We start from the raw sequence: 56,719 nt of genomic DNA on the forward strand, positions 1-56,719 counted from the left end.
CGTTTGCTCACGTCGTTTCAGCGTGGGGATTTCAGAAATGCCGATGCCTTCATCGCTTTTCTGGGCCTAGACCTGCGTATATCGGACTCAGGGAAAAAGAAGGGACGCCGCTGCCTGTCTAAGCGAGGTGACCCAGAGGCCCGTCGATTGATGCATAACGCCGCGATGTCGGCGAGGCGCACAGCGGCATGGAAGGGTTTTTATGAGGCACTAAGGGCCCGGGGACTCAGCACAACCGAAGCATTAGTGGCACTGGCCCGCAAGCTTGCCCGAGTGGTATTCGCCCTGCTGAAGAACCAGAGCGAATATTTACCGAAAGGCATTTAGGGGGTAGCCCTGCACCATAGAATCTCCCACAAGGGATCCTCTGTGATCGCACAAATGAATATTTATTCCAACATTTGCAATTTGAGAATATTTATTCCATAAAGAGCCTTCTGAAAATAACAATTCAAAGGGCTCTTTCTCATGCGTGAACTCGGCATCGGTCTGATTGGCACCGGCTTCATGGGCCGTGCCCATGCCTTGGCGTTCCACAATGCCAAGGCAGTGTTCGACCTCCCCCTGAACCTGACACTCGCGGCCCTGGCCGACGCCGATCCACAGCGTGCCCGGCAGTGCGCCCAGAGCTGGGGGGTCGAGACGGCCCACAGTGACTGGCAACGGCTGATCGACGACCCGAAGGTTCACCTGATCGCTATCACCACCCCCAACCACCTGCACTTCCCGATGGCCATGGCGGCATTGGCGGCGGGCAAGCCGGTCTATTGTGAAAAGCCCCTGGCGGTGTCCCTGGAGCAGGCCGAGCAGATGCGCCAGGCGGCCAAGGCCGCGGGGGTGGTGACGCGGGTCGGCTACAACTACCAGCACAACCCGATCATCCAACTGGCGCGGGACATGATCCAGCGCGGCGAACTGGGACAGATCATCAGCTTCCAGGGTGAGTTCAGCGAAGACTTCATGGCCGATCCCGCTTCGCCGTGGTCATGGCGTTGCGAAGCGACCCACGCCGGTGGCGCACTGGCCGACCTGGGTAGCCACTTGCTGGCCATGGCTCGGCACTTGTTGGGCGATGTCGAGGCCGTGTGCGCCGACAGCCAGACCGTACACAGCCAGCGCCCTGCCAGCGCCGGCAATGCCGAACAACGGGCCATCGCGGTGGACGACCACGTCCACGGGCTGCTGCGTTTCGCCAATGGCGCCCGAGGCACGGTGAGCAGCAGTTGGCTCAAGCATGGCTACAAGAACCACCTGAGTTTCGAGATCAGCGGCACCCTGGGCACATTGGCCTTCGATCAGGAACGGCTCAATGAACTGCGCCTGTGTCGCGCCGGCCAGCCGGGTTTCCAACGCCTGCTGGCCGGTCCGGACCTGCCCGGCTATGCAGCATTCAGCCCCGCCGCCGGGCACCAGTTGGGCTACAACGAATTGAAGACGCTGGAGGTGCAGGAACTGATCATGGCCCTCGCTGGCGAAGGCGGCAGCGGCACGGACTTCGACGAGGCCTGGGAAGTGGAGCGGCTGGCGGCAGCGATACGCATCGCGGCGCGGGAGGAGCGTTGGATCAAGGTCAGCGAGCTATAGCCGCTCACTTTAGAACTCCCCCTGTGGCGAGGGGATTTATCCCCGTTGGGGTGCAAAGCGCCCCTAAAACTGCCTCCTCGGTATGTCAGGCTAAATTTGGGGGCCGCTACGCGGCCCAGCGGGGATAAATCCCCTCACCACAAGGGACCGCGTTTAGCCTGAAGCCTGGGTATCCAGCTCAACCAACCGCCCCGCCAACGCCTTGGCCTGACTCGCCACATCAGTCACGGCAGTACTTTCCCACCACATCCCCCGCAGCGGCGGGCCCATGGCGAACAGGCGCTCGGCGGGTTTGCCTTCGGCATTCAGCACCGCACCATCGGCACGGGCGGCGATGCCCAGGGCCAGCGGCCCCGGCTGGACCAGCCCCCGGGCCAGCAGCTGTTGCGGCAACGGCCGCGCAACGCGGCGCCAGTCGTACTCGATACCACTGGAGTTGATCAACGCTGCGCCCTCCACCACCGTCAGCCCGGCCTCGCCCCGTCGGCGGATACGAATACCCACTGTCCCCTCGGGAGCCGACGCCAGCCCCTTGAACGACGCCGCCTGGATCCGCAACCGCCCTTCCCCGTGCAGACGCGCCACCAGCTCCGCACTCAACGGCGGCGAACGATGGTGATGACTCTCCCACCATGGCCGCACATGCCGCACGAACTGCCGGCGCTGCACATCGCTGGCCTGGTTCCACAAGCGCCCGATATGCGCACGCACGGTGTCCAGCGGCGCTTGCCAATCGATGCCCTGGGCCATGGCCTGGCGGCATTGCTCACGCAGGGCGCGCATCAACTGGCGTGGCGAACGCAGGCTGTGATCTTCGGCGAGGAAATCCACCCAGGCCGGCGGCTGGCGGCGCACGTGTGGCAACAGCCCATGGCGGGAAAACACTTCGATGGGGCCACGGTGCCCGGCCTGCTCCAGGGACACCACGGCGTCGACCATGGTCAGTCCCGAGCCGATGATCAGCACCGTGGCCTGGGGATCGAGCTGGCGCATCGCGGCCACATCCCAGGGATCCAGGGCCGCGGCATTCAAGCCGCTGGATTCGGTTTGCGGGGTGCGCGCCGCCGGGAACATGCCGGTGGCCAGCACCGCGAAACCGCCTCGCAAGACTTGGCCGTCGGCAAGCGTAACCATCACGGCATCGTCGGCAAGCCGCAGATCCACAGCCTCCCCGCGCACATGCTCGGCGGTCGAACCGCTTCGTGCACCCAGCTCGCGGGCCTCGGCCAGGCGTTGCTGCACATACAAACCAAAGATTCCCCGGGGTGGGAACAACTCGCTGATCGGCACGTACTGCTGATCCGACTCGGGCCAGCCGCCGGCTTCGATGAATGCGGTAAGCCATTGGGTCAGGTCGTCGGCGTTGTCCGGATCGACGCTCATGCGCGCCGCATTGCCGTTCAAGGTGTGCCCCAGTTCCACGGCACTGTAGGCCTCGCCCCGGCCCAGTTCGCTGCGCGGTTCGACGATCAGCACCTTGCGCCGGCCCGGCAGGCGCAGTAATTGCGCCGCCAGCATGGTGCCGCTCAGGCCGCCGCCGATGATCAGGATATCGGCTTGGCGAGTGAAGTCGCTCACCGGTCGATCCAACGCTGTGTCCATACCGCTCTCCCCAGGAATCAAATCACCACGTTGCGTACGAATCTTGCCGCCACCAGGCCATCGTTGCGATAGGCATGGGGCTGGTTGCTGGCGAACATGAAAAACTCACCGGCGCCAATGCGGCGCTCCTCGCTGCCCAACAGCAGGGTCAGGCAACCCTCGAAGACATAGAGCTGCTCGCTCCAACCGTCGGCGTCAGGCTCTGAAGGGTAATGCTCGCCGGGCTCCAGGCGCCATTCCCAAAGCTCGACTTCACGGCTGGCGGTGGCCTTGGCCAGCAATACGGCCTTGCTGCCGGGGATGGTGCCGGCCCAGGCCAGTTCATTGATGCGGCTCGGATCTCGCGCCTCGGGGGCCTGGATCAAGTCGCTGAAGGCCACGTCCAGGGCTTCGGCGACCCGATCAAGCGTCGTCAGGCTGACGTTCTTTTCGCCAGCCTCGATGGCCACCAGCATGCGCCGGCTGACCCCGGACAATTCCGCCAGCGCCGTCTGGCTGAGCTCGGCGGCATGGCGCAGACGACGGACGTTCTGGCTGACGTGTTGCAGGACGGAGGCCCGCTGGCCGGATGCTTTGTGCACTATATTGCTCACATGACTGGGTTGCGCATTATACTGCCCACCTTCGGGCGCATTGTGCGTCCCCCTCAAGTGGCGCGCAAGGTCATGGCATCGGTGAACTCTCCTCAAGCTTCCCCCCGTTTCTCCCGGTTCAGCAAGGCCGAATGCGTGCTGGTGCTGATCACCATGATCTGGGGTGGAACGTTCTTGCTGGTACAGCACGCCATGACGGTCAGCGGGCCGATGTTTTTCGTCGGCCTGCGCTTCGCGGCCGCCGCCGCGTTCGTCGCACTGTTTTCCTGGCGGCACCTGCGCGACCTGACGCTGTTCGAACTCAAGGCCGGGTGCTTCATCGGCGTGGCGATCATGCTCGGCTACGGTTTGCAGACCGTCGGCCTGCAAACCATTCTCAGCAGCCAGTCGGCGTTCATCACTGCGCTTTACGTGCCCTTCGTGCCCTTGCTGCAATGGCTGGTGCTGGGCCGTCGCCCAGGGCTGATGCCCAGCATCGGGATCATGCTGGCGTTCACCGGCTTGATGCTGGTGTCGGGGCCAGCGGGCGCTTCATTGAATTTCAGCCCCGGTGAAATCGCCACGTTGATCAGCGCCATCGCGATTGCCGCCGAGATCATCCTGATCAGCGCCTATGCCGGCCAGGTCGACGTGCGCCGGGTGACCGTGGTGCAACTGGCGAGCACGGCGGTGCTGGCGTTCCTGATGGTGGTGCCGACCCAGGAAGCGATCCCGGATTTTTCCATGTTGCTGCTGGTCAGTGCCGTGGGCCTGGGCGCCGCCAGCGCCGCGATCCAGGTGGCGATGAACTGGGCGCAGAAAAGCGTCTCGCCGACCCGCGCCACGCTGATCTATGCCGGCGAACCGGTGTGGGCCGGCATCGCCGGGCGCCTGGCCGGTGAGCGGTTGCCGGCGATTGCCTTGTTCGGCGCGGCGCTGATCGTGGCGGCGGTGATTGTCAGTGAGCTGAAGACCCGCAACAAAGATGTCGTCGAGGTGGATGAGGTGCTTGAGCACGAACAGTGAGGCCGGGGCGTTTGAACCTGTGTAGGAGCTGACGAGTGCAACGAGGCTGCGATCTTTCCCCAGACACTTGAATCCCAAGCGAAAGATCAAAAGATCGCAGCCTTCGGCAGCTCCTACACAAGCCCGGCGGGAGCAAGCGCCCTCGCCGCGGATGATATTTAGAGCGCAAAGTCAGAAAACTCAATCTACCTTGTAGGATTCTGCGACACCCTCACGGTTGGTGATCGGGAATACGCCACGTATGATCCCTCACAACCTCCCGCCGAATAGAAGCCTATGTCACTGATAGTTCTATTGCTTTTGCCCTTCATCGGCAGCTGTGTCGCGGCGCTGCTGCCGCATAACGCCCGTAACGCCGAATCACTGCTGGCCGGCCTCGTCGCCCTGTCCGGCACCGTTCAGGTGGCCTTGCTGTACCCGCAGATCGCCGACGGCGGCGTGATCCGCGAGCACTATGCCTGGTTGCCCAGCCTGGGCCTGGATTTCGTGCTGCGCCTGGACGGTTTCGCCTGGCTGTTTTCTTTGCTGGTGCTAGGCATCGGTACGCTGGTGTCGCTGTACGCCCGCTACTACATGTCGCCGGACGATCCGGTGCCGCGCTTCTTCGCCTTCTTCCTGGCGTTCATGGGCGCCATGCTCGGGCTGGTGATCTCCGGCAACTTGATCCAGATGGTGTTTTTCTGGGAGCTGACCAGCCTGTTCTCGTTCCTGCTGATCGGTTACTGGCACCACCGCTCCGACGCGCGGCGCGGTGCCTATATGGCGTTGATGGTGACCGGTGCCGGCGGGCTTTGCCTGTTGGCGGGGGTGATGCTGCTCGGCCATGTGGTGGGCAGCTATGAGCTGGACAAGGTCCTGGCCGCCGGCGACCTGATCCGTGCCCATGCCCTCTACCCCATCCTGCTGCCGTTGATCCTGATCGGTGCCCTGAGCAAAAGCGCGCAATTCCCTTTCCACTTCTGGCTCCCCCACGCCATGGCCGCCCCGACGCCGGTGTCGGCGTACCTGCACTCGGCGACCATGGTCAAGGCCGGGGTGTTCCTGCTGGCGCGGTTATGGCCGTCGCTGTCGGGCAGCGAAGAATGGTTCTACATCGTCAGCGGCGCGGGGGCCTGTACCTTGCTGCTGGGCGCCTACTGCGCCATGTTCCAGAACGACCTCAAGGGTTTGCTGGCCTACTCCACCATCAGCCACCTCGGGTTGATCACCCTGCTGCTGGGCCTGAACAGTCCGCTGGCGGCCGTGGCGGCGGTGTTCCATATCCTCAACCATGCCACCTTCAAGGCGTCGCTGTTCATGGCCGCCGGGATCATCGACCACGAAAGCGGCACCCGGGACATTCGCAAGCTCAGCGGCCTGGTGCGGCTGATTCCGTTCACCGCCACCCTGGCCATGGTCGCCAGCGCGGCCATGGCCGGGGTGCCGCTGCTCAATGGTTTCCTGTCCAAGGAAATGTTCTTCGCCGAGACGGTGTTCATTTCCGCCACGGCCTGGGTCGAGCTGGCGTTGCCGATCATCGCCACCATCGCCGGGACGTTCAGCGTCGCCTACTCCCTGCGCTTCACCGTGGATGTGTTCTTCGGCCCCACCGCCACCGACCTGCCCCATACCCCCCACGAACCACCGCGCTGGATGCGCGCGCCGGTGGAGTTGCTGGTGTTCACCTGCCTGTTGGTGGGGATTTTTCCGGCCCAGGTGGTCGGCTCGTTGCTCGCGGCCGCCGCGTTGCCGGTGGTGGGCGGCACGCTGCCCGAGTACAGCCTGGCGATCTGGCACGGCCTGAACGCGCCGATGATCATGAGCCTGGTGGCGATGTCCGGCGGCATCATCCTGTACCTGTTGCTGCGCAATCAGTTCCGGCAAGGCCACATCAAGCACCCGCCGTTCATTGGCCGACTCAGCGGCAAGCGCCTGTTCGAGCGGTGCCTGGTGCTGATGATGCGCCAGGGCCGGCGCCTGGAACGGCGGATCAGCACCCGCCGCCTGCAGGCCCAGTTGTTCTGGCTGGTCCTGGCCGCTGTGCTCGCCGGGTTGATCCCGATGCTGCACAGCACGCTGGTCTGGGGGGACCGGCCGAAGATCCCCGGGTCCATCGTTTTCGTCACCCTGTGGCTGCTGGCAATCATCTGTGCCCTGGGAGCGGCCTGGCAGGCCAAGTATCACCGCCTCGCGGCCCTGACCATGGTCAGCGTTTGCGGCTTGATGACCTGCGTGACCTTCGTCTGGTTCTCCGCCCCCGACCTGGCCTTGACACAACTGGTGGTGGAAGTGGTGACCACGGTGCTGATCCTGCTGGGCCTGCGCTGGCTGCCACGGCGGATCGAGGACGTCTCGCCACTGCCCAACAGTGAGCGGCGCGCGCGCATCCGGCGCCTGCGGGACTTGCTGCTGTCCATCGCGGTGGGCGGCGGCATGGCGTTGCTGTCCTACGCCATGCTGACGCGGCAGACGCCCAACGACATTTCTTCGTTCTACTTGAGCCGTGCCCTGCCCGAAGGCGGCGGCAGCAACGTGGTGAACGTGATGCTGGTGGATTTCCGTGGCTTCGACACCCTGGGGGAAATCACCGTGCTGGTGGCGGTGGCCCTGACGGTGTTCGCCCTGTTGCGGCGTTTCCGCCCGCCGAAGGAAAGCATGCAACTGCCGGCGCAGCAGCGCCTGCTGGCACCGGACGTGGTCACCGACCTGGTCAACCCGCGCCATGCCAGCGACACCGCCTTGGGTTTCATGATGGTGCCATCGGTGCTGGTGCGCCTGCTGCTGCCAATCGCCCTGGTGGTGTCGTTCTACCTGTTCATGCGCGGCCACAACCAACCCGGTGGCGGCTTCGTGGCCGGGCTGGTGATGTCGGTGGCGTTCATCCTGCAATACATGGTCGCCGGCACCCAGTGGGTCGAGGCGCAAATGAGCCTGCGCCCGCTGCGCTGGATGGGCACCGGGCTGTTGTTCGCCACCGCCACCGGCCTGGGGGCGATGGCCGTGGGTTATCCGTTCCTGACCACCCACACCTGGCATTTCGAATTGCCGTTGCTGGGTGACATTCACCTGGCCAGCGCGCTGTTCTTCGACATTGGCGTGTACGCCGTGGTGGTCGGTTCCACCCTGTTGATCCTCACCGCCCTGGCTCACCAGTCGGTGCGGGCCCATAAGCCGGGCCTGCAAGCCAAACCCATCGCCCCCGTCACAGGAGCCACCGTCTGATGGAAGAAGTCATCGCAATCGCAATCGGCGTACTGGCCGCCTCCGGCGTCTGGCTGGTGCTGCGGCCACGGACCTTCCAGGTGGTCATGGGCCTGTGCCTGCTGTCCTATGGCGTCAACCTGTTCATCTTCAGCATGGGCAGCCTGTTCATCGGCAAGGAACCGATCATCAAGGACGGCGTGCCCCAGGACTTGCTGCACTACACCGACCCATTGCCCCAGGCCCTGGTGCTGACCGCCATCGTGATCAGCTTCGCCATGACCGCCCTGTTCCTGGTGGTACTGCTGGCGTCCCGGGGCCTGACCGGTACCGACCATGTGGACGGCCGGGAGCCCAAGGAATGATCGTGACGCCCCATCTGATCGCCGCCCCCATCCTGCTGCCGCTGCTGACCGCCGCGGTGATGCTGATGCTGGGCGAGAAGCACCGCCCGCTCAAGGCCCGGATCAACCTGTTTTCCAGCCTGCTGGGCCTGGGCATCGCCGTGCTGTTGCTCTACTGGACCCAGGACCAGGCCTTGCCCGCCTCCATTGGCGTGTACCTGCCCGGCAATTGGCAGGCGCCGTTCGGCATCGTCCTGGTGGTCGATCGCCTGTCGGCGCTGATGCTGGTACTGACCGGCATCATCGGCGTCAGCGCCCTGCTCTTCGCCACGGCCCGCTGGGACCGTGCCGGTGCCAGTTTCCATGCGCTGTTCCAGATCCAGTTGATGGGCCTCTACGGCGCCTTCCTGACGGCGGACCTGTTCAACCTGTTCGTGTTCTTCGAAGTGCTGCTGGCGGCTTCCTACGGCCTGATGCTGCACGGCTCGGGCCGGGCGCGAGTGTCGGCGGGCCTGCATTACATCTCCATCAATCTGCTGGCCTCATCGTTGTTCCTGATCGGCGCGGCGCTGATCTATGGCGTCACCGGCACGTTGAACATGGCCGACCTGGCCCTGAAAATCCCGCTGGTGCCGGAGGCCGACCGCGGCCTGCTGCACGCCGGGGCAGGCATTCTCGCGGTGGCGTTCCTGGCCAAGGCCGGAATGTGGCCGCTGAACTTCTGGCTGGTGCCGGCCTACAGCGCCGCCAGCGCACCGGTGGCGGCGCTGTTTGCGATCATGACCAAGGTGGGCGTCTATACCATCCTGCGCCTGTGGACGCTGCTGTTCTCCGGCCAGGCCGGCGCCTCGGCGTATTTCGGCGCCGACTGGCTGGTCTACGGCGGCATGGCAACCATCGTCTGCGCCGCCATTGCCATTCTCGCCGCCCAACGCCTGGAGCGCATGGCGAGCCTGAGCATCCTGGTCTCGGCCGGGATCCTGTTGTCGGCCATCGGCTTCGCCCAACCGAACCTGGTGGGTGCGGCGCTGTTCTATCTGGTGAGTTCGACCCTGGCGCTCTGTGCGCTGTTCTTGCTGGCCGAACTGATCGAACGTTCGCGCTCGGCCAATGAACTGTCCCTGGACGACGACTTCGACACCTTGCCGCGACCGCTGGAATCCTTGCAGCCGCCCAAGGGCATCAACCTCGATGACGAGCAAAAAGCGGTGGTCGGGCAGGTGATTCCCTGGACCATGGCCTTCCTTGGCTTGAGCTTTATCTTCTGTGCGCTGTTGATCATCGGCATGCCGCCGCTCTCGGGCTTCATCGGCAAGTTGAGCTTGCTCAGTGCCCTGCTCAATCCCCAGGGGCTCGTGGCCAGTGCCGGGACGCCGGTGTCGAACCAGGCGTGGGGCTTGTTGGCATTGTTGATCCTGTCGGGGCTGGCCTCGTTGATCGCCTTCTCGCGTCTGGGCATCCAGCGCTTCTGGACGCCGCAAGAGCGACCCTCGCCGTTGCTGCGGCCGTTCGAATGCCTGCCGATCGTCGTGCTGCTGGGCCTGGGCATCGCCCTGACCTTCAAGGCCGAGCCGTTGCTGCGCTATACCCAATCCGCTGCCGATGCGCTGAACAACCCGGAACATTACGTGATGTCGGTACTTGCCACCCGCGCCGTGCCCAACCCCGAAACCCGTGCCGCGTTGCGGGAGGTGCAGCCATGAAGCGCCTGTTTCCCGCCCCGTGGTTGTCCCTGGCGCTGTGCTTGTTGTGGCTGGTGTTGAACGTGTCCCTCAGCGCCGGCCATCTGCTGCTGGGCGCTGCACTGGGGTTCCTCGCCCCGTTGATGATGCGTCCGCTGCGACCGCGGCCCATCCGTATCCGCCGGCCGTGGGTGGTGTTGCGTTTGTTCCTGCTGGTGGGCCGCGACGTGCTGGTGTCCAACCTGGCGGTGGCCTGGGGTGTGCTGAACGCCGGGCGCCGGCCACCTCGCTCGCGGTTCATCAAGGTGCCGCTGGACCTGCGCGATGCCAACGGCCTGGCCGCACTGTCGATGATCACCACGGTGATTCCCGGAACCGTCTGGTCGGAACTGGCCCTGGATCGCAGCATCCTGTTGATGCACGTGTTCGACCTGGCCGACGAAGCGTCATTCGTCGCACATTTCAAGGCCACCTACGAGCGCCCGTTGATGGAGATTTTCGAATGAGCCCGTTGCTGTCCAATGCGATCCTGTTGAGCCTGTTCCTGTTCTCCCTGGCGATGGTGTCGACCCTGTGGCGGCTGTTCAAGGGCCCTTCGGCACAGGATCGGGTACTGGCCCTGGACTACCTGTACATCGTGGCGATGCTGATGATGCTGGTGCTGGGCATCCGCTATGCCAGTGACACCTATTTCGAGGCGGCGCTGCTGATCGCCCTGTTCGGCTTTGTCGGCTCGTTCGCCCTGGCCAAGTTCCTGCTGCGTGGCGAGGTGATCGAATGACCGGCGAACTGTCGATGTGGGTCGAAATCCCGGTGGCGATCCTGCTGGTCCTCAGCAGCCTCTTCGCCCTGGGCGGGGCGATCGGCCTGGTGCGTTTGAAGGATTTTTTCCAGCGCATGCACCCACCGGCCCTGGCCTCCACGCTGGGCGCCTGGTGCGTGGCGCTGGCCTCGATCGTGTATTTTTCGGCGCTCAAGTCCGGGCCGGTGTTGCACGCCTGGCTGATCCCGATCCTGCTGTCGATCACCGTACCGGTGACCACCCTGCTCTTGGCTCGGGCGGCGTTGTTTCGCAAACGCATGGCCGGGGATGATGTGCCGGCGGAAGTGAGCAGTCGCAGGACAGAGGACGGTCGCTAATCAGTGAGGTAAACCGAGCCCCTGAGCCGGACATAGTTGTGGCGAGGGGATTTAGCCCCGCTCGAGTGCGCAGCGCTCGCCAGACTCTCGATTCGAAGACAAAAATTTGGGGCCGCTTCGCAGCCCAGCGGGGATAAATCCCCTCGCCACAAACCACCGCATCACTCAAACCCATTTGCACCGCACTGCCGTTCAGGCCCACGCCACCGTCAACAACCCGGCCCCAAGCACCACGCACAACGGCGAATAGACCCAGGTGTCGAGCCTGGCGAACGTCGAGCCCTTGACCTCCTTGAAGAAGCCCACCAGGTTCGACTCGCCAATGGCCCGGGCGAACATCAGCAAGGCGATCGCGCTGATCAGCCACTGCAACGCCCGATGAGTGACCGGCTGGGCCAGCAGGCCGACCCGCAGGCACACCAGCAGCGCAATCATCAGCAGTGCCAGGGCGACCAGCAACGTCAGCCAGCCCGAGGGATCGAACGCCGGTCGCAGCGCCTCCCCCTGCCTTACCGGCACCTGGGGCACCACCGCCAGGGCCGCCCATCGCCCACCCAGGGCCCAATACAAATGAATCAAGCTGATGGTCGCAAACACTGCGACCAGCGACCGAGCCAATAAAAGCGTCATTCGCCAGCCTCCTGAAAAAGGTTGAACAATCATCCTAGCTCGAATTTGGCATTTCGCTGGACGGGCGCAGGTTGCCAGTTTCCAGTGAATGATTCATTGCCCAGGATCAAGCGTTCAACCCGCTGGTGCGTCCCCCTACAGGCCGGCGGACACCTTGTCGGCGACCTCCTTGGGCAACCAGGCTTGCCAGACCTCAGGATGGGCCTTGAGGAACGCCTCGGCGGCTTCACGGGGTGGCGTGCGTTTCTCGCTCATGTCGGCCAGGGCCTTGTTCAACGGCTCGATGGGCAAGTCGACCTTGCTGAAGAACACGGCAATCTCCGGATACTGCTTCTGGAATGGCACCGAGACACCGATCGACAGTTTCGAGGCCAGGGAGCGGGTCGGTTTCGGGTTGGGGTTATCGGCGTCGGTCAGGGTCTTCCAGGCCTCGGCATCGAACGGCGGTTCTTGCAGTTGCACCAGCTTGAAGCGCCCGAGCAGCGGCGTGGGCGACCAGTAGTAAAACAGGATCGGCTTGCCCCGACGGATCGTCGAGCTGATTTCCGCATCCAGCGCCGCCCCCGAGCCACTGCGAAAATTCACGTAGCTGTCAGACAAGCCATACGCCTTGAGCTTCTGTTTGTTGACCACCTCGGAGGTCCAGCCGATGGGGCTGTTGAGGAAGCGGCCCTTGTCGGGGCTCTCCGGGTCCTTGAACACGTGCTTGTAGCGCGCCAGGTCTTCGACGCTGCGCAGGTCCGGCGCCAGGGGCTTGATGCCCTTGGCCGGGTCGCCCTTGATGACGTACTCGGGTACCCACCAACCTTCGGTCGCGCCTTTGACCGTATCGCCCAAGGCGACCACCTTGCCCTCGGCCTCGGCCTTGACCCACACGGGGCTGCGGCCGGCCCATTCTTCGCCGATCACCTGTATGTCGTTGTTGGCCAGGGCGGTTTCCAGGGTAATGGTGGTGCCGGGCAATGTATCGGTCTGCAATCCATAGCCCTTTTCCACGATGACTCGCAGGATATCGGTGATCAGGCTGCCACTTTCCCAATTCAAGTCGGCAAAGTGGATCGGCGCGGTGGCGGCCGACACCGGAAGGGGTGAAACCAACACAGCGAAGGTGGCCCAGGCAGCCAGCCACTGTCGAACTCGTTTCATGCTTTGCACCTCATGCCAGATACCGCAATAGCTGAACGGCCCTGCGTAACCGAACGCAAGCCCCTGAATAGTTCAGTCAATTGACTGTAGCCGAGGTTCCAGCGAGTTCTTGCGAAACTGTCAGTGGTGTGGGCGCACAGGCTGCGAAACGGTCACTCGCTGGCCTTGAAAGTCACCAGCTCGCCCTTGCGCCACTTGGCGGCCTTGGCGGTCACCGCCTTCAAGGTCTTGGTCAAGCCTTCCTGCAACTGTTCGTTGGCCGCAAACACGGTCACCACACTGTGGCCTTCCTTGAACAGGATGGCATGACCACCGGGGGTCGTGACGAAGGCGTAATCGCCCAGGCCATAGACCGTCAGCTTGATTTCGCGAAAGCGGATTTCAAACTTGCCACCTTCGCGACTGGGCAATACCGCCGCACGAAAATGATCCCCCACCTTGAGTTCAAGCCTGGGCTTGTCATCGACCACCAGGGCCGACTCGGTGTCGATTTCGGCGACATAAATACCTTCGGCGGTCTGCTCGGTGATGTAGACGAAACGTGACTGGAATTGTTTGACCAGTTTTGCCCGCAGGTCACCAAGTACAAACAACGCATGCATGTCGAGATTACTTACTGCCAAGGAAACATCCCCATTTTTGAAAAAGACCCGCCCTGCGCAAAGGACGGACCACGAGAACCCGTACCGACTGTAGTGTCGTAATGGACCTGTCACTGAAATTCGAAATGAACGGCGCGCCCCTGTCCCGGGCCGAGAGCAGACTAAAGGTTGCCGCTCTCGCCGTCTTTCCCGGGGGGTCGCCAGAGGCTGAAGGAAAACACCACTCTGAGCATCGGAAAAGATGGGACTACTAACTTTAGGGAAATTTCTCACTTAAAAAAGCATTTTTCTGACATCGAGCCCAAAAAAAATTGCTTTAGATAGGCGCAACCGTCCACACGACGCTGCCGATTCTAGAGTAGCCGAAGGCGTGGAGACTACTCGAAGTACCCGACAATTCGTCGGTAAACCATGAAAAGGAATTCACAATGGCCACTTTCACCACCCACGCCCCATGCATCGTTGAACCAGCCAACAGCCCTGACGGAGCCGATTGCCTGCCAATTTCGTTGATTCAACCGCGTTATCGGGTCGTCTTGGCCGGCAAGTGTTTTTTTCACATTGAAGAAACATCGACTGGACGTGTAAGAGGATTCCGCACCGACCATAACGAGGCTTGCTACCTGGCCAGGCGCCTCGAAAACAGCGCCTGAAACGCATATGTGCCCGTCCATGACTTAACTCAGCCGCCGACAGGCAACTGCTGCCATACTGCCCGCCCAGCGAAGACCGTCGTAAATCGGCGGATCGCGCACCCATAATGGTTTCGAGGAGAAGGCGCGACGTGACGGAATTTGATATTGGCGAGTTTTTTATCCGGGGCGAAGCCAGAGAAGTCGAAGGCGAGTTCCAGGCCGTCATCGTGATGCGTGCCAAGCCACCGTTGACCACCGTCAGTTGCCACCAGGTGGAAAAGGATCGCTGGTTCAAGACTTCGCAGCTCGCGGCCGAGGCGGCCAGGGAAGCAGCCAGGGCGTTGAAGGCCGCCGTGGATGAAGGGGCCTTGAAAGCCTGATTCCAATCGAACTCCTGATGACCGCTTGCCTCAGATAAAGGTAAGCACCGAGGCGCCATGACGGCGTCCCACCCAAAGGAGACCTCCATGGAACAACCTTCCCACGAACTCAGCACCCTGTTCGACCAACTCGGCCTGCCCTCGGACGGCAACGCCATCGACGATTTCATCGTCGCACACCCATTGGCTCCGGAGATCAAGCTGGTGGAGGCCGACTTCTGGTCGGACCAGCAAAAAGACCTGCTGCGCGAATGGCTGCTGGCCGACGGCGAAGAGGCGGTGCTGGTGGATCAACTGAATGTGCGGCTGCACGACGGTAAATAATCAACCAAGCTGCATTGAACCCTGTGGCGAGGGGATTTATCCCCGCTGGGCTGCGCAGCAGCCCTGAAGCCTGAGGGTGCGGGGTGTCAGTATGAATGGAGTTGCAGCTTGGGGTTGCTGCGCAACCCAACGGGGATAAATCCCCTCGCCACAAAGGCGTCCTGCCACATCGATGCCGTTTCGGCCTAACGCGGTTTCTCAGGCTTATAACCCAACCGCAAGCCTCCCCAATGACGCCCCTTGAGCATGATCGGCACGGAGAGATCGTGCATCAGTTCTCCCGTGTCGCGGGTGTAGGTCTGGAGCAATACGGGCTGTTGGTGGCTGCCGCAGCGGATCCCGGTGCGATCGGAGAATTTGCGCTTGGTGCGATTATTCAGCGTGTCCACCTGGGGATCGCCGGTCAGTGGCTGGCTGAACACCTTGTTGTGGGTCGGCACGTAGCCCTGCTGGGTGCAGGCAATCGCAAACACCAGCCCCTCGTGGCGGGCGAGCAAGGGCTCTTGGATCCCCGGCAGGACCTGGTCGGTGTAACGGTCGAAACGGGTCTGGAACTTGGCCGGTTGGGTATTGGGGATCGGCTGGTAATTACGGTCGAAGAGATCCTCCAGGCTGACACGGCCCTCGTCGATGTCCGCCTCGAACTGCGCGGCGATCTGGCTCGCCCCTTCCCGCGCCAGGTCGTATACCCGCTGGTGATAATCGTCGAGCCCCACCTCGGCCAGGCGTTCGCTGATGGTTTCGGCCTGGCCTTCCATCTGCACCGCCGCCTCGGCCAGGCGCTGGGTCTGCTGGTCGCTGATGGACAGGTCGCTGCGCATCTGCTCGATGGCGTGGAACAGGCTGTCGAGCTGTTCGCGGTTGGTGTCGGTGCCCTGGGCGATGGCGCTGACCTGGGTCTCGACCCCTTCTGCAAGCCTGGCAATGTTTTCCAGATGCTGGCCGGTGTGCTCCACCTGCTGCACGCCGCTGTCCAGGTCAGCGGCCAATTGACGGATCTGCTCCACCACCTGGGTCGTGCGCTGCTGGATGTCGGCCACCATCACCCCGACTTCGCCGGTCGCCGCGGCGGTGCGCCCGGCCAGGCCGCGGACCTCATCGGCCACCACCGCGAACCCACGGCCATGCTCACCGGCCCGGGCCGCCTCGATGGCCGCGTTCAGCGCCAGCAGGTTGGTCTGGCTGGCAATCGATTGGATCACCAGGCTGACTCGCTGGATTTCATCGCTGCGTACGCTCAAGGCTTCGATCAACTCACGGCTGTCATTGGCGCGCTGGCTGAGCTGGTGCATGCGGCTGATGGACTCCACCAGTTCGCTGCGCCCGGCCACACTGCTGCGATGGGCCTCGCTGGCAGCGCCCAAGGCCTGCTGGCTGAGTTGCGAAGTGGCCTGTTCGGTGGCGATCATCGATTCGGCATTGCTGACGATCTGCGCCGCCGCATCGAGTTGGGACTGGACCTTGCCGGCCAGTTGCTTGACCGAATAGGCGACGCCGGCCGCCGACAGGGCGTTATGGCTGGTGGTGTAGGACAGGTCGCGGGTCAGCTCGGCCAATGTGTCGGTCGTGGCGACGGGTGCCGCGGCCACGCGCGAACGCAGGCGCGGCAACCAGACGATGAGCATGACCAGCGGCAGGCCCAGGTACAGCGACCAGCCGCCCAGGGCCATGCCGCACAGCAGCAAGGCCAGGGCGAGGCTCTGCAAGGTCGGCGTCAGCCAGCGCGCCGCGCCTTTTGTCACAGGTTCCGAGGCCGGCACCGCACCCGCCAGCGTTCCGTCTGTCGCCATGTTCGTCACCCACACTCTCGTTGTTATGACCGCATTAAACGCCACTACCGAGCCATTATCCATGGTCCATTAGTCGTGTTCTTGCAGCAGGTCAACGGAAGTAGACGAACAGCCACGGGCGAAAGCAAAAGATCGCGGCCTTCGTCAAAAGGTCGCGATCTTTTTTCGGAAAACGCGAATCAGGCCTGACGCTGGTGCTTGTCGATCTGTTCGTGACGTTCCTGGGCTTCGATGCAGTACTTGGTGGTCGGGCTGATCAGCAGGCGCTTGAGGCCGATCGGCTCGCCGCTGTCGTCGCACCAGCCGAAGCTGTCGTCGTTGATACGGTCCAGGGCCTGCTCCAGTTGAGGCAGCATGCGCTGATCGCGATCGATGGCGTTGACCAGCCAGGTACGCTCTTCTTCTACGGAAGCAGCGTCCGCCGGGTCGGCCGGGGTGTCCAGGCTCTCAATGGCGATTCGGTTCTGTTCGATGCGCTCGTGGGTTTCGACCTTCATGTTCTGCAACAGCTTGGTGAAGAAAGCCAGCTGCTCGGCATTCATGTAGTCATCCGCCGGCATGGCCAGCAACTTTTCCTTTGTCATTGATTTCTCTATAAAAAAACGTGCATTAAGGCGAATTATGGAGCGTCCCGCAGCGCAGCTGCCACGCTCATCGGGAAAGGCGCCGTCTATTCCAAGCGCCACCCGGCACTCAATTTACGAGGGGCGGCAGTCTAAGGCCGAGTCGAGGCCTCAGCAACTGAAAACATAGGGAAAATGTCCGACAACCCCCTCAAATGTTCTCTGACAGGCTTTTGGCAGTCATCGGAGTGCGTTTATAACAAGAAATTCGCTGCAATAGCTGTATTAAGAAGACAAATGGCAACGCCACGCGGGTCAGGCGTGGCGCTTTGTCGCAACCTCAGGGGATTCAGCGCTTGAGTTTGCGCTTGTTGCGGTACTGATCGATGACCACCGCCACCACGATGATCAAGCCCTTGATGATGTCCTGGATATAGGCATCGACGCCGACGAAGGTAAAGCCGCTGGCCATCACCCCGAGGATCAGCGCCCCGATCACGGTCCCGGTGATGCGCCCCACCCCGCCCGCCAGGCTGGTGCCGCCGATCACCGCCGCCGCAATCGCGTCCAGCTCATAGGACATGCCCATGCCCGCCTGCCCGGTCGCCGCTCGCGCCGAAGCCACCACACCGGCCAAGCCCGCCAGCAACCCGGCAATGCTGTAGACGATCACCAGGTGGCGCTTGACGTTGATGCCCGAGGTCCGCGCCGCCTGCATGTTGCCGCCAATGGCGTAGGTGTACTTGCCGTACTTGGTGTAGCGCAGGGCGATGTGGAAGATCACCGCCACCACCAGGAAGATGATCACCGGCATGGCGCCATGGCCGATGGCGGTGTACGAATCGGACAACATGCTCACCGGCTGGCCTTCGGTGTAGTAGCGCGCCAGGCCACGGGCCGAGACCATCATGCCGAGGGTGGCAATGAACGGCGGGATGCCGGTAATGGCAATGATGCTACCGTTGATCGCCCCGGCCAGCAGCCCCACCCCGAGCCCCGCCACCACCGGGATCCACACCGGCAAATCCGTCAGCGAGGGAAACACCGCCCGGGCGAAGTCCGAGGTCTGGGCCAGGCTGGCGGCGATCATGGCCGACAGCGCCAGCACCGAGCCGGACGACAAGTCGATACCGGTGGTGATGATCACCTGGGTCACGCCGATGGCCAGCAGGCCGATGATCGACACTTGCAGGATCATCAACACCAGGCGCTGGGAGTTCATCAGGAAACTCTGGTCACGCATGATCCAGCCGAACATTTCGAACACCAGGCCGATGCCGATCAGCACCAGGAAGATGCTCAGTTCCGTCGGCAGGCGCCGCCGGGACCTGGTCGGTGCTGCCGCAGGTTTGTTTTCCAGTATCGCGTTCATAGCCATTCACCTTTTTTATCTGTTCGCTCCCGCCGGGCGTAGGAGCTGGTAGGAGCTGGTAGGAGCTGTCGAGTGCAACGAGGCTGCGATCTTTCCCCAGACACTTGAATCTCAAGCGAAAGATCAAAAGATCAAAAGATCAAAAGATCAAAAGATCAAAAGATCAAAAGATCGCAGCCTTCGGCAGCTCCTACAGCAGCTCTACAGCCGTTCCTACAGTGGCGAGTTCCTATTTATCAGGACAGCCCCGAAGCCAGTTGCATCACTCGTTCCTGGGTCGCTTCGCTGCGGTCGAGGGTGCCCATCAGGTCACCTTCGTGCATCACCATGACCCGGTCGCTCATGCCCAATACTTCCGGCAGTTCCGAGGAAATCATGATCACCGCCATGCCTTCGCTGGCGAGGTAGGAAATCAGCCGATAGATCTCGGCCTTGGCGCCCACATCGATGCCGCGGGTCGGCTCGTCGAGAATCAGGATGCGCGGGTTGGTCATCAGCCAGCGCGCCAGCAGCGCTTTCTGCTGGTTGCCGCCGGACAAGGTGTCGATGCACTGTTCCAGCGACGGGGTCTTGACCCGCAGCTTCTTGCACATGTCCTCACACAAGGCGCGCAGGGCTTTCTGCTGGATGAAACCGTTGCCGACGTAATGGGGCAGCACCGCCATCTCCATGTTCTCCAGCACCGACAGGCACGGGAACAGGCCGCTGAGCTTGCGGTCCTCGGTCAACAGCGCGAAGCCCTTCTCGATGGCCATGTGCGGGTCGCTGATGCGCACGGGTTGGCCGTCCAGCCGGATCTCGCCGCCAGTGCTCGGGGTTACGCCGAAAATCGCCTCGGCCACGTTGGTCCGGCCCGAGCCCATCAACCCGGCGATGCCCAGGATCTCCCCGGCATGCAGGTCGAAGGACACGCCTTTGAAAATGCCGTCCAGGCTCAGGTCGCGCACCGACAGCACCAACTCACCGATGGGTTGCTCCCGCACCGGGAACAACTGGCTCAATTCACGCCCGACCATCATCGAAATCAGGCTATCGCCATCCATGCTGTCGGCCCGTTGCAGGCCGATGTAGGCACCGTCGCGAAACACCGCCACTTCATCGGCGATGGCGAACACTTCGTTCATCTTATGGGTGATGTAGATAATGCCCTTACCCTGGGACTTGAGGTCGGCAATGATCGAGAACAGGTGGGCGACTTCGGTCTCGGTGATGGCCGAGGTCGGCTCGTCCATGATCAGGATGTCGGAGTCATACGAGACGGCCTTGGCAATCTCCACCATCTGCCGCTCGGCGATGCTCAGGTTGCCCACCTGCTCCTCGGGATCGAGCTTGATGCGCAGGCGCTCCAGCAGCCGGGCGGTGCAACGGTGCATCTCGCCATGGTCGACCATGTGCAGGCCGTTGAGCTGCTCGCGGCCGATCCAGATGTTTTCGGCGATGCTCATGTGGGGCATCAGGTTCAGTTCCTGATGGATCATCGCGATGCCGGCCTGCAACGCCGCCAGCGGCGTGTCGAACCTCACAGGCTTGCCGCGCAGGCGCAGCTCACCGGCGTCGGGCTGGTAGATGCCGGCGATGATCTTCATCAAGGTGGATTTGCCCGCACCGTTCTCGCCCATCAGGGCCAGCACGGAACCGGGGCGTACCCGCAATTGAACATCGGACAGGGCCACCACACCGGGAAAGCCCTTGCTGACATTGACGACTTCCAGCAGGTACGGCTCATCAAGTGATACATCCGGCTGGAAAGTCATGGCCGGGGCGCTCGAAGCAGTCGCTGAAGCGAACATGATCAGGTACTCCCTCGGCAAGGTCGGCGTTGCAACCTTGCCTGCTTATTATTGTGGTGGGACCGGGTTGAACGTCACTTGAACTGATCGACGTTTTCCGGCGTGATCAGGCGGTACGGCACCCAGACGGCCTGCTCGACCGGCTGCTTCTTGACCATTTTCACCGCCGTGTCGATCGAGCCATCGGCCTGGCCCTTGGCGTCCTGGAACACCGAGACCGCCATTTCGCCTTTCTTGATCGCGTTCAAACCGTCCGGCGTGCCATCGACCCCGGCAATCAATACCGTGCCCGGCTTAGTGCCCACTTGCTTGAGTGCCATGGCGGCGCCGATGGCCATCTCGTCGTTGTTGGCCACCACCGCCTGGAACTCGCGTCCCTGGGTCAGCCAGTCGTTGACCAGGGTCATGCCCTTGTCGCGCAACCAGGTGCCGGTCTGTTCCTGTTCGATCTTGATGCCCGGGTACTTGGCCAGCACATCCTTGACGCCCTTGGTGCGGTTGGTGGTGGAGTTGTTGGCCAGGTCACCCAGCAGGATCACGATGTTGCCCTTGCCACCCATCTTCTCAGCCAGGTACTGCATCTGCATGCGCCCGGCTTCCAGGTCGTCGGAGGCCACGGTGACCACTCCTTCCGGTAACTTCGGTTCGTCCGGGCGGCGGTTGACGTACACCAGCGGGATGCCGGCCGCCACGGCGGCCTTGGTGATGCGCTGGGTCGCGGCGGTGTCCACCGGGTTGACGATGAGCGCATCGACCTTCTGGCTGATGAAGCTTTCCACCTGGCTCAACTGCTTGACCACATCGCTGCGGGCGTCCTCGAACTGCAGGGTGACGCCGTCCGGCAGGGACTTGGCTTTCTTGTCCATGGATTCGCGCAGGTAGGTCAACCAGGTGTCATCGAACTGGGACATGCTGACGCCGATCTTCAGGTCCGCCAGGGCAGCGCCGCTGGTGAGCATCAACGACAGGGCCAGCGAGGCGATACGGGTCTTGGTCTTCATGAACGGTCTTTCTCCACTTTTTTGTTGGTTTTATGGATAAGGCGTAGCGGATCAGGAACGGGGCAAACGCACGATGGGCGCGCCGGGCATGCAACAGACCACGGCGCCGTTGCGCTGGATACACAGGGATTCGAACAAGGGAAAGACTGCGGACAGACGCAGTAGACGTGGCAGGTGAAACGCAGAGCGGCTGAAGGTTTTCATCGACGGTACCTAGCTGTGTTTCTTGTTTTTGTTTCGTCTGTCGTCCGTTCAAGACTGGCTTGGCGGAAGACAAACAGGATTGTCGGTAACCTGGAATCGACTTTATTGGAAAATATTTTCCATATCAACCTGTTTTAGAATTTTATTCGTTTTTTATTCCATGACCCACCGGCGTGGACAACCGCACCACTTCGCCCTGCCCGGCACTCTGCCTGGCAGCGTCGAGGATGCGGGTGGTCGCCAGCGCATCACGGGCCTCCACGGGCAGCGGGCTAGTGCCCTGGAACGCGGTTTGCAGGTGTTGGTAGAACGCCAGCCAGCAGCCACGTTCCGAGGTCACTCGCTCGCGCTCGGTGCCATGTTCGAACCAGCCCCAGCGCCGATGTTCCTCAGCCCCCCAGCGCTCGCCCTCGGTCGCCGGGCTCAACCCGGCCAATGCCTGGGCCTCCTGCCCGTCCAAGCCGTCGACGGTGTAGCAGCCCTGGGTGCCGTTGACCCGGAAACGTGGGCGCGGAGCGTTTTGCACGCAATTGCCGCTCAGGTGAGAGATCACGCCGCTGGCATGGGTCAAGGACATGAAGAAGCCGTTGTCGAACACCTGGCCTGGCTGACGGTAGTCCAGCTCGGCGTAGACCCTGGTCACTGGCCCGAACAATTGCAGCGCCTGGTCCACCAGATGGCTGCCGAGATCGCGCAGGAATCCGCCACCGCTACCTTTCCCCACCGACGTTGGCGAATAGCGCTCGACACTGGATTCAAAACGAATGACCTGGCCCAAGGCGCCGGATGCCAGCAGCTTGCGCAGGGTCAGGAAATCCGAATCCCAGCGACGGTTCTGGTACACACAGAGCGGCACATTGCACCGCTCGGCCGCCACCACCATCGCTTCAGCCTCGGCGGCATCGCGGGCAAACGGTTTGTCGCTGACCACGGCCACGCCACGTTCAATGGCTTCCATCACCACGGCCGGGCGGCCGTCCAAAGGCGTGGACACCACCACCGCATCGATGCCCGCCGCCACCAGTTCGGCGAGGGTGTCAAAAGCCTGGACGTGTGGGTAATCACTCGCCAACTGCTGGCGTCGCTCGACGGACCGGGTCACCACGCCGACGAACGTAGCCCCCGGCAAGCTGCTGATCAGCGGCGCGTGAAAGAACCGCCCACCCTTGCCGTAGCCGACTAGCCCGATTCGCATGAAAACTCCTTGTTAATCACTGAATGAATGCAATCGCTGTGGGAGCGGGCTTGCTCGCGAAGACGGCGGTACATTCAACATTGATGTCGACTGACACTCTGCCTTCGCGAGCAAGCCCGCTCCCACAAGGGATTGCGGGTTAGCCATAGAAGGGTGGGCGCTCGGGCAGCTCGACCTTGACGATCTGCCCGCTCTGCTGCGCTTCGACACAGGCATCCGCCGCCACCGCCGCGGCAAACCCATCCCAGGCCGAGGGCCCGCCCACTTGCCCGGCGCGCACGCCGTCGATGAAGGCCTGCAACTCGACGTCATAAGCGGCGATGAAGCGGTCTTTCCAATCCATCAGGATCGCATTGGACAGCTTGGCGCCGCTACGCAGTTGCACCTGGGACGGTTCCGGCAGCTTGGCGATGCCGGTCTCTCCCACCACTTCGCACTGGATGTCATAGCCGTACTGGCAATTGACGAACACCTCGACGTCGATGCGCGTGCCCCGGGCGGTTTCCAACAGGACGATCTGCGGGTCCCGCAAGTGAGCCAGGGCCTTGCTGGTCTTGCGTGGGAACACCACCTGCACCGACACGTAGTCATCGGCCAGCAACCAGCGCAACACATCCAGCTCGTGGATCAGGGTGTCGGTGATCGCCATGTCGGTCTTGTAGTTCTCGCCCACGCGCGGGTTACGGTGGGCGCAGTGCAGCATCAGCGGCTCACCGATCTGGCCGCTGTCGATCACCGCCTTGAGCGCGCGATAGCCTTCATCGTAGGGCCGCATGAAACCGACCTGCACCAGGCGCTTGCCATGGGCCACTTCGGCGTCGACGATCTTGCGGCAACCTTCAGCCGTGACCGCCAGGGGCTTTTCGCAGAACACCGGTTTGCCCGCTGCAATCGCCGCCAGCACGAATTCTTCATGGCTCGGGCCCCAGGAGGTGACAAGGATCGCCTCCACGTCCGGCGCCTTGATCAGCGCATGACCGTCGGGGTAGACCTCGGCGGTCAGCTTGAGATCGGCAACGACATTGGCCGCTTGTTGCAGGTTGATGTCAGTCACCGCCACCACCTGGCTGTTGAGCAAGGTCTGGCTGCAACGACGAATATGGTCCTGGCCGATGGCCCCGGTGCCGATGACGCCCAGCTTCAAAGACATGTAGAACTCCTTTCGTAGGGGGGGTTGGGGCAATCAGTATTGACGGGCCTTGGCCAGTCGTTCGTTGAGGGTCTTGGCGACGGCATCGGTGCGGGCGCTGGTGGAGACTTGCGCCACGCCCACACGCCACCACGACAGGTAGCTGTGAATCATGGTCTTGGGCAGGACCTTGATATCGATCAAGGTGGAGACCGTCTGGCGCCGCGCATCCGCCAGGGCCGCGCGCAGCTCCTCCAGGGTCGTCGCCTTGTAGGTCTTGCAGCCGTAGGCCGCAGCGTTCATGGCGAAGTCCACCGGCACGAAGTCACCGTCGAGCTTGCCGGTGTCCGGGTTGCGGAAACGAAATTCGGTGCCGAAGCTGTCCATGCCATTTCCCATCTGCAAATTGTTGATGCAGCCGAAGGCCATGTTGTCCAGCAGCACCACGTTGATCTTGCGGCGCTCCTGGATCGAGGTCGCCAGTTCCGAGTGCAGCATCATGTAGGAGCCATCACCCACCAGGGCGTACACCTCTTTATCGGGCTCGGCGAGCTTCACACCCAAGGCCGCGTTCACCTCATAGCCCATGCACGAATAGCCGTACTCGACGTGATAGGTGTTCACCCCCTTGCTGCGCCAGGCGCGCTGCAAGTCGCCGGGCAAGCTGCCGGCGGCGGCGACGATAATCGCATCGTCGGCCAGGGTTTCGTTGAGGGTGCCCAGCACACGGCTCTGGGTCAGGCAGGAACCGGTGAGTTCGATGAATTCGCGAAACACCGCCGGGTCCATGTGGTCGTCGATTTCCGGGAGGAAATCCTCGGTTTGATAATCGGCCTGGTAGATCCGATCGACCTCGGCATCCAACTGGGCCTTGGCGTCGGCGATCTGCCCGCCCCATTCAGCGCGATAGTCACCCAGCGCGGCGGACAGTGACTCCAGGCCCGAGCGGGCATCGGCCAGCAGTTGCACGCCGTCGAGCTTCAAGGCGTCGCAGGGGCTGATGTTGAGGTTGAGGAACTGCACGTCCGGCTGCTGGAACAACCATTTGGAGCCGGTGGTGAAATCGCTGTAGCGCGTGCCGATGCCGATGATCAGGTCGGCTTTCTTGGCCAGCAGGTTCGCCGCCAGGCAACCGGTTTCACCGACGCCGCCGACGTTCAGCGGGTGGCTGGACACCACGGCGCTCTTGCCGGCCTGTGTCTCGGCGAAGGGAATGTCGAAACGCTCGGCGAAGGCCTGCAACGCCGCATTGGCCCCGGAATACCGCACGCCGCCGCCACAGATGATCAACGGTCGGCGCTTGCCCTTGAGCAGCGCCAGGGCGTCGCCGAGCATTGCCTCGGTGGCTGGGCGACGGTCGATGCGGTGCACGCGTTTTTGCAGGAAGTAGTCCGGATAATCGTAGGCTTCGGCCTGGACGTCCTGGGGCAGCGCCAGAGTCACCGCGCCGGTTTCAGCCGGGTCGGTGAGCACGCGCATGGCCTGGATCGCCGCGGTCATCAACTGCTCGGGGCGGTTGATGCGGTCCCAGTATTTGCTCACGGCCTTGAAGGCGTCGTTGGTGCTGATGCTCAGGTCGTGGAACTGTTCGATCTGCTGCAGCACCGGGTCCGGCTGGCGACTGGCATAGACATCGCCGGGCAATAACAGCAACGGAATGCGATTGGCCGTGGCGGTGGCCGCGGCGGTCAGCATATTCGCCGCACCAGGGCCCACCGACGAGCTGCAGGCGTAGATCTTGCGCCGCAGGTGCTGCTTGGCAAAACCGACGGCCGCGTGAGCCATGCCCTGTTCGTTACGGCCCTGATGGACCACCAGGTCGCCGCTGTCCTGCTCCAGCGCCTGGCCCAGGCCCAGCACGTTGCCATGGCCGAAAATGGTAAAGACCCCGGCGACGAACTTGCTCTGGACGCCATCGACCTCGACGTATTGGTTATCGAGGAATTTCACCAGGGCCTGGGCCATGGTCAGTCGTGTTGTGGTCATGCTTGCACCTTTTTTTGGAATGCACATCTTGCGGCTGGCCCAAATCTCCTGTGGGAGCGGGCTTGCTCGCGAAAGCGGTGTGCCAGGCGAAATCGATGTTGAATGTGCCACCGCCTTCGCGAGCAAGCCCGCTCCCACATGGGGTCTGCGCCAGACCAACAATCGTGTCAGGCCTGGGGATTGCGCAGGTGATTCATGCTCGCCCCCAACGCCTGGCGAATGTCGGCCAGTTCGTGGACGCTCTCGGCAAACGGCTCGAAGGACAGGTAGCCCTCATACCCCCCGGCCCGCAGCGCCTCGATCTGCGCGGCATTGCCGAGAATGTCAGCCGCACCCACCAGCACCCGGTGGCCGTCACGAATGGTCGCCAAGGGGGCCTGGGCATCTTCGACGCCGGAGATGTGCACCAGCCCGGTCAGTTCGGGAAAGAACGCCTGCTCCCCTGCCAGATGATGGTGAAAGGTGTCGTGCACCAGGCGGAACACATCCAGCCCGCCAATGGCCTGGATCGCGTCCACTGCCGTGCGCTTGCGCCGCAGCGAGCACTCTTCGAAACCCAGAGGCTCGATGAAGCCGTAGATGCCAAAGGCGCGCAGGATCGGTGCCAGTTCGCTAAGGGCCGTACGCAGCCCTGTGGCGCGCTCGGCTTCGCTGCGCGAGTCGGCGCGGTCATTGAGCGGGCACATCACCAGCCCTTCGGCGCCGCATTCGCGGGCGTAGTCGGCCAACCTCACCGCTTGGGTCCGACGCTCCTCGTTCCACACGTCGAAGGGGTAAAGGGCATTGATCGACAACACCTTGATGCCCCTTTCCTCACATAACTCGCGCACCCGACCGGGCGGCATGCCGTCTTCGATCTCCACACCCTTCAGATCGTTGCGGATCTCGATGGCATCGGTTCTCAACGCCAGCGCCAGGTCGATGAACTCGGGCAGTGACAGGCGCGGTGCAACCATTCGGTTCAAGGCAAAACGCAGGGGCTTGTTCATTGTTATTCTCCCTCCGGCACTTGTAAAAAACGGGTTATTGAGCAGTCGGCATGCTGAACTCGGGCCCCTTGGCGATGCTGTCGGGCCAGCGCTGCATCACGCTTTTGTAGCGGCTGTAGAAGCGCAGCCCTTCTTCGCCGTAGGCATGGTGATCGCCGAACAGCGAACGCTTCCAGCCGCCAAAGGAATGCCAGGCCATGGGCACCGGGATCGGCACATTGATGCCCACCATGCCGACCTTGATGTTGCGAGCGAACGCCCGGGCGATGCCACCGTCACGGGTGAAGCACGACACGCCGTTGCCGAACTCATGGGCGTTGATCAGCGCCACCGCCGTGGCGAAGTCCGGCACACGGACAATCCCCAGCACCGGCCCGAAAATCTCTTGCTGGTAGATGCTCATCTCAGCGGTGACCTGGTCGAACAGCGTCGCCCCGACAAAGAACCCCAGCTCGGCCCCCGGCACCTTGAAACCACGGCCATCGACGATCAGGCGCGCGCCCTCGGCCACGCCGGCGTCGATGAAACCTTCCACCTTGGCCTTGTGCTCGGCGGTGACCAGCGGCCCCATATCGGTGCCGGGCTGCTGGCCGTTGCCGATCTTCAGTTGATCAATACGGGGCAACAGTCTGGCAATCAATTCATCCCCCACATCACCCACCGCCACGGCGATGGAAATCGCCATGCAGCGTTCGCCGGCCGAGCCGTAGGCCGCCCCGATCAACGCATCCGCGGCCTGGTCGAGATCGGCATCGGGCATGACGATCATGTGGTTCTTCGCCCCGCCCAGGGCCTGGACACGCTTGCCGTGCGCCGTGCCTTGCTGGTGGATGTACTCAGCGATCGGTGTGGAGCCGACAAAGGAAATCGCTTCGATGTCCGGGTGCTGCAACAGCGCATCCACCGCCACCTTGTCGCCTTGGACGACGTTGAACACGCCATCCGGCAGGCCGGCTTCCGTCAGCAAGCGGGCCATCAGCAAACTGGCGGACGGATCACGCTCCGAAGGCTTGAGGATGAAGCAGTTACCGGCAACCAGCGCCAGGGGAATCATCCACAGCGGCACCATCACCGGGAAATTGAACGGCGTGACCCCAGCGCATACGCCCAGGGGCTGGCGCAGGTTCCAGTTGTCGATGCCGCCACCGATGTTGTCGCTGAAATCGGTCTTGAGCAGGTTCGGCGCACCGCAGGCGTACTCGACGATCTCGATGCCCCGGGTGACTTCACCGTGGGCGTCGGACAGCACCTTGCCGTGTTCACGGCTGATGATCTGCGCCAGTTCGTCGTGATGCCGATCGAGCAATTCCTTGAACTTGAACATCACCCGCGAACGACGCAGGGACGACTGCTCGGACCAGCCCGGGAACGCCGCCAGCGCCGAAGCCACCGCCGCGTCGACAGTGCCCGGTTCGGCCAGGGCCACCCGGGCCTGCACCGCGCCGGTGGCCGGGTTGAAGACATTGCTCAGGCGCGCGTTGTCGCTGGCCTGCACTCGACCGTTGATGTAATGGCCTACTATCGGGGCGTCGCTCATTGTTCTTGTTCTCCCTGCGTATGTATGGGGTCAGAGATCCAGCAGCCAGCTGTGCTGCGGATCGTTATGGAATTGCCAGACCCGCTTCGGGCCGGCCATGACGTTCAGGTAATACGACTCGTACCCGTAGGGCACACTGACCGGGTGATAACCCTTGGGTACCACCACCAGGTCACTGTTTTCCACCGCCATGGCCTGGTCGATGCTGCGATCGTCGGTGTAGACCCGCTGGAACACGAAGCCTTGGGACGGGTTGACCTGGTGGTAATAGGTCTCTTCGAGAAAGCTCTGGTGTGGCAGGTCGTCGGTGTCGTGCTTGTGTGGCGGGTAACTCGAAGAGTGTCCCGACGGCGTGCGCACTTCCACCACCAGCAGCGAGTGGGCCGGTTCGCTGTCCGGCAGAATGTCGCAGACATAACGGGTGTTGGCGCCCTTGCCGCGCACGCTGCGTTTCATGCTCTCCGGGCGGATCAGCCGTGGGCCGTATTCGTTACGCGCCGAACCTGGCGCGGCACACACCGCCACCTGCACATCGCTCAGGGCAGTGACCTGGGCCTGGCTGCCCGGTGGCAGGTAAGCGGCATAGGGTGACTTGTCCTCGAACACCGACTGGCGATCACCCAGGTTGTCCCAATCGAAGGCGCCCTGCCCCGGCGCTTCGCCCTTGAGACTGATGCGACCACTGAGCAGCACCAGGCACAGCTCCTGGTCCCCGGCGGCCACCGGCAGGGTTTCACCCAGGCCCAGGCGGTAGGCGGCGAACCCGACGTATTCCAACTCACCCGCTGGCAACTGGACCATGGTTCGGCCGCTGGGATGGCTCTTGATCAACAGGCTCATGACGCACTCCTTTCCAGCAAGGCACGCAGAGTGTCGTAACCCTTCTTGGCGTAGGCATAACTCGGCGCTACGGCGGGATCCTGCTCGGCTTCCACCACCAGCCAGCCTTGGTAGTCGGCGGCCAGCAGCACATCGAGCAACGCGGCAAAGTCGATGTCACCATCTCCCGGCACGGTGAAGGTGCCGTTGATGATGCAGTCGGGGAAGCTCCAAAGGTTATTGCGCGCCAGTTGCACCACCGGCTTGCGCACGTCCTTGAAATGCACATGGCAGATCCGTTCGATGTGTTTGCGCAGCACCTGCAACGGTTCGCCACCGCCCATGTAGCAGTGACCCGAATCGAACAACAGGCCCACTTCGCTACCGGTCAGGGCCATCAATTTGTCGATGTCCGCGGGTGACTCGACATAAGCGCCCATGTGGTGGTGATAGACCAGGCGCACGCCTTGGGACAAGGTGAAGCGCGCCAGTTCGGTGAGTTTGTCAGCGTAGGCTTGCCAGGCTTCGTCGGTGTGAAAACGCGGCCGCTCGACCAATGGAATGCGTTGGCCTTGAATGGAGTCGGCGACCTCGCCGTACACCAGCACGTTGGCGCCGTTCTGCGCCAACAGCTCGACGTGGCTGGCGATGGCGTCGATCTCCTGCGCCGCCGAGCGCCGGGCCAGGCGACTGGAATACCAGCCGGAGACCAGCGCCAGGTCATACGGCCGCAGCACATCGCCGACGCCCTTGGCGTCCTTGGGGAACTTGCCGTTGAGCTCGAAGCCTTCGTAGCCGATGGCTTTGCCTTCACTCAGCGCGGTACTCAACGGCGTCTCGCCGCCCAGCGATGGCAAGTCGTCGTTGCTCCAGGAAATCGGGTTGATGCCAATTCGAATAGCGGGCATGGCTGCACCTTTTATTGTTCTCAAACTGAATATCGAAAACCATTTGTGAATACATCACTGTGGCGAGGGGATTTATCCCCGCTGGGCTGCGAAGCGGCCCCAAACTCTGGCAACGCGGTGTGTCAGGCAATTTACATTCAGCCGTCAAGGGGCCGCTTCGCAGCCCAACGGGGATAAATCCCCTCGCCACAAAGGCCTTGTAACGCCATCACGCCCGCGCAGCACGCCAGGCCTCGATCAGCTCCACAAACCGGCCCTGCACCTGTTGGATCAGCGTTTCATCATCGATTTCCCCGGCCAGCCAGGCCCGGCTCGGTTCCTGGAAGATCGTGCGGCCCACGGCAAAACCGCGGCAAGTGCTGCTCTGGCTGGCCTGGCGAAACCCTTCGGCCAACGCGGCGGCCGGGGCGTTGAGGCCCAGCAGCACCACGCCACGGCAATACGGGTCGCGCTGTTGGATCAGCTCATCGAGCTGCTGCCACTCATCCGCGCCCTGGGCTTCGATCTTCCACCACGCCGGAAAGATGCCCAGGTTGTAGAGGCGCTTGAGAGCGCGATAGAGCACATCCGGGTGCGGTGATGGATGATCCTTGGGCGGAATGACTTCCAGCAGCAATTCATGACCGCTGGCCTGGGAGGCCTTGTACAACCCCATCAATTGCGCCTCTTGCTCCAGGCGCAGCAGCGGTTCGTCGTCCGGGTGAAATTGCACCAGGCACTTGATGATCTGCTCCTGGGGCCAGGCGATCAGGTTGCTGCCAATGGAGCGCCCGTGTTCGAAAGCCAGTGGCCGCGAACCCTGCACTTCCACCGGCCGTGCCACCCACCAGCCGCGGCCAGTGGCAGCGTTCAGCGAATCCTGGCCAAAGCGCTGGTCGGCCAGCAGACCGACATCAGCCTCGATGCCCTGGTGCCGCAGGTCGGCTTCGACCCGCGCCACCGCCTGGATGAACAGTTGCTTGAGTTCGCCGATGCTGCTCAACGCGCGGCCGCCCTTCTGGGCCAGCTCCACCAGTTGTCCGCGATGGTCGAAGGCGAAGATGAACAGCTGTTTCCAGGTCTTGCGGGGCACGCTGACCTGATGCAGGCGTTGCAGCACGACATCCTGGTCCGGCCGGGTGATGGGCACCGGGCTGTCGAACAAATAGTCGAGTTCAGCCCGGGTCGGCATTGCCGGGGCGCAGGCATGGCGCGACACCACCAACCCACCGCAGGCATTGGCCAACTGGCAGCAGCGTTCATCGCTGGCATCCTCCAGCCAGCCGGCGAGAAATCCGGACATGAACGCATCGCCGGCGCCCAGTACATTCAAGACTTCGACCCGCACGCCAGGGTAAATGGCGCCGTCTTCGAGCCGGGCCGGAATGGCACCATGGATCACCGTGCAACCCTGGGGGCCTAGCTTGACCACCAAGGTCGCCGCCGTCAGCGAGCGTACGGTACGCAGCGCGGTCAGCAGATCTTCACTGCCGCCGGCGATGAGAAATTCTTCTTCGGTGCCGACGATCAGATCGAAACGCGGCAGGATGCTCTGCACGTGCTGGCTGACTTTCTGGTCGGCCACAAACCGCGTTTCCCCATCGGCCTTGCCCGCCAAGCCCCAAAGCACTGGCCGGTAATCGATGTCGAGGACTCGCTTGACCTGATGTTTTTGCGCATAGTCCAGCGCCTGGATACTGGCCTTGTAGACGCCGTCGGTGGAGAAATGCGTGCCGGTGATCAGCAACGCCTTGCTGGAAGCAATGAAGGTTTCGTCGATGTCTTCGGCGCGCAACGCCATGTCGGCGCAGTTTTCCCGGTAGAACACCAGGGGAAAGGTTTCCCGGTCCTTGATCCCCAGCAGGACCATGGCCGTCAGGCGTTCGGGATCGACCTTGATGCCACTGACATCGCAGCCTTCGCGGGCCAGGGACTCCACCAGGAAGCGGCCCATGTGGTCATCGCCTACCCGGCTCAACATCGCCGACCTGAGGCCCAGGCGCGCCGTGCCGAACGCGATGTTGGCCGAGGAACCGCCAAGGTATTTGGCGAAGCTCGAAACATCTTCCAGGCGCGCGCCGACTTGCTGCGCGTAGAGGTCGACGCCCAGGCGTCCCAGGCAAATCACATCCAATTGACGCCCACTGGCAAAACGAGTCTGGCCCATGCTGGCTCCTGTTATTTTTATCAGCCTGCGCTTGTCGCCGACACCGGCGCCAACGCTGTTGGTGAATGCAGACTAAAACGAGCAGCGCGCAACAATCAATAATTATTCTATAAATTTTTTATGTGGAATATTTTTTCCAACTCACCACAACCAAAGCGAACCAGACGCAGTGCATCGTTTCAGCATCTGCTGCAACATTTGTCCGCCCATGATTTTCCCTGCGCCTACGCTGTAGACTGCGAGCAGCCAACCTATTGTCGAGGGCCGGCCTTTTTTCGGGCCGCCCTATAAGAACAAGCCAGAAGGATTTTCTATGACCCGCCCCGATGATCTGCCGGCGCCGTCCGAGAGCGCGTCCGAACCCGCCCTCCCGAGCCCACCGATCAATGCCGAGCGCCTGCTGCAACTGATCACCGACGAATACGAAAGCCTGCCGCGTCAGCTCAAGCGCATCGCCAGCTACATGAGCCAGCAGAGCGACCGGATCATGGTCGACCGCATCAGTGACATCGCCCGGGAATGCGAAGTGCACCCCTCGGCCATCGTCAGGTTTTCCCAGCGCTTCGGCTTCAGCGGGTTCAGCGAAATGCAGGCGTTGTTCCGCGAGGCCTACACCCACAAGACCACGCCGGTGCAGAACTATCAGCAGCGCATCCGCAGCATGATCGCCAACAAGTCGCAGAAAGCCAGCGGCGGCGACCTGGCCCGTGAGTGCGTCAATGCGACCCTGTCGGGCATCGAGCGCCTGGGGTTGGAGCTGGACGACCAGGCGTTCGAAAAGGCCGTGGACCTGGTGGTCAATGCCGACAATATCTACGTGGTGGGCGTACGCCGCTCGTTCGCGGTCGCCGATTACCTGGTCTACAACCTGCAACACACCAACAAACGCATTCACCTGGTATCCGGCCTGGGGGGCAGCTACCGCGAGCAGATGCGCAGTGTGCGGGCCAACGACCTGGTCATCGCCATCAGCTTTACGCCCTACGGCAAGGAAACCCAGCACTGCCTGCGCATTGCCCAGCATCACCAAGCCAAGACCCTGATCATCACCGACAGCAACCTCTCGCCCCTGGCCAAGCGGGCCAACGCAGTGTTGCTGGTGAACGAAGGCAGTTCGTTCGCCTTTCGTTCGTTGAGCGCCACGTTGTGCCTGTGCCAGGCGTTGTTCATCGCCGTGGCTTACCGGCTGGAACTCAAGGTCGATGAGATCCATGAACAGGTCGGGTTCGAGGATTAACGCCCGCAAGATTTCCTGAAGGAGACGTCATGAAACTGATCGGCATGCTGGACTCGCCCTACGTGCGACGTGTCGCCATTTCCGCCAAGTGCCTGGGGGTTGCCCTGGAACACGAGTCCGTTTCGGTGTTCAGGCATTTCGAACGGTTCCAGCGCATCAACCCGGTGGTCAAGGCCCCGACCCTGGTGCTGGACGATGGCAACGTGCTGATGGATTCAACGTTGATCATCGACTACCTCGAGGCCTTGGCCGCGCCGGGAAAAAGCCTGATGCCGGTCGACAGTGGGCAACGGCTGCGCACACTGCGCCTGATCGGCCTGGCCCTGGCGGCGTGCGAGAAGTCGGTGCAGATCTACTACGAACGCAACCTGCGGCCGACAGAAATCCAACACGCCCCCTGGGTCGAACGTGTGGAAGGCCAACTGGCGGCGGCCTATGGCATGCTCGAACAGGAACTGGCGAAACAGCCACTGGCCACCGATGGCACACTCGATCAGGCGGGCATCACCTTGGCAGTGGCCTGGAGCTTCACCCACCTGGTGGTGTCGGACCAGGTGCAGGGCAAGTCATTCCCATCGATCAGCGCGTTCACCGCCTATGCCGAAGGGCTGGAGGCGTTTGTCAGCACCCCGATGGAATAAGCGCAGGGTTCCGATTCACCCTGGATCCCTGTGGGAGCGAGCTTGCTCGCGATAGCGGTGTACCAGTCAACATGGATACTGACTGACCTGACGCCATCGCGAGCAAGCTCGCTCCCACAGTTTGTTTTCGGTTGACTGCGGGATATGTATTGATCACAGACCCCACACAGGATTTGCTCAGGCCAGCTCCATTTCCTTTGGCTTTACCACCGGCGCCACCTCGAAGCGATCCGCCAGGAACGGCGTGATGTCCAGCGGCAAGGGCTCGTTGTTCACCAGTTTGTCCAGCAACACGCCGGTGATGGCCGAGGTCAGGATACCGGTGCGGAAATGCCCGCACGCGTTGAGATAGCCTTCCACCCCGCGCATCGGTCCCAGGATCGGTAGTTCATCGGGCGAGCCCGGGCGCAGGCCGGCCCAGGTTCGTTTCAGGTTGATGTCGACCAACTGCGGAATACAGCGCACCGCGCCTTGCACCAGCCCTTCGATCTCCGGATAAGTCGTGGTCACGTCGAAACCTTTGTCTTCAGTGGTGCTGCCGATGAGGATTTCACCGTTGTCTTTCTGCGCCACATAGCAGTCGCTGGTGGTCAGGCAGCCATTGAGGATTTTCGGCATGCGTTCGGTCAGCAGGATCTGGCCCTTGACCGGCTTGACCGGAATCCGCACGCCGGTGGCCTGCTCGCTCAGGTCCGCCGCCCAGGCGCCGGCCGCGTTGATCAGGGTCCGGCAGTGGAAAGTCCCCGCCTCGGCGGTTTGCACCCCGATCACCCGCGTGCCGCTGCGCAACACTTCGGTCACGTTGGTGTTGAAGAACAGGTCGACGCCGTTCTGCCGGGCGCCTTCGGTGTAGGCGTCGGCCAGGCGGAACGGGCTGAGCTGGTGATCGCAGAGAAACTCCAGGGCGCCCAGGGCCTCAGGGCTCACATTCGGCTCTGCCTCGCGCAAGGCCGCCTGGTCAAGCCAGCGTACCTGGTCTGCCAGGTGGGGAATGCAGGCGACGATGTGCTCGGCGTACAAACGGTCTTCGTCGTCGTAGATCACGAACTTGAGCCCGGTCTCCTCGAACTTGAAATCCATACCGTGGCGGTCGATCAATTCCCGGTGCAACTGCGGGTACATCGCATTGGACTGCAATGCGAACTCGAAGAACGACTGCGGCAGGATGTGCGGCGTGCTGGCATCCACCGCCACGGCGGCGCCCTGGGTCTGACGCTTGCGGTTGGCCGACATCATGCGAAAGAAGATCACCCCGCAACCCAGGCCCACCGACTCACCGATGGCCCACAGCCCACCCGCCGAGGCGCGGGTCGCGTTGCCGGGGCGCTTGGCATCGATCAGGGCGATCTTCAGATGCTTGCGCTTGGACAGTTGATAGGCACACGAGGCCCCGATCACACCGCCACCGGCGATGACCACATCGTAGTCCTTAATCATGGGAAACGGCCTCCGTGCCGGCGTTCTGGAACGCTGAAAAGGGAATCGGATCGATGGGGAAACGCGGCCGCAGCCAACCCACGTCGGCACGCCCGGTGGCTTCGCGCAAGCGGTCACTGCAGTAGCCGACGCACATCCGCCCCTGGCAATCGCCCATGCTCACGCGGGTGCGCATCTTCAGGCTGGCCATGTCTTGCACGCCTTGCTCCAGCGCCCGGTCGATGTCGGCGCGGGTGGCGTGCTCGCAGCGGCAGATCACCGTGTCGGCGGCAGGCAACGCGGTTTGCCCGGCACCACGCCGGGTGTAGCGATCCACGGCGGCGCGAAAGCGAATGATCCGCGCCAGTTGCGCCTGGTAACGCTCCCGGTGGGCCAGGGCCGTGGACGGATCCAGCACGTTGCGTTGCATGAGGATCGACAACGCCGCGATGCGCCCGCTGAGCATGGCCGCTTCACCGCCACGGATCCCGCCCATGTCGCCGGCCAGGTGAATGTGCGCTTCGCTGCTTTGTTGCCAGGCATCGGACACGGCCCGCAAATAGCCGTCCTCGCTGAAACCGTGCTCCAGGCCCATCTGCTGGCTCAATTGAGTCCGCGGGATAAACCCGTAGCCCACCGCCAGGGTCTGGGCCGGCACCTGTTCGGCGCGTTTGAGGTCCGGTTCCCAGGTCGCGGAATAAGGCGCGACGGTGACGTGGCTCAACTCACCCTCGCCATCAGCCTGCACCACGCCCCAGCCATAACGCACGGGAATGCGATTGAGCTTGAGGTAGGCCAGCATGCTCAGGCCGTCGAGGAACAACTGCGGCTTGTTCAGCAACGCCAGGCTTTCCTTGGCGATCCGGCCGAACCCACAGGCTTCGAAGACACCCGCCACCGCTACGCCCGAAGCGTGCAACTGGCAGGCCACCAGCGGCAGCAACGGCCCCGTGCCGGCGATCACCACCGGGCTCGGCGGCCGGACCACGCCGCTCTTGATCTGCAATTGCAGGCCCCCGAGCATCATCACCCCCGGTAGCGTCCAGCCAGGAAACGGCACGCTGCGTTCGTGACAACCGGCCGCCAGGACCAGATGGGAATAGGCGACCTCCCCCAGGCGCTCGTCGGCATCCAGCAGCATCAACGCCCGGAAGCCTTCGGCACCGATGACACGGTTGCCCAATCGCACATCGATCAACCCGGCATGGCGCTGGTATTCTCCGTGGAGTTTTTCCAGGGCTTCGCTGTAGCGCGGCCCCAGGTAATCCAGGCTGACGCCATCGCGCAGCGGCCCGCGGTACACGACGCCGCCGAGGCGCGGCGCCTCTTCGAGCAAGGTGCAACGCACCCCGTGGGTGGCCAGCTCGATGGCCGCAGCCATGCCCGCCGGCCCACCGCCGACAATCACCGGATCGAGGCTCATGGCGCCTCCGTTTCGGTCATGCGGTTGGCCCGGGTTTCGATCTGCATGCCAGGGCGCACCAGGGTCTGGCAGGCGCGGCGCTTGTGGCGGCCGTCGATCTTGACCAGGCAGCATTGGCACACGCCCATGCCGCAGTAGGCGCCGCTGATCTGGTCGTGGTCGTTGCGGGCGACCTGGCGTTGCCCCAGGGACTGGATGACGGTGAGGACGGTTTCCCCGTGGGCGGCGTTGACGGCTTGCCCGTCCAGGCGCACCGTCATATCGGCGCGGGTCAACGGCTGGATATCGAATGTTCGACGTAGAACGTCTTGAGGTTGCATCATGCTGCTCTTCCTTGAAGGTTCAGTGAAGTTTCGGCTCCTTGCGGCACACATCCACCGGTTCGCGTCGGTACCCGGCAACGGCGCACCGAAGCGGGGCAACAGACGCAACATGATAGTGCGCGCGAAATTCATGTTAGGGATAATTTGTGACCAAGTGTTGATCCAGGCCAGCGAATCGGCGTGCCGGTCCATGAACTTTTTTTCAGAAAGCCGACAGGTAATTTTTGGCAGAATGCTGTGCAATCGCTCCAACTTCCCTACACGGTACCGCCCATGAACCGCATCCTGACCATCGAAGACGACGCCGTGACCGCCCGTGAAATCGTTGCCGAGCTGACCCGCAACGGCCTGGACGTCGATTGGGTCGACAACGGCCGCGAAGGCCTGGAACGGGCGGTCAGCGGCGACTACGACTTGATCACGCTGGACCGCATGCTGCCTGAGCTCGACGGCCTGGTGATCGTCACCACGCTGCGCACCATGGGCGTGGCCACACCGATCCTGATGATCAGCGCCCTGTCCGATGTGGATGAACGCGTGCGCGGCCTGCGGGCCGGCGGCGACGATTACCTGACCAAGCCGTTCGCCACCGACGAAATGGCCGCCCGGGTCGAAGTGCTGCTGCGGCGCAACAATGGCGCCCGCGAGCCGGAAACCGTACTGCGGGTAGCCGACCTGGAGCTGAACCTGATCAGCCGCGAAGCCAGCCGCAACGGGCAACTGCTGAGCCTGTTGCCCACCGAATACAAGTTGCTGGAATTCCTGATGCGCAACAGTGGGCAAATCCTCTCGCGCATGATGATTTTCGAGGAAGTCTGGGGCTATCACTTCGACCCCGGCACCAACCTGATCGACGTCCACATTGGCCGCCTGCGCAAGAAAATCGACCCGCCGGGCCTGGAACCGCTGATTCGCACGGTACGGGGTTCCGGCTATGTCATTGCTGAACCCCGCTAAGGGCTGGCGCTCCTCCAGCAGCCGCCTGCTGGCGCTGTACAGCTCGCTGTTCGTGATCTGGAGCGCGATCCTGATGGGGGTGATGTATTACGAAGTGTTTGGCTACCTCGACAGCCTGGCCAAACACTCCCTGATGCAGCGCCAGCACCTGTTCGCCCGGATCCACGGCGACCAACTGGAAGATGCGCTCATGGCCAGCCTGACGCTGGACGAGCGCGGTGTCGACGCCTACGGGCTGTTCGATGCGCAACTGCGCCATTTGAGCGGGCCGATCCTGCGCGTGCCTGCCGACCTGCCCCTTGACGGCAGGATCCACATGCTTGGCGGCTGCGTCGATTCCGATGATCCGGGCGTGCCTTCCGATAGCTGCGACGCGGTGGCGACCCGGACCCAGGACGGCCGCTGGCTGATCCTGGCGCGGGACAACGGCTCGCTGTTCGCGGTCACACGGATCATCTTGCACGCGCTGTTCTGGGGCGTATCGCTGACCATCCTGCCGGGCATCGCTGGCTGGCACCTGCTGCGCCGCCGACCGCTACGACGGATTCGCCAGTTGCAGGCCAGCGCCGAAGCCATCGTCGCCGGCGACCTGACCCATCGCCTGCCGCTGTCGAGCCGGCGCGATGAGCTGGACATGCTGGCGGCGATCGTCAATGCCATGCTCGAACGCATCGAACGCCTGATGAATGAGGTCAAGGGCGTGTGCGACAACATCGCCCACGACCTGCGCACCCCGCTGACGCGCCTGCGTGCCCAGCTTTATCGCATCCAGCAGCAAGCGCCGGACGGCTCCCCCGAGGCCTTGCAGATGGACCAGGTAATCGCCGAGACCGACACCCTGATGGCGCGGTTTCGTGGTTTGTTGCGGATTTCCGAACTGGAAGACCAGCAACGGCGCTCGGGCTTCGTACGCCTCGATCCGTTGCAGTTATTGCAGGAGCTGCATGATTTTTACCTGCCCCTGGCCGAGGAAGGCGAACTGACCTTCATCCTGGAGGCGCCCGACGCCCTGCCCCTGCTCAACGGCGACCGGGCCTTGCTGTTCGAGGCGGTGTCGAACCTGCTGAGCAACTCCATCAAGTTCACCCCGCCAGGGGGCACCGTGATCCTGCGTGGGGTCGACCAAGGCGACAGCACCCGCATCGAAGTGCTCGACTCCGGCCCGGGCATTCCCGAGGCGGAGCGCAAGGCGGTGTTCCGCCGTTTCTACCGCGCAGAGGGCAGCAGCCAGCACGGCGGATTCGGCCTGGGCCTGTCCATCGTCGCAGCGATTGTCAATCTGCACGGTTTTACGTTGGAGGTGGGCAGCAGCGAACACGGTGGCGCGCGGCTGGTGCTCGATTGCCGGGGGGCGTTGTTGTAGGGAAACCACATCCCCTCAGCCTTATAGGAGCTGTGTAGGAGCTGTGTAGGAGCTGTCGAGTGCAACGAGGCTGCGATCTTGTTCCAGACAATTGAGTCGAGAGCGAAAGATCAAGATCAAAAGATCGCAGGCTTCGCCAGCTCCTACGGAGGGTGGGGTGCCTGATGTTTATCTATAGAGGTTCACTGCGATGCAGCGGAGTGTTTTCAAGCTCATAACGCAACTCCTCGATCAGCTTCGCCAGGCTTTCTTCCGAACGGACGCTGTCGACACTCATGCCGCTCACCACCAAGTCCACCTCACCGCTTTCACGGTGATACAGGCGCACGGTGAGGGTGCCGTCGCCATTGAGGCTGCATTCGCAGGCCAGCGGCGTAAAGCTTTCTTCGAGGCGGGCACGCAAGGGGGCCAAATGGGTCATGGGATGCACCTCAGCCCTGAGCGAAATAATGAACGGTGGACAGCGCCGGCCTCCTGGTCCGAATAGATATCCTGTCGCGCTCGTATCGGGTTCGTTCACTGCACATCGTGGCATATTCCTTGAGTGTTTCGCGGGGACGCGACATCACAAACGATGCCGCACCCCCATAGCCTAAGGAACCGTTCCCCGGTTCAAAACCCGAATTTGCACCAGTGTGCCCGGTACATTTGCACTGGCTATCATGGTGCCTTCATTCGCCATTCGCCGGCGAACAGACCCCGCTCTCGCGCCCAGACAATCGCCTCGCTGCGGCTGTGGACATCCAGTTTCGAATACAGTGTCGCCACGTGATTGCGCACGGTGTTGGGCGCCAGCTTCAGCCTCGCGGCGATTTCCTTGTCTGCCAGCCCCTCGCAGATCAGCCCCAGCACGTCCCGTTCCCGGGCCGTCAGTTCGGTGAATGACACGCTCGGCACCTGGGCGTTGATGCTCTTCACGTTGGCCAGTTTTTCAATCAGGGTCCGACTGAACCAGGACGCGTCTTTCATCACCTCCTCGATGGCCGCCACCAGCTCCAGCTCCGAGCGCTTGCGTTCGGTGATGTTCATCAGCACCAGCAGGTAACAGGGCTTGTCCTGGATAAGCACCGTGTCGGCAGCGACCTCACAATCGATGAGCTCACCGCCTTTCTTATGCACCTTGACGTCGATACTGGAGACCGCGGCAGCCTTTTCCAGCCGGGCAAACAGCGCGGCGCCGGCGTCCTTGTCGAGAAAACCGATCTCCTCCACGGTTTTACCCAGTAACTCTTCGCTGGCGTAACCGGTGGTCTGGAGAAACGCTTCGTTGATTTCCAGCAATTGTTGTTCGGCGCTGCACACCAGGGTGGGCACGGGCGACAGGCGGAACGACTTGGCAAAACGCTCCTCGCTCTGGCGCAGCGCCGTTTCCGCCTTGCGACGCGGCTCCATGTCCATGAAGGAAAACAGCATGCAGTCTTCGTCATGCAGGTCCAGGGGCTGGCCGGCGACGACCACCTGCTTGGTGGTGCCATCGGGCAATTTCAACTCGGCCTGCATCTGCGGAATCGTCGCGCCCTGCCCCAGGCGCTCGACGGCCAGGTCGCGCTTTTCGGCGGCTTCGAGCACATCCAGTTCATACACCGAACGCCCGATCACCTGCTCGCGGCTGTAGCCGGTCATCTCCAGGAACCCCGGATTGACCTTGATGTAGCGCAGGTCGCTGAGACGACAGATCACCGCCGGCGCCGGGTTGGCCCCAAAGGTTTTCTCGAAGCGCTGCTCGGCGCTGGCCCATTCGGTGGCATCACTGAGGATCAACACAAGCAGCTCCGGCTCGCCGTTGCGGTCGGCCAGGACCATGCTTCGGATCCGATGCACCCAGGTGCGATCCGGGTCGGCCTTGGGCGTGACCTCCACCAACACATCGCTGAACTCATCGCCACGGGCAACCCGGGCGATGGGGTAGCTGTCCTCTGTCAGCGGATGGTTGTTGCGGTAACGCAAGTTGAATCGTTGGGCGTATTGCCGGGCCGTGGTGCCCAGCTCAGAGAGGTCCTGGACCCCGTGCATGGTCAAGGCCGCGGCGTTGGCCCAGGCAATGGTCTGGTCAACCTCGATCAACATCACCCCGTCGGACAATCCGGCAATGATCTGCAGCAATTGACGACGGTTGGTATCAGTGGTCGGGACTTGCTGATTCATTGGGTCTCCATGTGATTCAGGCGCGCATGGAAGTTACGACCATCCCCATTGATGACACGTTCCCCATAGCAGCGACGTAGGAGCTGTCGAGTGCAACGAGGCTGCGATCTTTCCATTACCAATTGAGTCGAGAGCGAAAGATCAAGATCAAGATCAAGAGATCGCAGGCTTCGCCAGCTCCTACATAAACGTTCAGCTGCGATCTTCTACCCTTCACGCCGCCATGCGCCCCTCGGCAATCGCCTGGGAGGCCGCCAGCATCGCTCGCAGCAACACCGCGCAACCGGCGGCGAGATCGTCGGGGGCGGCGTTTTCGATTTCGTTGTGGCTGATGCCGCCTTCGCAGGGTACGAAGATCATCCCGGCCGGGCCCAGTTCGGCGAGGAAGATCGCGTCATGGCCGGCACCGCTGACGATGTCCAGGTGAGACAGGCCCAGCCCCTGGGCGGCCCCGCGTACGGCATCGACGCAGCCCTGGTCGAAATACAGCGGCGGGAAGTCGGCGGTGGGTTTCAAATCGAAGGTCAGGCCGTGCTGCCGGCAGGTGTCTTCGATCACTTGCTTGACCTCGGCGATCATCGAGTCCAGGCGCGCCGGTTCCAGATGACGGAAATCCAGGGTCATGCGCACCTCGCCGGGAATCACGTTGCGCGAGCCCGGATAGGCCTGCAGGCAACCGACCGTACCGCAGGCGTGGGGCTGATGACCGAGGGCGGCGCGGTTGACGGCGCCGACGATGATCGACGCGCCCACCAGGGCGTCCTTGCGCAGGTGCATCGGGGTCGGACCGGCGTGAGCCTCGACGCCTCGCAAGGTCAGGTCGAACCACTTCTGCCCCAGGGCGCCCATCACCACCCCGATGGTCTTGCCCTCGTCCTCGAGGATCGGTCCCTGTTCGATGTGCGCCTCGAAATACGCCCCCACCGGATGCCCACTGACCGGGCGCGGGCCGGCATAGCCAATGGCATTGAGCGCCTGGCCCACGCTGATGCCCTCGGCGTCGGTCTTGGCGAGGGTTTCTTCGAGGGTGAATTTCTCGGCGAACACCCCGGAGCCCATCATGCAGGGGGCGAAGCGCGAGCCTTCTTCGTTGGTCCAGACCACCACCTCCAACGGCGCTTCGGTCTCGATGTTCAGGTCATTGAGGGTGCGCAGCACCTCCAGCCCGGACAGTACGCCAAAGCAGCCGTCGAACTTGCCGCCGGTGGGTTGGGTGTCGATGTGGCTGCCGGTCATGACCGGTGGCAGGTTCGGATTGCGCCCCGGGCGCCGGGCGAAGATATTGCCCACCCCATCGATGCTGACGGTACAGCCAGCGGCTTCGGTCCATTGCACGAACAGATCCCGGGCCTGGCGGTCGAGGTCGGTCAGGGCCAGCCGGCACACACCGCCCTTGACCGTGGCACCGAGCTGGGCCAGGTCCATGAGCGATTGCCACAGGCGGTCGCGGTTGATGTGCGGGTGGGTGGATTGCAGGACGTCGATGGCTGCGTTCATGGGGATCTCCTTCAGGCCGTTATCTCATTTCAACGCGGTCCAGTGTGGGAGCGGGCTTACTCGCGAATGCGGTGGGTCAGTCAACATCAATGCTGGCTGATACACCGCATTCGCGAGCAAGCCCGCTCCCACAGGAACCGCATTCATCTGTTATTGCAGAGGTGACTTGGCGACAGCCGGGCTAGCCCCCTGCATGCTGCACAACCCGTAATAAATCACCCCACCCAGCGCCGAGCCGGTGAACCAGCCGTAGCTGTAGAACCAGCTGAACGCGTCGCTGCCCAGGGACAACAAGGTCAGCACCACCGGCACGCCAAAGGCGATGAAGCCGTTCCAGTTCCACGCCGGGTAAATGTCGTCGCGGTACAACCCGGCCAGGTCCAGTTGCTGTTTCTTGATCAGGAAATAATCCACCACCATGATCCCGGCAATCGGCCCCAACAGGCTTGAATAACCCAGCAGCCAATTGGAATAGACCGACTCGAGGCTGACCTCGGAGACGATCAGGCCGAGTTTCTTCAACAGTTCGTGGGCCATCAGTGCCAACCCCACCAGCCCGGTGAGCATCACGGCCTTGGTGCGGCCGATCAGTTTCGGCGCCAGGTTCTGGAAGTCATTGGTGGGCGAAACGATGTTGGCGGCGGTGTTGGTCGACAGCGTGGCGACGATGATCAGCACCATGGCCAGCGCCACCCACACCGGGCTCTGGATGTGCCCGATCAGGGTCACCGGGTCGGAGACGGTCACCCCCACCAGTTTTTCCGAGGCGGCGGTCATGACCACGCCGAGGGAGGCGAACAGGAACATGGTCAACGGCAGGCCGATGATCTGCCCCACGACTTGGTCTTTCTGGCTCTTGGCATACCGGCTGAAGTCCGGAATGTTCAACGACAGGGTGGCCCAGAAACCGACCATGGCCGTCAGCCCGGCGAGGAAATAGCCGGTCACCCCGGCACCTTCGGGCCGCTTGGCCGGGACCGCCATCAGTTCAGTCAATGAAACGTTGGGCAATGCCCACACCAACAGACCGACGCCCACCAGCACCAGCAGCGGCGCAGACAAGGTTTCCAGCCATTTGATCGACTCGGCGCCGCGCAACACCACCCACAGGTTGATGACCCAGAACACCATGAAGCCGATCACTTCGCCGGTGCCCCCCAGGCTCTTCCAGCCGTCGAACACCGAGCCAAGAAAGAGGTGGATCGCCAGCCCGCCGAACATCGTCTGGATACCGAACCAGCCGCACGCCACCAGGGCACGGATCAGGCACGGTACGTTGGAACCGATGACACCAAAGGACGAGCGCAACAGCACCGGAAACGGAATGCCGTACTTGGTCCCGGCGAAGGCGTTCAGGGTCAGGGGGATCAGCACGATGATGTTGGCAAACAGAATCGCCAGCAGCGCCTCGCCCACCGTCAGGCCGAAATAGGCGGTGAGCACGCCGCCGAGGGTGTAGGTCGGCACGCAGATCGCCATGCCCACCCACAGTGCGGTGATGTGCCATTTGTTCCAGGTTCGCTCGTGCACCTTGGTCGGCGCGATGTCGTGGTTATAACGGGGGCTGTCGAGGACGTCGCTGCCGGCTTCAAGCTCGAACAATCCGTCGCGCTCGGTCACTGTTGATCTGGTCATGTCCGCTCCACTGTTTTCATTATTTTTGCTCATCGACGGGCGATGGCCGGAGTACTTGCACGCGTGCTACCGACCACCCCGCCAGACCCACGACGGCACTCAATAACCGTGCCGGATAATGCGCCGAGCTGACCGGATGATCGATATAACCCTTTCAACCTTTTGATGTTTAACGTTTTAAAGCCACGTTATTGCCTTGTTTCACTCCCTGCATATCGCCCTTTAGGCTAGATGACCTTCACGCCCTGTCGAGAGGAAGATTCAAAGTGGTGCACCCCGGATCGACGCGAGGTGTCTAGGCCGCACTTGCAACGCTTTCAAGCCGCTGATTTACCATGACAAATCTCGCTCAAATAATAATCCTGTCAAGTGCGTCAAAATGGTGAGCAGGCTCACCATTTTGGTGAACTTATAATTTAATCTTTAAATTTCAATAAGTTATTTAACGCATAAGCTTATAAAAAATAATCTTGCTCATTTCACAAACTCCAGCTAGCGTCTAATCCTGACAGTTGTGACAAGAATATAAACCGGCACGACTTTACCTACCGTGATCGATAAAACATAAAGAACCGGCAACAGTCGGTCATGCCTGCGAGGAACTCGGAATGTCTCTGTTGATCCGTGGCGCCACCGTTATTACCCATGATGAAAGTTATCGCGCCGATGTGTTTTGCGCCGACGGCGTGATCAAGGCCATTGGTGACAACCTGGATGTTCCGGGCGCTGTCGAAGTGCTCGATGGCAGCGGTCAATACCTGATGCCCGGCGGCATCGACCCCCATACGCATATGCAGTTGCCGTTCATGGGCACGGTCGCCAGTGAAGACTTCTTCAGCGGCACGGCGGCGGGTCTCGCCGGCGGCACCACCTCGATCATCGACTTCGTGATTCCCAACCCCCAGCAGTCGCTGATGGAAGCCTTTCATCAATGGCGGGGCTGGGCCGAGAAAAGCGCCAGTGACTACGGTTTCCACGTGGCGATCACCTGGTGGAGCGAACAGGTCCGCGAAGAAATGGCCGAGCTGGTCAGCTATCACGGGGTGAACAGCTTCAAGCATTTCATGGCCTACAAGAATGCAATCATGGCCGCCGACGACACCTTGGTGGCGAGCTTCGAGCGCTGCCTGGAATTGGGCGCGGTGCCCACCGTGCACGCCGAGAATGGCGAACTGGTCTATCACCTGCAACGCAAGCTGCTGGCCCAGGGCATCACCGGCCCCGAAGCCCATCCGTTGTCACGCCCTTCGCAAGTGGAAGGCGAAGCCGCGAGCCGCGCCATCCGCATCGCCGAAACCCTGGGCACGCCGCTGTACCTGGTGCACGTGTCCACCAAGGAAGCCCTGGACGAAATCACCTACGCCCGCAGCAAGGGCCAACCGGTCTACGGTGAAGTACTGGCCGGGCATCTGCTGCTGGACGACAGTGTCTATCGCGATCCCGACTGGCAGACCGCCGCCGGCTACGTGATGAGCCCGCCCTTCCGCCCACGCGGGCATCAAGAGGCACTCTGGCACGGCTTGCAGTCCGGCAACCTGCACACCACTGCCACCGACCACTGCTGCTTCTGCGCCGAACAGAAGGCCGCCGGGCGTGACGACTTCAGCAAGATCCCCAACGGCACCGCCGGTATCGAAGACCGCATGGCGGTGCTCTGGGACGAGGGGGTCAACAGCGGCAAATTGTCGATGCAGGACTTCGTCGCCCTCACCTCCACCAACACCGCGAAAATCTTCAACCTCTACCCACGCAAGGGGGCGATCCGCGTCGGCGCCGATGCGGACCTGGTGCTCTGGGATCCCCAGGGCAGCCGCACGATCTCAGCCAAGACCCATCACCAGCAAGTGGACTTCAACATCTTCGAAGGCAAGACCGTGCGCGGCGTGCCCAGCCACACCATCAGCCAGGGTCGGCTGGTGTGGGCCGACGGCGACCTGCGGGCCGAGCGCGGCGCCGGGCGCTACATCGAACGACCGGCGTACCCGGCGGTGTTCGATTTGCTGAGCAAGCGGGCGGAGTTGAATAAGCCAACCGCCGTGAAACGCTGAAATTGATCGTTCCCACGCTCTGCGTGGGAACGCAGCCCGGGACGCTCTGCGTCCCAAAGCGGAACGCGGAGCGTCCCCAGAGGCATTCCCACGCGGAGCGTGGGAACGATCAAGTCCCCCAAAAAAACCACTGCCCACCAGAGGCAGCACCTCAAACACCGTGAGGCCCACTCCATGATCCAGCCCTTGAGTCACCTCCCCCATTCCCAGGAAGACCCGGCCACCCTCGCCGCCCGTTTCAGCGACCTGGCGCCGCCGCTCAACGCGCGCCAGGCCCACCTGGAAGCGTCCCGTTGCCTGTACTGCTACGACGCGCCCTGCGTGAACGCCTGCCCGAGCGAGATCGACATTCCTTCGTTCATTCGCAACATCCACCAGGACAACGTCCAAGGCGCGGCGCAGAAAATCCTCTCGGCCAACATCCTCGGCGGCAGTTGCGCCCGGGTCTGCCCCACGGAGGTCCTGTGCCAGCAAGCCTGCGTGCGCAACAACGCCCATGAGTGCGCGCCGGTGTTGATCGGCTCGCTGCAACGCTACGCGGTGGACAACGCCCACTTCAGCGAACATCCGTTCAAGCGTGCCGCCACCACCGGCAAGCGCATCGCCGTGGTCGGGGCCGGGCCGGCGGGGTTGGCGTGTGCGCACCGCAGCGCGATGCATGGCCATGACGTGGTGATTTTCGAAGCCCGGGACAAGGCCGGCGGCCTCAACGAATACGGGATCGCCAAGTACAAACTGGTGGACGATTACGCCCAACGCGAGCTGGATTTCCTGCTGGACATCGGCGGCATCGAAATCCGTCACGGCCAGAAACTCGGCGAGAACCTGAGCCTGAGCGACCTGCACCAGCAGTTCGACGCAGTGTTCCTCGGCCTCGGCCTGGCCGCCAGCAAACAACTGGGCCTGAGCGACGAACAGGCCCCGGGGCTGCTGGCCGCCACCGAATACATCCGCGAACTGCGCCAGGCCGACGACCTCAGCCAGTTGCCGCTGGCCGACCGTTGCATCGTGCTCGGTGCCGGCAACACCGCCATCGACATGGCCGTGCAGATGGCTCGCCTCGGCGCCCGGGACGTCAACCTGGTCTACCGTCGTGGCCTTGAGGACATGGGGGCCACCTTGCATGAGCAAGACATCGCCAAGGCCAATCAGGTGCGTCTGCTGACCTGGGCCCAACCGCAACAGGTGTTGCTCGATGACGCCGGGCATGTGCGCGGCATGCGCTTTTCCCGGACCCATCTGGAAAACGGTCGACTGGTCATCGGTGCCGAGACCTTCGACCTGGCCGCCGACGCCGTTTTCAAAGCCATCGGCCAAGCCTTCGATGACAACGCACTGGTGGACCCACTGGCCCGGGAGCTCAAGTGCCAGGACGGGCGAATCCTGGTGGACGAACACCTGCGCACCAGCATTCCCGGTGTCTATGCCGGCGGCGATTGCACCAGCCTGGACCAGGACCTCACCGTGCAGGCCGTGCAGCACGGCAAGCTCGCCGCCGAGGCGATCAACGCTCAACTGATGCTTAACGTGGAGGCTGCGTAAATGGCCGATCTGTCGATTGTCTTCGCCGGCATCAAAGCCCCCAACCCGTTCTGGCTGGCCTCCGCGCCACCCACCGACAAGGCCTACAACGTCGTCCGCGCCTTCGAGGCCGGCTGGGGTGGCGTGGTCTGGAAAACCCTCGGTGAGGATCCAGCGGCGGTGAATGTGTCCTCGCGTTATTCGGCCCACTACGGTGCCAATCGCGAGGTCTTGGGCATCAACAACATCGAGCTGATCACCGACCGTTCCCTGGAGATCAACCTGCGGGAAATCACCCAGGTGAAAAAGGACTGGCCGGACCGGGCGTTGATCGTGTCGCTGATGGTGCCCTGCGTCGAAGAATCCTGGAAACGCATCCTGCCCCTGGTGGAAGCCACCGGCGCCGACGGCATCGAGCTTAACTTCGGCTGCCCCCACGGCATGCCGGAACGGGGCATGGGCGCGGCGGTCGGCCAGGTGCCGGAATACGTCGAGCAAGTGACCCGCTGGTGCAAGACCTATTGCTCGCTGCCGGTGATCGTCAAGCTCACGCCGAACATCACCGACATCCGCGTCGCCGCCCGGGCGGCCCATCGGGGCGGTGCGGACGCGGTGTCGTTGATCAACACCATCAACTCCATCACCAGCGTCGACCTGGACCGCATGGTCGCCCTGCCCAGCGTCGGCAGCCAGAGCACCCATGGCGGTTACTGCGGTTCGGCGGTCAAGCCCATCGCCCTGAACATGGTCGCCGAAATCGCCCGCGACCCGCAGACCCAAGGCTTGCCGATCTGCGGCATCGGCGGCATCGGCAGTTGGCGCGACGCGGCGGAATTCATCGCCCTGGGCAGCGGCGCGGTGCAGGTCTGCACGGCGGCGATGCTGCATGGTTTTCGCATCGTCGACGAGATGAAGGACGGCTTGTCGCGGTGGATGGACGAGCACGGCCACGCCAACCTCCAGGCGTTCTCCGGTCGCGCGGTGGGCAACACCACTGACTGGAAGTACCTGGACATCAACTACCAGGTCATCGCCAAGATCGACCAGGAGGCCTGCATCGGATGCGGTCGCTGCCACATCGCCTGCGAAGACACCTCACACCAGGCCATCGCCAGCCTCAAGCAGGCGGACGGTACGCGTAAATATGAAGTGATCGATGAAGAGTGCGTGGGTTGCAACCTGTGCCAGATCACCTGCCCGGTGCAGGACTGCATCGAGATGGTGACGGTGGACACCGGCAAGCCGTTCCTGGATTGGAACCATGATCCGCGCAATCCCTATCATGTCGCGGTTTGAAATTTGAGGTGTCAGGGCTGGCCTCTTCGCGAGCAAGCCCGCTCCCACAAATGGATCGCTGTCGTTCACAGATAGTGTGTTCACTACAGACCCAATGTGGGAGCGGGCTTGCCCGCGAAGGGGCCATCAGCCTCACCAAAAATTCTCAAGGCTCCAACCCGATCCCCCGCAAAATCACCCCGGTCACCGTCTGCACCGCCCGTTCGAATTGCATGTCCGACAGCGGCTGGTGGTCGTTGAGAATATTGATCTGGTGGTCGAAGTCGGCGTAGTGCTGGGTCGAGGCCCAGATCATGTAGAGCAGGCTGGAGGGCTCCACCGGGAGGATGCGTTTGTCCTCCACCCACTGGCGGATTTTCGCTTCCTTCATCTTGGCCCAGTCATAGAGACTGGCGTCCAGTGCCTGGCCCAGGGTCGGGGCACCGTGGATGATCTCGTTGGCCCAGACCTTGGAGCCGTAGGGCCGGCTGCGGGAGTGGTTCATCTTGGCGCGGATGTAGCTGCTGAGCACCACCCGCGGGTCGTCGAACATTTCGAAGCACAAGGCATCCTGTTTCCACACCTCCAGCAGATCGAACAGCACGGCGCTGTACAGTTCACTCTTGGTGCTGAAGTAGTAATGCAGGTTGGAACGAGGCAATTGCACTTCGGCGGCGATGTCGGCCATGGCGGTGCTGCCGAAGCCTTTCTCGGCAAAGACCTTCTCGGCGGCCAACAGGATTTTCTCGACGTTACTGCGACGAATCTCGATCTTGTGATTGCCCATGAGGGCTCCCTGGCAACAGCGTTGCTCAAGACTAGCATTCACCCACTTTTGAAAACACTGGGGATCCCTGCGGGAGCGAGCCTGCTCGCGATAGCGTCATCAGCCTCACCTGAATTATCTAATGCCCTCCCTATCCCGGACTAACAGTTCTGCTAGTAGACGTCCTCCGAGAAATACCCGAGCCTGACACAGCCGAGCGCACCCGGGAGACCCAGTCCATGTCAGCTTCGTCGAAAAACATCCTATGCCGCTATCACTACGATCCACTGGATCGCCTCACAGGCCTGACACCGCTCGGGCATCCCGGTACACAACGCTTCTATCAGAACAACGAACTGGTCAATGAAATCGACAGCGAGGCACAGCTCACGATCGTGCGCAACGGGGAACAGCCGCTGGCTCAGCGGCTGAGTGTCATCGGTGTGACCGAGACGACACTGCTGGCGACGGATCAACAGCGTTCGCCGTTGGCGGCGGTGACGGACACAGATTTGCAACGGATGGCCTATACCGCCTACGGTCACCGTACGGGGGAAAGTGGGTTGAGCAGTTTGCTCGGATTCAATGGCGAGCGGCCTGAACCGATCACCGGGCACTATCTGTTGGGACAGGGTAATCGGGCTTTCAATCCGGTGTTGATGCGGTTTAACAGTCCAGACGAGTTGAGTCCGTTTGGTGATGGGGGGATCAATGCGTATGCTTATTGTGGGGGGGATCCGGTTAATTGGTATGATCCAACTGGGAACGTTCTAATAAAAATTTTTAAAATAGACTTCCTCATCGGCAACCCTGTGTTAGACCTTTCATCTAGCGCGCCCCTGGACCTTTCATTAAAAACTATTACCCGTCCTGCCTCCCAACTTCCCGCAGTTCCGCAAATAAATCCGCAAACCTTCCCAATAGCGGGGCCGGCCCTGACCAATACCGTTACGCCCTCGGCTGCCCCAAAGACGCCCAGTGTGGCAGCACGATTACCCCCCCGACAGAGAGCTACACGACCTTATTCTCGAACCGCAAACCCAACGAAAAATCAAAAAAGAGTTTATGCCTTTGAAGATAGACAAGCGAAAAGGGTCGAGTTATGGGAGCGTTTTGTAAAAAGAAATCCAGATACCACCATAGATGCCAGTCGAGAAGTTCGAAGACGGCTTACGGACGCTCTAGCAAATTTGGATTTTTCCAAACAAGGTGGGCTCGTATTAGGTGATGGAGGAGAAGTGCTGAATAGATCAGCCCTCCGAAAGGCAGTCTCGAGAGCCCAACTGGCGGTCAAGGCCGATGCTTGGAAAAAGGTCCAACGGCTCAGAGAGATCAAAAGGGCCAATAGGAACATTCGTGCTCAATAAATTTAATAACTCCTAACTAAATTAACGTGCTGACCCATTGGGTCTTTGGCGAGCAAACGACCTGAGTTAAAACAGTTTGCATAATTATGCGTATGTGTACCTGGGCCACGGTACTCAGAAGCGCCCGTGGCGAGGGAGCAGCCTCCCTCGCCACGGGTGTGCGCTAGGTCGGTTGGCGCTGTTCGACGTTATCCAGTGCGCGGTTGGCCAGCAGACTGCCCAGTTCGATCAGTTGTTGGATACCCAGGAGGAAATGTCGGCGCGAACCGTTCAGGTCGAAGGCCAGGTCCTCAACCATGGCGTTGGCCGAGGCCAGGGTTTCGCTGAGGTTGGCGAGCAGGCTTTCGGTGTCGATATCTTTGTTGACGGTGAAGAGCTGGCCGGGGGCAGGATCCGTTTCGGGTTTGTCCGGTTTGGGGTTCAGGTAATGGTCGAGGACGCGGTCGGTGACTTCGTCGTGTTTTTGAGGCTTGGTTTTTTTGCGCGGCGAGGCTGGATCAGTGTTCGGTGGGTTGGGGGTTACTTTGAACATAGTTGAAGCTCCGATGCTGTAGAAGGGAGCCAACACCCTCTCGCTACCAAACGAATTAGGGTGGCGGCCATACGAAGGTTGGTAGACCGGGCATCGGAGCCGGCGCCTCCGAAGAGACCCTGCGCATGGCCACCAAAAAGCGAAGTGCGTGATTGCACTCGCAAGAGATGACGCTATGCACCGACAGCCCGGGCTACCAAACCCGATCACTGATTCAATTCAGTGACCCGGAAACGATAGAGCCCTGGCCCCCAGGCGCACAAGCCGGCGGATTCTGGCGCAGGTGTAGGCAACGGCGCAAGACGACGTAGCCCGATCCAGAACGATCCTACATCTGGATAAACACAACCCTGTTTAGACTGGGAATAGGATCAACCACACACCTGTGGCGAGGGGATTTATCCCCGCTGGGCTGCGAAGCAGCCCCGATTACTGTCGCAGCGGTGTGTCAGGCTGATTGCATTCAGCCGTCTTTAGGGCTGCTGCGCAGCCCAGCGGGGATAAATCCCCTCGCCACAAGAGACCTCACTGTCAATTAGATCGTGGGCATTCGACTAATGTCTTAGACCAGTCATCGCACAACCAAGCACCCTTCCCACTATCCTCAAACCACAGATCTGCCCGGCGCTACGCCTGGGATCTTGACCTCGTCCAGCGACAGCCGTTGAAACGCCTCATCTTGAAGCACAGCTGAGTTGGATAATTCCGATAATGGCCAGTTGACAATGAGCAGCCGCTTCCAAATAATCCCTCCAATGTTGTACGACGACGTATGACAAAAATAAAAACAACAAAAAAGTAGGGAGCGTCATAGTGAGCACACGTGTCCGTTTTTCGCCCGATCGCCGTCCAAACCGCCGTACCCTTCTCAACGCCAGCCCCGCCCTGATCCTGCTCGGTTGCAGCAGCCTTGCCGCGTTTCTGCCAACCGCCGCCAGCGCCGAAGGCTTCGTCGATGACGCCAAGGCCACGCTGAACCTGCGCAACGCCTACTTCAACCGCAACTTCACCAACCCGAACAATGCCCAGGGCAAGGCCGAGGAATGGACCCAGAGTTTCATCCTCGACGCCAAGTCCGGCTTCACCCAGGGCACGGTCGGTTTCGGCGTGGACGTGCTTGGCCTGTACTCGGTCAAGCTCGACGGCGGCCGTGGCACGGCGGGTACGCAATTGTTGCCGGTGCATGACGACGGTCGCCCGGCCGACGACTTCGGCCGTTTGGGCGTGGCCCTGAAGGCCAAGGTGTCGAAGACTGAGTTGAAGGTCGGCGAATGGATGCCAGTGCTGCCGATCCTGCGCTCCGACGACGGTCGCTCGCTACCCCAGACCTTCCGTGGCGGCCAAGTGACCTCCACCGAAATCAACGGCCTGAGCCTCTACGGCGGCCAGTTCCGTGGCAACAGCCCGCGCAATGACGCGAGCATGGAAGACATGTCCATGAACGGCCGCGGCGCGTTCACCTCCGATCGTTTCAACTTCGGTGGCGGTGAATACGCCTTCAACGAAAAACGCACCCAGGTCGGTGTGTGGTACGCGGAACTGTCCGACATCTACCAACAGCAGTATTTCAACCTGACCCACAGCCAGCCCATCGGCGACTGGACCCTGGGCGCCAACCTCGGCTACTTCATCGGCAAGGAAGACGGCAGCGCACTGGCCGGCGACCTGGACAACAAAACCGCGTTCGCCATGCTCTCGGCCAAATACGGCGGCAACACCTTCTACGTCGGCCTGCAGAAAGTCGGCGGCGACGATGCCTGGATGCGCGTCAACGGTACCAGCGGCGGCACCCTGGCCAACGACAGCTACAACTCCAGCTATGACAACGCCAAGGAAAAATCCTGGCAACTGCGCCACGACTTCAACTTCGCCGCCGTCGGCGTGCCGGGCCTGACCCTGATGAACCGCTACATCAGCGGTGACAACGTGCACACCGCCACGGTCGACGATGGCAAGGAATGGGGTCGGGAAAGTGAGCTGGCCTACACCGTGCAGAGCGGCGCGTTGAAGAGCCTCAACGTGAAATGGCGCAACTCGACGATGCGCCGGGATTTCAGCACCAACGAATTCGATGAGAACCGTATTTTCATCAGTTATCCGATCAGTTTGTTGTAAGGCGGTGGGTGGGCCTGCTGGTGAGGGGGCGGCTGGGCCGGCGCCTTCGCGAGCAGGCTCGCTGCCACAAGGAAAGGTCACCCTTTGCCCGCGGTCATATGGCCTATACAACGGATATCACTCACTGTTTGCTCAGGTAATGCCATGACGACGACACCGATTCGCCACCCCCTCAATCGCCTGCTACTGACCGGCGCCGCCGGCGGCCTGGGCAAAGTCCTGCGCGAGCGCCTCAAGCCTTTCGCCCGTCACATCCGGCTGTCGGACATCGCCAACATGGCCCCGGCCATCGATGAAAGCGAAGAAGTGGTGCCGTGCGACCTGTCGGATAAACAGGCCGTGCACCGATTGGTGGAAGGTGTCGACGCCATCCTGCATTTCGGGGGTGTCTCGGTGGAGCGTCCGTTCGAAGAGATTCTCGGCGCCAACATCAGTGGCGTATTCCACATCTACGAAGCGGCGCGCAAACACGGCGTCAAGCGGGTGATCTTTGCCAGTTCCAACCACGTCATCGGCTTCTACAAGCAGGACGAAGCCCTCGACGCCCTCTCCCCTCGCCGTCCGGATGGCTACTACGGCCTGTCCAAGTCCTACGGTGAAGACGTCGCCAGTTTCTACTTCGATCGCTACGGCATCGAGACCGTGAGCATCCGCATCGGCTCTTCGTTCCCCGAACCGCAGAACCGTCGGATGATGAGCACTTGGCTGAGCTTCGACGACCTCACCCAACTGATCGAATGCTCGCTCTACACACCAAAGGTCGGCCACACCGTGGTCTATGGCGTGTCCGCCAACCGCGACGTCTGGTGGGACAACAGCCACGCCGCGCACCTGGGTTACCAACCCAAGGACACTTCCGAGATTTTCCGCGACAAGATCGAAGCCCAGCCAATGCCGGCGGCCGATGACCCGGCCAGGATCTACCAGGGCGGTGCCTTCGTGGCCGCCGGCCCGTTCGACGACTGATTGGCCCGGTGCCATGGGATACGAACGTACAAAGGAATCACCATGCAAGCCGAATTGATTGTCGATGCACGCAACGCCGTCGGGGAGAGCCCGGTGTGGGTCCCCGAGGAAAACGCCCTGTATTGGGTGAACATCCCCAGCGGTGGCCTGCAACGCTGGAATGCCAGCAGCGGAAAAATCCAGGGCTGGGAAGCCCCTGAAATGCTTGCCTGCATTGCCCGTCACCAGGGCGGCGGCTGGGTCGCCGGCATGGAAAGCGGTTTCTTCCGCCTGCACCCCCATGACGACGGCAGCCTGGACAGCGAACGCTGCGGGAGCGTCGAGCACAGCCGCGTCGACATGCGCCTCAACGATGGCCGTTGCGACCGCCAGGGCCGTTTCTGGGCCGGCAGCATGGTGCTGGACATGGCCGCGAACGTCGACGAAGGCCGGATGTACCGGTATGAAGCCGGGCAACGCAGCCCGGTCGAGGCGCAACTGAGCGGTTTCATCGTGCCCAACGGCCTGGGTTTCAGCCCGGACGGGCAGACTATGTACCTCTCGGATTCACACCCATTGGTCCAGCGGATCTGGGCTTTCGATTACGACATCGACAGCGGCACGCCGTCCAACCGGCGGCTGTTCGTCGACATGATGCCGTTGGCCGGGCGCCCGGACGGCGCGGCGGTAGACGCCGAAGGTTGCTACTGGATCTGCGCCAATGACGCCGGTCTCATTCATCGCTTTACCCCGGATGGCCGGCTGGATCGGTCGCTGGCGGTGCCGGTGAAGAAACCGACGATGTGCGCCTTTGGCGGCAGCCGCCTGGACACCCTCTTCGTCACCTCGATCCGCCCCGGCGACGACACCGATCCGCAGTCCCTGGCCGGTGGCGTGTTCGCCCTCGCCCCCGGCGTCAAAGGCCTGGCCGAACCCGCTTTTGGAGGGCTGAAACACGCCGCGAAATGATCTGCTTCACCGCTTTGCTGAATGAGCCATAAAAAAACAACAAACTGGAGATGGACCATGAATTTCAAACGTACGCTTCTGATCGCAGCCCTCCCCCTGACCTTCCTGGCCCAGGCGGCGCAGGCCCTCGACCTCAAGATCGCCGACATCCATCCAAAGGGCTACCCGACCGTGGTCGCCGAGGAACACATGGGTGAAACCCTGACCAAGGAAAGCAACGGCGAACTGAAATTCAAATACTTCCCGGGCGGCGTCTTGGGTTCGGAAA

At 62.1% G+C, this 56,719-nt stretch carries 52 protein-coding genes (1 of these 52 cut by a window edge); 24 read left to right on the forward strand and 28 right to left on the reverse strand.

Going from position 1 to position 56,719, the window contains the following annotated elements:
- Both BLP82_RS19425 and BLP82_RS19430 read left to right on the forward strand, forming a co-directional pair.
- Positions 1-327: transposase (locus tag BLP82_RS19425; protein ID WP_139197884.1), on the forward strand; the 327-nt coding region annotated here is incomplete at its 5' end.
- Between the two features lie 141 nt (positions 328-468).
- Positions 469-1,584 (forward strand): Gfo/Idh/MocA family protein, encoded by a 1,116-nt coding sequence (locus tag BLP82_RS19430; RefSeq protein ID WP_092171754.1) that lies wholly within the window; start codon positions 469-471, stop codon positions 1,582-1,584.
- A gap of 153 nt (positions 1,585-1,737) precedes the next feature.
- Here BLP82_RS19430 and BLP82_RS19435 read toward each other — a convergent pair whose 3' ends face one another.
- Both BLP82_RS19435 and BLP82_RS19440 read right to left on the reverse strand, forming a co-directional pair.
- Complete coding sequence (locus tag BLP82_RS19435; protein ID WP_092171758.1) at positions 1,738-3,186, reverse strand: FAD/NAD(P)-binding protein; 1,449 nt, start codon at positions 3,184-3,186, stop codon at positions 1,738-1,740.
- A 17-nt stretch (positions 3,187-3,203) separates the two neighbouring features.
- Complete coding sequence (locus tag BLP82_RS19440) at positions 3,204-3,767, reverse strand: helix-turn-helix domain-containing protein (RefSeq protein WP_092171761.1); 564 nt, start codon at positions 3,765-3,767, stop codon at positions 3,204-3,206.
- 12 nt (positions 3,768-3,779) lie between these two features.
- Between BLP82_RS19440 and BLP82_RS19445 the strand changes: the two genes are divergently transcribed.
- The 7 genes from BLP82_RS19445 (at position 3,780) to BLP82_RS19475 (ending at position 11,130) form a co-directional block, all read left to right on the forward strand.
- Entirely contained in the window at positions 3,780-4,784 is a 1,005-nt protein-coding gene (locus BLP82_RS19445) for a DMT family transporter (protein ID WP_170842347.1), read from the forward strand.
- A 276-nt stretch (positions 4,785-5,060) separates the two neighbouring features.
- Positions 5,061-7,985, forward strand: a complete 2,925-nt coding sequence (locus BLP82_RS19450; protein ID WP_092171771.1) for a monovalent cation/H+ antiporter subunit A — start codon at positions 5,061-5,063, stop codon at positions 7,983-7,985.
- Positions 7,985-8,329: a Na+/H+ antiporter subunit C gene (locus BLP82_RS19455; protein ID WP_003202835.1), complete on the forward strand. Its 345-nt coding sequence runs from the start codon at positions 7,985-7,987 to the stop codon at positions 8,327-8,329. Before BLP82_RS19450 ends, BLP82_RS19455 begins: the two co-directional genes overlap by 1 nt.
- Positions 8,326-10,011, forward strand: a complete 1,686-nt coding sequence (locus tag BLP82_RS19460) for a monovalent cation/H+ antiporter subunit D (protein WP_092171776.1) — start codon at positions 8,326-8,328, stop codon at positions 10,009-10,011. Before BLP82_RS19455 ends, BLP82_RS19460 begins: the two co-directional genes overlap by 4 nt.
- Positions 10,008-10,496 (forward strand): Na+/H+ antiporter subunit E, encoded by a 489-nt coding sequence (locus BLP82_RS19465; RefSeq protein ID WP_092171780.1) that lies wholly within the window; start codon positions 10,008-10,010, stop codon positions 10,494-10,496. Before BLP82_RS19460 ends, BLP82_RS19465 begins: the two co-directional genes overlap by 4 nt.
- Positions 10,493-10,771 carry a K+/H+ antiporter subunit F gene (locus BLP82_RS19470; protein WP_092171784.1) on the forward strand — a complete coding sequence of 93 codons (279 nt, stop codon included), beginning with the start codon at positions 10,493-10,495 and terminating at the stop codon, positions 10,769-10,771. The genes BLP82_RS19465 and BLP82_RS19470 overlap by 4 nt, the downstream gene beginning before the upstream one ends.
- Complete coding sequence (locus BLP82_RS19475) at positions 10,768-11,130, forward strand: Na+/H+ antiporter subunit G (protein ID WP_092171789.1); 363 nt, start codon at positions 10,768-10,770, stop codon at positions 11,128-11,130. Before BLP82_RS19470 ends, BLP82_RS19475 begins: the two co-directional genes overlap by 4 nt.
- Before the next feature lie 192 nt (positions 11,131-11,322).
- Here BLP82_RS19475 and BLP82_RS19480 read toward each other — a convergent pair whose 3' ends face one another.
- From BLP82_RS19480 to BLP82_RS19490, 3 genes are all read right to left on the reverse strand, one after another.
- Complete coding sequence (locus tag BLP82_RS19480) at positions 11,323-11,760, reverse strand: DUF3995 domain-containing protein (protein ID WP_072404887.1); 438 nt, start codon at positions 11,758-11,760, stop codon at positions 11,323-11,325.
- A gap of 135 nt (positions 11,761-11,895) precedes the next feature.
- Positions 11,896-12,906, reverse strand: a complete 1,011-nt coding sequence (locus tag BLP82_RS19485) for an ABC transporter substrate-binding protein (RefSeq protein WP_092171793.1) — start codon at positions 12,904-12,906, stop codon at positions 11,896-11,898.
- A 152-nt stretch (positions 12,907-13,058) separates the two neighbouring features.
- Entirely contained in the window at positions 13,059-13,508 is a 450-nt protein-coding gene (locus tag BLP82_RS19490; RefSeq protein ID WP_060741745.1) for a hypothetical protein, read from the reverse strand.
- A gap of 428 nt (positions 13,509-13,936) precedes the next feature.
- Here BLP82_RS19490 and BLP82_RS32095 point away from each other — a divergent pair, with 428 nt between their 5' ends.
- The 3 genes from BLP82_RS32095 (at position 13,937) to BLP82_RS19505 (ending at position 14,847) form a co-directional block, all read left to right on the forward strand.
- Entirely contained in the window at positions 13,937-14,161 is a 225-nt protein-coding gene (locus BLP82_RS32095) for a hypothetical protein (protein ID WP_092171797.1), read from the forward strand.
- Between the two features lie 131 nt (positions 14,162-14,292).
- Positions 14,293-14,523, forward strand: a complete 231-nt coding sequence (locus tag BLP82_RS19500) for a hypothetical protein (protein WP_060741744.1) — start codon at positions 14,293-14,295, stop codon at positions 14,521-14,523.
- Positions 14,524-14,610: 87 nt separating this feature from the next.
- Entirely contained in the window at positions 14,611-14,847 is a 237-nt protein-coding gene (locus BLP82_RS19505; RefSeq protein ID WP_060741743.1) for a DUF2789 family protein, read from the forward strand.
- Between the two features lie 185 nt (positions 14,848-15,032).
- Here BLP82_RS19505 and BLP82_RS19510 read toward each other — a convergent pair whose 3' ends face one another.
- The 14 genes from BLP82_RS19510 to iolC all read right to left on the reverse strand — a co-directional run bounded on the left by BLP82_RS19510 (position 15,033) and on the right by iolC (position 32,276).
- Entirely contained in the window at positions 15,033-16,637 is a 1,605-nt protein-coding gene (locus tag BLP82_RS19510; RefSeq protein ID WP_092171801.1) for a methyl-accepting chemotaxis protein, read from the reverse strand.
- Between the two features lie 179 nt (positions 16,638-16,816).
- Positions 16,817-17,221, reverse strand: coding sequence for a TraR/DksA family transcriptional regulator (locus BLP82_RS19515; RefSeq protein WP_003202859.1), 405 nt, complete (start codon positions 17,219-17,221; stop codon positions 16,817-16,819).
- Between the two features lie 328 nt (positions 17,222-17,549).
- The gene (locus BLP82_RS19520; protein WP_060741741.1) at positions 17,550-18,572 is read right to left on the reverse strand and encodes an ABC transporter permease; all 1,023 of its coding nucleotides are present in this window, start codon (positions 18,570-18,572) and stop codon (positions 17,550-17,552) included.
- Between the two features lie 236 nt (positions 18,573-18,808).
- Positions 18,809-20,362: a sugar ABC transporter ATP-binding protein gene (locus tag BLP82_RS19525; protein ID WP_072404897.1), complete on the reverse strand. Its 1,554-nt coding sequence runs from the start codon at positions 20,360-20,362 to the stop codon at positions 18,809-18,811.
- A 74-nt stretch (positions 20,363-20,436) separates the two neighbouring features.
- Positions 20,437-21,363, reverse strand: a complete 927-nt coding sequence (locus tag BLP82_RS19530) for a sugar ABC transporter substrate-binding protein (RefSeq protein ID WP_092171806.1) — start codon at positions 21,361-21,363, stop codon at positions 20,437-20,439.
- A 51-nt stretch (positions 21,364-21,414) separates the two neighbouring features.
- On the reverse strand, positions 21,415-21,567 hold the full coding sequence (locus BLP82_RS31205; protein WP_170842345.1) for a hypothetical protein: 153 nt from the start codon (positions 21,565-21,567) through the stop codon (positions 21,415-21,417).
- Between the two features lie 142 nt (positions 21,568-21,709).
- Entirely contained in the window at positions 21,710-22,762 is a 1,053-nt protein-coding gene (locus tag BLP82_RS19535) for a Gfo/Idh/MocA family protein (RefSeq protein WP_092171810.1), read from the reverse strand.
- A 139-nt stretch (positions 22,763-22,901) separates the two neighbouring features.
- Positions 22,902-23,912: a bifunctional inositol 2-dehydrogenase/D-chiro-inositol 1-dehydrogenase gene (locus tag BLP82_RS19540; RefSeq protein WP_092171815.1), complete on the reverse strand. Its 1,011-nt coding sequence runs from the start codon at positions 23,910-23,912 to the stop codon at positions 22,902-22,904.
- 33 nt (positions 23,913-23,945) lie between these two features.
- Positions 23,946-25,877, reverse strand: coding sequence for a 3D-(3,5/4)-trihydroxycyclohexane-1,2-dione acylhydrolase (decyclizing) (gene iolD, locus BLP82_RS19545; protein ID WP_092171819.1), 1,932 nt, complete (start codon positions 25,875-25,877; stop codon positions 23,946-23,948).
- Positions 25,878-26,044: 167 nt separating this feature from the next.
- Positions 26,045-26,866 (reverse strand): TIM barrel protein, encoded by an 822-nt coding sequence (locus tag BLP82_RS19550; RefSeq protein WP_092171823.1) that lies wholly within the window; start codon positions 26,864-26,866, stop codon positions 26,045-26,047.
- A 34-nt stretch (positions 26,867-26,900) separates the two neighbouring features.
- Positions 26,901-28,403, reverse strand: coding sequence for a CoA-acylating methylmalonate-semialdehyde dehydrogenase (locus BLP82_RS19555; protein ID WP_092171828.1), 1,503 nt, complete (start codon positions 28,401-28,403; stop codon positions 26,901-26,903).
- A 30-nt stretch (positions 28,404-28,433) separates the two neighbouring features.
- On the reverse strand, positions 28,434-29,243 hold the full coding sequence (iolB, locus tag BLP82_RS19560; protein WP_092171832.1) for a 5-deoxy-glucuronate isomerase: 810 nt from the start codon (positions 29,241-29,243) through the stop codon (positions 28,434-28,436).
- Positions 29,240-30,130, reverse strand: coding sequence for a myo-inosose-2 dehydratase (gene iolE / locus BLP82_RS19565; protein ID WP_092171837.1), 891 nt, complete (start codon positions 30,128-30,130; stop codon positions 29,240-29,242). Before iolE ends, iolB begins: the two co-directional genes overlap by 4 nt.
- A gap of 208 nt (positions 30,131-30,338) precedes the next feature.
- A complete protein-coding gene (iolC, locus tag BLP82_RS19570) occupies positions 30,339-32,276 on the reverse strand; it encodes a bifunctional 5-dehydro-2-deoxygluconokinase/5-dehydro-2-deoxyphosphogluconate aldolase (RefSeq protein ID WP_092171840.1) in 1,938 nt (645 codons plus the stop codon).
- 313 nt (positions 32,277-32,589) lie between these two features.
- Here iolC and BLP82_RS19575 point away from each other — a divergent pair, with 313 nt between their 5' ends.
- Together BLP82_RS19575 and BLP82_RS19580 are read left to right on the forward strand one after the other, a co-directional pair.
- Positions 32,590-33,513 carry a MurR/RpiR family transcriptional regulator gene (locus tag BLP82_RS19575; protein WP_003202885.1) on the forward strand — a complete coding sequence of 308 codons (924 nt, stop codon included), beginning with the start codon at positions 32,590-32,592 and terminating at the stop codon, positions 33,511-33,513.
- Positions 33,514-33,542: 29 nt separating this feature from the next.
- The gene (locus BLP82_RS19580) at positions 33,543-34,154 is read left to right on the forward strand and encodes a glutathione S-transferase (RefSeq protein ID WP_092171844.1); all 612 of its coding nucleotides are present in this window, start codon (positions 33,543-33,545) and stop codon (positions 34,152-34,154) included.
- A 177-nt stretch (positions 34,155-34,331) separates the two neighbouring features.
- Here the strand turns inward: BLP82_RS19580 and hcnC are convergent, their stop codons facing one another.
- Genes hcnC through hcnA form a run of 3 tightly spaced genes read right to left on the reverse strand, consistent with a single transcriptional unit; the run spans position 34,332 to position 37,313 of the window.
- Complete coding sequence (gene hcnC, locus BLP82_RS19585) at positions 34,332-35,591, reverse strand: cyanide-forming glycine dehydrogenase subunit HcnC (RefSeq protein WP_092171848.1); 1,260 nt, start codon at positions 35,589-35,591, stop codon at positions 34,332-34,334.
- Positions 35,584-36,993 carry a cyanide-forming glycine dehydrogenase subunit HcnB gene (gene hcnB / locus BLP82_RS19590; protein ID WP_092171853.1) on the reverse strand — a complete coding sequence of 470 codons (1,410 nt, stop codon included), beginning with the start codon at positions 36,991-36,993 and terminating at the stop codon, positions 35,584-35,586. Before hcnB ends, hcnC begins: the two co-directional genes overlap by 8 nt.
- Positions 36,990-37,313, reverse strand: coding sequence for a cyanide-forming glycine dehydrogenase subunit HcnA (hcnA, locus tag BLP82_RS19595; RefSeq protein ID WP_072404983.1), 324 nt, complete (start codon positions 37,311-37,313; stop codon positions 36,990-36,992). The genes hcnB and hcnA overlap by 4 nt, the downstream gene beginning before the upstream one ends.
- Before the next feature lie 276 nt (positions 37,314-37,589).
- On the opposite strand from hcnA, the gene BLP82_RS19605 reads away from it, so the two are divergent.
- On the forward strand, positions 37,590-38,273 hold the full coding sequence (locus BLP82_RS19605; RefSeq protein ID WP_039592999.1) for a response regulator transcription factor: 684 nt from the start codon (positions 37,590-37,592) through the stop codon (positions 38,271-38,273).
- Positions 38,251-39,636: a sensor histidine kinase gene (locus tag BLP82_RS19610; RefSeq protein ID WP_092171861.1), complete on the forward strand. Its 1,386-nt coding sequence runs from the start codon at positions 38,251-38,253 to the stop codon at positions 39,634-39,636. Before BLP82_RS19605 ends, BLP82_RS19610 begins: the two co-directional genes overlap by 23 nt.
- 172 nt (positions 39,637-39,808) lie before the next feature.
- On the opposite strand, the gene BLP82_RS19615 is transcribed toward BLP82_RS19610, so the two are convergent.
- The 4 genes from BLP82_RS19615 to BLP82_RS19630 form a co-directional block, all read right to left on the reverse strand.
- On the reverse strand, positions 39,809-40,057 hold the full coding sequence (locus BLP82_RS19615; protein ID WP_092171864.1) for a DUF1652 domain-containing protein: 249 nt from the start codon (positions 40,055-40,057) through the stop codon (positions 39,809-39,811).
- A gap of 239 nt (positions 40,058-40,296) precedes the next feature.
- Positions 40,297-41,781: a PAS domain S-box protein gene (locus tag BLP82_RS19620; protein ID WP_092171868.1), complete on the reverse strand. Its 1,485-nt coding sequence runs from the start codon at positions 41,779-41,781 to the stop codon at positions 40,297-40,299.
- A 213-nt stretch (positions 41,782-41,994) separates the two neighbouring features.
- Positions 41,995-43,278 carry a Zn-dependent hydrolase gene (locus BLP82_RS19625; protein WP_092171872.1) on the reverse strand — a complete coding sequence of 428 codons (1,284 nt, stop codon included), beginning with the start codon at positions 43,276-43,278 and terminating at the stop codon, positions 41,995-41,997.
- 150 nt (positions 43,279-43,428) lie between these two features.
- Positions 43,429-44,913, reverse strand: coding sequence for an NCS1 family nucleobase:cation symporter-1 (locus tag BLP82_RS19630; RefSeq protein ID WP_092171876.1), 1,485 nt, complete (start codon positions 44,911-44,913; stop codon positions 43,429-43,431).
- A gap of 608 nt (positions 44,914-45,521) precedes the next feature.
- Here BLP82_RS19630 and hydA point away from each other — a divergent pair.
- From hydA to preA, 3 genes are all read left to right on the forward strand, one after another.
- Positions 45,522-46,961: a dihydropyrimidinase gene (gene hydA / locus BLP82_RS19635; RefSeq protein ID WP_092171880.1), complete on the forward strand. Its 1,440-nt coding sequence runs from the start codon at positions 45,522-45,524 to the stop codon at positions 46,959-46,961.
- Between the two features lie 174 nt (positions 46,962-47,135).
- Positions 47,136-48,503 carry an NAD(P)-dependent oxidoreductase gene (locus tag BLP82_RS19645; RefSeq protein ID WP_092171887.1) on the forward strand — a complete coding sequence of 456 codons (1,368 nt, stop codon included), beginning with the start codon at positions 47,136-47,138 and terminating at the stop codon, positions 48,501-48,503.
- Positions 48,504-49,778: an NAD-dependent dihydropyrimidine dehydrogenase subunit PreA gene (gene preA, locus BLP82_RS19650; protein ID WP_092171891.1), complete on the forward strand. Its 1,275-nt coding sequence runs from the start codon at positions 48,504-48,506 to the stop codon at positions 49,776-49,778.
- A gap of 145 nt (positions 49,779-49,923) precedes the next feature.
- Here the strand turns inward: preA and BLP82_RS19655 are convergent, their stop codons facing one another.
- Positions 49,924-50,544 carry a TetR/AcrR family transcriptional regulator gene (locus BLP82_RS19655; protein ID WP_060741719.1) on the reverse strand — a complete coding sequence of 207 codons (621 nt, stop codon included), beginning with the start codon at positions 50,542-50,544 and terminating at the stop codon, positions 49,924-49,926.
- Between the two features lie 218 nt (positions 50,545-50,762).
- Between BLP82_RS19655 and BLP82_RS19660 the strand changes: the two genes are divergently transcribed.
- The gene (locus BLP82_RS19660) at positions 50,763-51,890 is read left to right on the forward strand and encodes an RHS repeat-associated core domain-containing protein (protein WP_092171895.1); all 1,128 of its coding nucleotides are present in this window, start codon (positions 50,763-50,765) and stop codon (positions 51,888-51,890) included.
- 163 nt (positions 51,891-52,053) lie between these two features.
- Here the strand turns inward: BLP82_RS19660 and BLP82_RS19665 are convergent, their stop codons facing one another.
- Positions 52,054-52,422: a DUF6124 family protein gene (locus BLP82_RS19665; RefSeq protein ID WP_092171899.1), complete on the reverse strand. Its 369-nt coding sequence runs from the start codon at positions 52,420-52,422 to the stop codon at positions 52,054-52,056.
- Positions 52,423-53,235: 813 nt separating this feature from the next.
- Between BLP82_RS19665 and BLP82_RS19670 the strand changes: the two genes are divergently transcribed.
- The 4 genes from BLP82_RS19670 to BLP82_RS19685 all read left to right on the forward strand — a co-directional run.
- On the forward strand, positions 53,236-54,537 hold the full coding sequence (locus BLP82_RS19670) for an OprD family porin (RefSeq protein ID WP_092171903.1): 1,302 nt from the start codon (positions 53,236-53,238) through the stop codon (positions 54,535-54,537).
- Between the two features lie 144 nt (positions 54,538-54,681).
- Positions 54,682-55,503: an NAD-dependent epimerase/dehydratase family protein gene (locus BLP82_RS19675; protein WP_092171906.1), complete on the forward strand. Its 822-nt coding sequence runs from the start codon at positions 54,682-54,684 to the stop codon at positions 55,501-55,503.
- Positions 55,504-55,545: 42 nt separating this feature from the next.
- Positions 55,546-56,451 carry an SMP-30/gluconolactonase/LRE family protein gene (locus tag BLP82_RS19680; RefSeq protein WP_092171911.1) on the forward strand — a complete coding sequence of 302 codons (906 nt, stop codon included), beginning with the start codon at positions 55,546-55,548 and terminating at the stop codon, positions 56,449-56,451.
- A 57-nt stretch (positions 56,452-56,508) separates the two neighbouring features.
- On the forward strand, positions 56,509-56,719 hold the 5' portion of the coding sequence (locus BLP82_RS19685; RefSeq protein WP_092171916.1) for a TRAP transporter substrate-binding protein. Its footprint extends 758 nt past the window's final position; only the first 211 of its 969 coding nucleotides appear in the window; its start codon is at positions 56,509-56,511; the stop codon falls past the right edge of the window.

The sequence above is a fragment of the Pseudomonas sp. NFACC37-1 genome (genome assembly GCF_900101575.1).
Taxonomy (GTDB): domain Bacteria; phylum Pseudomonadota; class Gammaproteobacteria; order Pseudomonadales; family Pseudomonadaceae; genus Aquipseudomonas; species Aquipseudomonas fluorescens_AA.

Excerpts from the sequence above, each read along its gene's own strand:
- BLP82_RS19430 (WP_092171754.1), top strand. The coding sequence starts at position 469 with ATGCGTGAACTCGGCATCGGTCTGATTGGCACCGGCTTCATGGGCCGT.
- BLP82_RS19435 (WP_092171758.1), bottom strand. The coding sequence starts at position 3,186 with ATGGACACAGCGTTGGATCGACCGGTGAGCGACTTCACTCGCCAAGCC.
- BLP82_RS19445 (WP_170842347.1), top strand. The coding sequence starts at position 3,780 with ATGACTGGGTTGCGCATTATACTGCCCACCTTCGGGCGCATTGTGCGT.
- BLP82_RS19450 (WP_092171771.1), top strand. The coding sequence starts at position 5,061 with ATGTCACTGATAGTTCTATTGCTTTTGCCCTTCATCGGCAGCTGTGTC.
- BLP82_RS19455 (WP_003202835.1), top strand. The coding sequence starts at position 7,985 with ATGGAAGAAGTCATCGCAATCGCAATCGGCGTACTGGCCGCCTCCGGC.
- BLP82_RS19460 (WP_092171776.1), top strand. The coding sequence starts at position 8,326 with ATGATCGTGACGCCCCATCTGATCGCCGCCCCCATCCTGCTGCCGCTG.
- BLP82_RS19465 (WP_092171780.1), top strand. The coding sequence starts at position 10,008 with ATGAAGCGCCTGTTTCCCGCCCCGTGGTTGTCCCTGGCGCTGTGCTTG.
- BLP82_RS19470 (WP_092171784.1), top strand. The coding sequence starts at position 10,493 with ATGAGCCCGTTGCTGTCCAATGCGATCCTGTTGAGCCTGTTCCTGTTC.
- BLP82_RS19475 (WP_092171789.1), top strand. The coding sequence starts at position 10,768 with ATGACCGGCGAACTGTCGATGTGGGTCGAAATCCCGGTGGCGATCCTG.
- BLP82_RS19480 (WP_072404887.1), bottom strand. The coding sequence starts at position 11,760 with ATGACGCTTTTATTGGCTCGGTCGCTGGTCGCAGTGTTTGCGACCATC.
- BLP82_RS19485 (WP_092171793.1), bottom strand. The coding sequence starts at position 12,906 with ATGAAACGAGTTCGACAGTGGCTGGCTGCCTGGGCCACCTTCGCTGTG.
- BLP82_RS19490 (WP_060741745.1), bottom strand. The coding sequence starts at position 13,508 with ATGCATGCGTTGTTTGTACTTGGTGACCTGCGGGCAAAACTGGTCAAA.
- BLP82_RS32095 (WP_092171797.1), top strand. The coding sequence starts at position 13,937 with ATGGCCACTTTCACCACCCACGCCCCATGCATCGTTGAACCAGCCAAC.
- BLP82_RS19505 (WP_060741743.1), top strand. The coding sequence starts at position 14,611 with ATGGAACAACCTTCCCACGAACTCAGCACCCTGTTCGACCAACTCGGC.
- BLP82_RS19510 (WP_092171801.1), bottom strand. The coding sequence starts at position 16,637 with ATGGCGACAGACGGAACGCTGGCGGGTGCGGTGCCGGCCTCGGAACCT.
- BLP82_RS19515 (WP_003202859.1), bottom strand. The coding sequence starts at position 17,221 with ATGACAAAGGAAAAGTTGCTGGCCATGCCGGCGGATGACTACATGAAT.
- BLP82_RS19520 (WP_060741741.1), bottom strand. The coding sequence starts at position 18,572 with ATGAACGCGATACTGGAAAACAAACCTGCGGCAGCACCGACCAGGTCC.
- BLP82_RS19525 (WP_072404897.1), bottom strand. The coding sequence starts at position 20,362 with ATGTTCGCTTCAGCGACTGCTTCGAGCGCCCCGGCCATGACTTTCCAG.
- BLP82_RS19530 (WP_092171806.1), bottom strand. The coding sequence starts at position 21,363 with ATGAAGACCAAGACCCGTATCGCCTCGCTGGCCCTGTCGTTGATGCTC.
- BLP82_RS31205 (WP_170842345.1), bottom strand. The coding sequence starts at position 21,567 with ATGAAAACCTTCAGCCGCTCTGCGTTTCACCTGCCACGTCTACTGCGT.
- BLP82_RS19535 (WP_092171810.1), bottom strand. The coding sequence starts at position 22,762 with ATGCGAATCGGGCTAGTCGGCTACGGCAAGGGTGGGCGGTTCTTTCAC.
- BLP82_RS19540 (WP_092171815.1), bottom strand. The coding sequence starts at position 23,912 with ATGTCTTTGAAGCTGGGCGTCATCGGCACCGGGGCCATCGGCCAGGAC.
- iolD (WP_092171819.1), bottom strand. The coding sequence starts at position 25,877 with ATGACCACAACACGACTGACCATGGCCCAGGCCCTGGTGAAATTCCTC.
- BLP82_RS19550 (WP_092171823.1), bottom strand. The coding sequence starts at position 26,866 with ATGAACAAGCCCCTGCGTTTTGCCTTGAACCGAATGGTTGCACCGCGC.
- BLP82_RS19555 (WP_092171828.1), bottom strand. The coding sequence starts at position 28,403 with ATGAGCGACGCCCCGATAGTAGGCCATTACATCAACGGTCGAGTGCAG.
- iolB (WP_092171832.1), bottom strand. The coding sequence starts at position 29,243 with ATGAGCCTGTTGATCAAGAGCCATCCCAGCGGCCGAACCATGGTCCAG.
- iolE (WP_092171837.1), bottom strand. The coding sequence starts at position 30,130 with ATGCCCGCTATTCGAATTGGCATCAACCCGATTTCCTGGAGCAACGAC.
- iolC (WP_092171840.1), bottom strand. The coding sequence starts at position 32,276 with ATGGGCCAGACTCGTTTTGCCAGTGGGCGTCAATTGGATGTGATTTGC.
- BLP82_RS19575 (WP_003202885.1), top strand. The coding sequence starts at position 32,590 with ATGACCCGCCCCGATGATCTGCCGGCGCCGTCCGAGAGCGCGTCCGAA.
- BLP82_RS19580 (WP_092171844.1), top strand. The coding sequence starts at position 33,543 with ATGAAACTGATCGGCATGCTGGACTCGCCCTACGTGCGACGTGTCGCC.
- hcnC (WP_092171848.1), bottom strand. The coding sequence starts at position 35,591 with ATGATTAAGGACTACGATGTGGTCATCGCCGGTGGCGGTGTGATCGGG.
- hcnB (WP_092171853.1), bottom strand. The coding sequence starts at position 36,993 with ATGAGCCTCGATCCGGTGATTGTCGGCGGTGGGCCGGCGGGCATGGCT.
- hcnA (WP_072404983.1), bottom strand. The coding sequence starts at position 37,313 with ATGCAACCTCAAGACGTTCTACGTCGAACATTCGATATCCAGCCGTTG.
- BLP82_RS19605 (WP_039592999.1), top strand. The coding sequence starts at position 37,590 with ATGAACCGCATCCTGACCATCGAAGACGACGCCGTGACCGCCCGTGAA.
- BLP82_RS19610 (WP_092171861.1), top strand. The coding sequence starts at position 38,251 with ATGTCATTGCTGAACCCCGCTAAGGGCTGGCGCTCCTCCAGCAGCCGC.
- BLP82_RS19615 (WP_092171864.1), bottom strand. The coding sequence starts at position 40,057 with ATGACCCATTTGGCCCCCTTGCGTGCCCGCCTCGAAGAAAGCTTTACG.
- BLP82_RS19620 (WP_092171868.1), bottom strand. The coding sequence starts at position 41,781 with ATGAATCAGCAAGTCCCGACCACTGATACCAACCGTCGTCAATTGCTG.
- BLP82_RS19625 (WP_092171872.1), bottom strand. The coding sequence starts at position 43,278 with ATGAACGCAGCCATCGACGTCCTGCAATCCACCCACCCGCACATCAAC.
- BLP82_RS19630 (WP_092171876.1), bottom strand. The coding sequence starts at position 44,913 with ATGACCAGATCAACAGTGACCGAGCGCGACGGATTGTTCGAGCTTGAA.
- hydA (WP_092171880.1), top strand. The coding sequence starts at position 45,522 with ATGTCTCTGTTGATCCGTGGCGCCACCGTTATTACCCATGATGAAAGT.
- BLP82_RS19645 (WP_092171887.1), top strand. The coding sequence starts at position 47,136 with ATGATCCAGCCCTTGAGTCACCTCCCCCATTCCCAGGAAGACCCGGCC.
- preA (WP_092171891.1), top strand. The coding sequence starts at position 48,504 with ATGGCCGATCTGTCGATTGTCTTCGCCGGCATCAAAGCCCCCAACCCG.
- BLP82_RS19655 (WP_060741719.1), bottom strand. The coding sequence starts at position 50,544 with ATGGGCAATCACAAGATCGAGATTCGTCGCAGTAACGTCGAGAAAATC.
- BLP82_RS19660 (WP_092171895.1), top strand. The coding sequence starts at position 50,763 with ATGTCAGCTTCGTCGAAAAACATCCTATGCCGCTATCACTACGATCCA.
- BLP82_RS19665 (WP_092171899.1), bottom strand. The coding sequence starts at position 52,422 with ATGTTCAAAGTAACCCCCAACCCACCGAACACTGATCCAGCCTCGCCG.
- BLP82_RS19675 (WP_092171906.1), top strand. The coding sequence starts at position 54,682 with ATGACGACGACACCGATTCGCCACCCCCTCAATCGCCTGCTACTGACC.
- BLP82_RS19680 (WP_092171911.1), top strand. The coding sequence starts at position 55,546 with ATGCAAGCCGAATTGATTGTCGATGCACGCAACGCCGTCGGGGAGAGC.